This is a genomic window from Magnetococcales bacterium, assembly GCA_015232395.1.
Taxonomy (GTDB): Bacteria; Pseudomonadota; Magnetococcia; order Magnetococcales; family JADFZT01; genus JADFZT01.
On the sequence record JADFZT010000034.1, the window covers coordinates 1 to 47,915 of the forward strand.

The window sequence follows — 47,915 nt, forward strand, 5'->3', positions numbered from 1 at the left end:
GACAGATATACATGCAGGCCGTTTTATCCTGACCTTTGCATCCGTCACACTTGTCGCTGATTACAAAACTCGGCATTGATGTTTCTCCTTTTTTCCAAAAAAACCGGACGAATTCGATTAGACGATCAGGGACACGATCAGGAGTGCCACGATATTGGTGATCTTGATCATCGGGTTGACGGCGGGGCCAGCGGTGTCTTTGTAGGGGTCGCCTACGGTGTCGCCGGTGACGGCAGCTTTATGGGCTTCGGAGCCCTTACCGCCATGGTTGCCATCTTCGATGTATTTCTTGGCGTTATCCCAAGCGCCACCACCGGTGGTCATGGAGATAGCGACAAAGATACCGGTGATGATGGTACCCATCAGAACGCCACCGAGAGCTTGAGGACCAAGCAGTACACCAACGATGATGGGGGCCAAAACCGGCAGCAGCGAGGGAATGATCATCTCGTTGATAGCGGCCAGGGTCAGCATGTCCACGGCTTTGGAATAGTCCGGCTTGGCGGTACCTTCCATGATGCCGGGAATCTCTTTGAACTGCCGGCGGACTTCAACCACCACGGCGCCAGCGGCACGACCGACGGCTTCCATACCCATGGCAGCGAAGACATAGGGCAGCAGACCACCGATGAAGAGACCGATGATGACCATATGGTTGGAAAGATCAAAGGTCACACCTTCGACAAAGTTGCTCAATTCGTGGGTGTAGTCGGCAAAGAGCACCAGAGCAGCCAGACCAGCGGAACCGATGGCATAGCCTTTGGTCACGGCTTTGGTGGTGTTGCCCACCGCATCCAGAGGATCGGTGATGTCGCGGATTTCAGAAGGCAGCTCGGCCATCTCGGCGATACCACCGGCGTTGTCGGTGATGGGGCCATAGGCGTCCAAGGCGACGATGATGCCGGTCATGGAGAGCATGGCGGTAGCGGCAATGGCAATGCCGTAGAGGCCGGCCAGGCCATGGGCGGCAAAGATGGAGAGACAGACCGCAATCACGGGGGCTGCGGTAGACTTCATGGAGACGCCGAGACCGGCGATGACGTTGGTGCCGTGGCCGGTTTCAGAGGCTTTGGCAATGTCACGTACCGGGGCATACTCGGTGGCGGTGTAATATTCGGTGATGACCACCATGGCAGCGGTGAGCAACAGGCCGATGAAGGCAGCGCCGTAGAGGGCTCCCACGGAGTGATGGCCGTTGTCGGTCATCAACCAGGTGGTGACAGGCCAGAAGAGTACGGCAGAGGCGACGGCGTTGACAGCCAAGCCCTTGTAAAGGGCAGTCATGATTTTTTGACCAGGCTGGGCTTTAACCGCAAAGACGCCGGCGATGGAACCCAAAATGGAGACACCACCCAGGGCCAGCGGATAGACCAGGGAGTTGCCAAAATCAGGCATGAGCAGTGCGCCCAGCAGCATGGAGGCGATCACGGTCACGGCATAGGTTTCGAACAGGTCAGCCGCCATACCGGCGCAGTCACCGACGTTGTCGCCCACGTTGTCGGCGATCACGGCGGGGTTGCGTGGGTCATCCTCGGGGATGCCTGCTTCCACTTTACCCACCAGGTCAGCACCCACATCCGCGCCCTTGGTGAAGATACCGCCACCAAGACGGGCAAAGATGGAGATCAGCGAGCCACCAAAGGCGACACCAACCAGAGGCTTCAGGAGATGGGGTAGATCAGAGGTGTCGCCCACCTTGATCAGAATGGCAAACATCACCGAAACGGCGAGAATGCCCAGACCCACCACCAGCAAGCCGGTGATGGCGCCACCCCGGAAGGCCACCTGAAGGGCTTCGTTAATTCCCCCCTTGGCGGCTTCGGCGGTGCGGACATTGGCTTTCACCGAAATGCCCATGCCGATGAAGCCGGTGGCCGCTGACATCACCGCACCCACCGCAAAACCGATGGCCGTGGCAAAGTCGAGGAAGATAATCAACATGACAAAGAGCACACCACCCACATAACCGATGGTGGTGTATTGCCGCTTCATGTAGGCCATGGCGCCTTCTTCAATAGCGCCAGCAATTTCCTGCATTCGTTCATTCCCGGCCGACAGACCCAGGATCCAGTTCCTGGACATGACCCCAAATACCACTGCTCCCAGACCACACATAATGGCCAGGGTGATCCCCGCACCCGACAGTTCAAGCATGACCTAAACCCCTTCCTCAAAAAAAAAGCCTACGATTACAGAAAAGTTTCTCATCAGAAGGTGCATCAATCCAGAATGTCGCAGAGAGCCTGGAATACGTCATCCATGGCTCCCATGCCGTCCACTGATTTGAAGGCACCTTTGTCTTTGTAAAAGCCGATCACCGGAGCGGTCTGGGCATCGTAGACCGAGAGACGATTGCGTACGGTCTCTTCGTTGTCATCGGCGCGGGTGGTAAGTGTCCCGCCGCACTTGTCGCAAACCCCATCCTTGGCGGGTTTTTTGTTGGTCTTGTGATAGCCTTCACCACAGCCGGAGCAGGTGGAGCGTCCGGTAATCCGGGCCACCAGCGCTTCGGAGTCGGCAGCAATGTCGATTACATGGTCGATCTTGAGGGAGCGGCTTGAAAGCATGCCTTCCAGGGCATCGGCCTGGGAGACGGTGCGGGGAAATCCATCGAGGATGAATCCCTTCTTACAATCAGCCTCATCAATGCGGTCACCGATGATACCCACCACGATATCATCCGTCACCAAGGCTCCTGCCTCCATGGCCTCCTTGGCTTTCAGGCCCACAGGTGTTCCCGCCTTGACGGCAGCCCGGAGCATATCTCCGGTGGAAAGTTGTGGAATGCTGTATTTTTCCGCAATTCTGCGTGCTTGTGTTCCTTTGCCGGCACCCGGCGGCCCCATGAAAATCAGATTCATCAACGGACTCCCTTTTCCACGATCCCAGACCAAAACTTCACAGTACGATTAAGAAAGACAGAATATTCGGATTTACTTGAAAACTCAAACCCCCGCAACAGAAAAATGACGGCTTTTTGCAACCTGGGCGATCAGCTCCCGATCCACATCAGCAGGAAGGGGTTTGATCTCCATGATCCAGTCGAGAAGGTCGGCGTCAGGAAGGTCCAGCAAGCGCAAAAAACGCAGGCATTGATCCCCATCCATCGTTTCCAGATGTTGGGTCAAATAGCGGTCAAAAATTTGTTCCATTTCCGGCATCGCCCGACGACGGGCCATAAAGGAAAGGCGGCGGCGCATGGCAGAGATTTCCAGATCATCACCGGGCATGGTCACTCACCGTCGTAGGTCACCAGTTTTTCGGAAAGATTGTCTTGGGCTGTGAGGTGGCCATCCCAGGGAGAGCGCCCATAGTAGAGGGTGTTCGTTGTTTGAACATCCTGAAAAACGGCGTCAGGGAGATTGGTTTTTCTGAAGTCAGCGCCTCGCAGATCACAACCGATAAATTTGGCGTCTTTCAGTTCACATTCCCGAAAATTGACTCTTTGCAGGGGAGTGCCGGAAAAATCAGCCAGGGTCAGGTCGGAGCCTTGCAGATCGCCTCGGTTGAGATTGGCGTTGCGAAAGGAAGCCCGTTCCAGTTGTGAGAGAAAAAATTTGGCGTTTTCCAGGCGTGCACCATCAAACACGCAGTCATCCATTCGGACCCGCTGGAAGAAGGCGTGTTGCAGGTTGGCCCCCTTGAAGCTGGCCTCCTGGAAAAAACTGTCCTGGGTATAGCTGTTTTCCAGGTTGGCCTCATCAAAGATGGCCTGCCGCAGGATGCTGCCGGAAAAATTGGTTCCTGATAGATCCAATCCGGAAAAATCCATGCCGGAAAGATCCAAAAAACCCAAATCCGCATCCATCAGAGAACCCTTCTTGCCGAACCGCTCAATCAGGGCTGCCTTGCTTTCGATACGCTCCAATGTTCCGCCGAGCCTCCTACTATACTGCAACAGCTGAATGACAGAAAAAAATATAAAATAGCCTTATATGCAGAATCTTGCAACAGCTGGATTCACAAAGAATCAGCCCCGCATTTTCCAGAGATCTTTATCTGGAAAATGCGGGGCTGAAGGAAGCGTCTCTCAGGCCTGTTGCCAGGCTTGAGAGTGAGTCAGCAGATCAACGACCAGCTTAGGGGCGAGACATCTGGATGATCTTGTTGACGTCGTAGTCGGCATGTCCCCCAACCTTTTCGACGATTTCCTGCATCCGTTCGTCCAGGGTGGGCTTGTCCTTTTTATAGAGAAGGCCCATGGGGGCTTTGCCACCATTGCTCTCCGGGCGGGAAAGCTCAATGGCACGTCCCAGATCGCTTGTGTCGTGATCCTCAGGAATCTCCTGCACCAGATTGCGATAAAACTGGATGGTGTCGATTTTGTTGAAGGAGGGGCACTGGGAGAAGATGTTTACGTAGGAAAATCCTCTGTGCTCCAAGGCGCCCTTGATCAGCTCGGCGCAGAGTTTGGGCTTCCCGGCAAAGGCCTGAGCCACATAGGTGGCACCATAAGTGAGCATGTAGAGCAACGGATTCATGGGATCTTCAGGACCACCGTAGGGGGTGGTATAGGCTTTCATCTCCGGACGGGAGGTGGGGGAATATTGCCCCTTGGTGAGCCCATAGATGCCGTTATCGTAAAGCACATAGGTCATGTTGACGTTTTTGCGCGCCATGTGGGGCATGTGACCGCCACCAATGGAAAAGCCGTCACCATCACCACCAGTCACCATCACGGCCAGATCAGGACGAGCAAGCTGTGCGCCAGTGGCTACCGCACCTGCCCGACCATGCAGGGTATGCATCTTGTAGGACTGGATAAAATAGGGGGTACGGGAGGAGCAGCCGATACCCGAAATGGACATGAGCTTGGTCGGATCGACACCGGCATCAGCCAGTGCCCGGTAGACACCGTTCAGAATGCCGTGGTGACCACATCCAGGGCACCAGACCACAGGCACCTCGGATTTATATTCCTTAAACTTCATCTGCACCTTGTTGAGAGCGGCAACTGACATCAGATCACCTCCTTGACTTTATCAACAACCATGGCGGGGGTGAAAGGCAGTCCACCGCAGATGGTGTAGGGTATAGGTTGGATCGAAGTTTCAGACCGAATGAAGTGGGAAAGCTGTCCCTGGAAGTTGACCTCAGGCACCAGAATTTTCTTACAGGTCTTGGCAAACTCTTCATATTGATCCACAGGCATGGGCCACATCAGCTTGGGATAGAAGCCCTTTACCTTGTGCCCGTCGGCCCGCAGGCGAGCAACTGCTTCACGCACCACACCGATGGTCGAACCCCAGGTGATGACACCGACATCCGCATCCCCATCGCCATCCACTTCCACCGGAGTGTATTCCTCTACCACGGGTTTGATTTTGTTGAAGCGCTTCCGGTGCATGAGTTCATGGTTGTCCGGGGTCCATTTGGGCGCGCCATTTTCACCATGCTCAAGACCAGTGGCAATATGCATGGCGTTTTCAGTACCAGGATCGGCCATGGGTGAAATATTGTCATCAGTCAGTTTGTAGCGCAGATATTCTCCTTCACCGTCCCAGCGTTTACGGTTGATGATTTCATAGCTGCTGGGATCCGGAGTGGGAATGGTCTGGGTGGAAAAGGCCAGGGAGCCGTCGGAGAGCAGGATGACAGGGTTCTGGTATTTTTCCGCCAGGTTCAGAGCCTCCACAGTCATATCGACGCAATCCTTCACATCTTCAACGCTGAGTACGATGCGAGGGGCGTCGCCGTGGGTGCCATGGATGGCCAGGAAAAGATCGGACTGCTCATGTTTGGTGGGTAGGCCGGTGGAAGGGCCGCCACGCTGTACATCAACAATAACGACCGGGATTTCCGCCATGGAGGCCATGCCCAGCATTTCGGCCATGAGGGAGAGTCCCGGGCCGGAGGTGGAAGTCATGACTTTTGCACCGGCATAGGAGGCGCCCATTAGTTGGGAGACCGCTGCAATTTCATCTTCCGCCTGAACCAGGGTTCCACCTAGTTTCGGAAGATGAATGGAGACATATTTGGCCACCTCGGTAGAGGGGGTGAGAGGGTAGGCGGAAAAAAAACTGATCCCACCGATAATTCCACCGAGCCCGGCAGCGTCGTTGCCGGAAATGATGATTACATCCTTGGGATCTTTGGGGTCAGCCAACTTGAAGGAGTCGGTCTTCTCCATAGCCTGGGCCAACTCTTTACCCTTGCTAAAGGCTTGGAGGTTCAGGTCAAGAATTTCCTTTCCCTTCTTGCCGAATTTATCGCTCAAAACCTGCTTGAGGGTCTCCTCAGGGATATTGAACAGCACTGACAGCGCCCCCAGGGCGACCATGTTTTTCGACCGGTAGGATTTCAAATCTTTCGCGGTCTGGGACATGGGAATGGGATAACCATGAACCCCTTCAGGCAGCGCATCGGGCTCGAAGTCTCCTCCGGGATAGTCGTAGACCACCGCTGTGCCAGGAGTGAAGAGATGTTTGTTGACTTCAAAGGCCTCGCCGTTGAAAGCGCAGAAAACGTCAAAGGTGTCGCCTTGGTTGACCACTTTGTCAGGGCTGGTACGCACCTGATACATGGCATAGCCACCTTTGATTTCGGCCGGAAAGGTTTTGAAGGTGTAAACTTCCTGGCCAGCACGCGCACAGGCGGCGGCGATGAAGTCACCTGAGGAGATGATACCTTCTCCTCCCTCCCCGGCGACCCGGATAATCAGGTCATTTTTCGCCATTTGGATTCCCCTTGTTCTTTGTGAAAGTCACAGATTGGAGCAGATTTCCTTGGCCTGATCGAGCAGATGTGGCTCAGGCGGACATGGCCTGCTTGATCACCACCCCCATTTCGGCAGGAGAGCGGGCGATATGTACACCCGCTTCCTCCAGGGCGGCAAATTTTTCGGCAGCGGTTCCCTTGCCGCCGGAAATGATGGCGCCAGCGTGGCCCATCCGTTTTCCTTTGGGTGCGGTGGCGCCAGCGATAAAGGCGGTCACCGGTTTGGACATATTTTGTTTGATCCAGGCAGCAGCTTCTTCTTCAGCGGTACCACCGATCTCACCAATCATGATTACACCCTCGGTATCCGGATCCTTTTCGAACCGCTCCAGGCAGTCGATAAAGTTGGTACCGTTGATGGGATCCCCACCCAGCCCGACGCAGGTGGTCTGGCCGAGTCCTACGGCGGTGGTCTGGGCGACCGCTTCGTAGGTCAATGTGCCGGAGCGGGAGACAACGCCGATATTACCAGCCTTGTGGATATGGCCGGGCATGATGCCGATCTTACACTCTTCCGGGGTGATGATGCCGGGACAGTTGGGGCCGATGAGGCGGGTGTTTTTGCCTTCCAGAAACCGCTTCACCTTGACCATGTCCATCACCGGAATACCTTCGGTGATGCAGACCACCAGATCAATGTCTGTAGAGGCCGCTTCCATGATGGCGTCAGCTGCAAAGACCGCTGGAACGTAGATCACCGAGGCGTTGGCACCGGTATCCTTGACCGCATCAGCCACGGTGTTGAAAACCGGCAGCCCCAGATGCATTCCCCCACCCTTGCCAGGGGTTACACCACCTACGAGCTTGGTGCCATAGGCCAGAGCCTGTTCCGAGTGGAAGGTGCCGTTGGCACCGGTAAAACCCTGGCAGATGACACGGGTATCCTTGTTGACCAGAATGCTCATGACTCAACCTCCCTGAATCGAAGCAACAGCCTTTTCGGCGGCTTCGTTCAAATCGTTCGCAGTGATGATGGTCAGACCCGATTCGGCCAGGATCTTGTTGCCCAACTCCACGTTGGTCCCTTCCAAACGCACGATCAGTGGTACTTTGATATCCACCTCCCGAGCCGCCTGCACCACCCCTTCGGCAATGACATCACAACGCATGATGCCGCCAAAAATGTTGACCAGAACAGCTTTGACGTTGGGGTCGGATAGGATCAACTTAAAAGCCGCCGTCACCCGCTCGGTGGTGGCTCCGCCCCCCACATCCAAAAAGTTGGCCGGGCTTGAGCCTTTGAGTTTAATGATATCCATGGTGGACATGGCCAGTCCCGCACCATTGACCATACAGCCGATGTCACCATCCAGGGTGATATAGTTCAAGTCATGCTTGGAAGCCTCGATCTCCTTGGCATCCTCTTCGTTAAAGTCACGAAGTTCTTCAATATCCTTGTGACGGAAAAGAGCATTGGAGTCAAAGTTCATCTTGGCGTCGAGGGCGATGATGTCCCCGGAACCGGTGACCACCAGAGGATTGATCTCCGCCAGAGAGGCGTCAGAATTGATGAAGGCAGTGTAGAGGGCCATCATGAATTTGGCCGCCTTGCCGACCTGCTTGCCTTCCAGTCCCAGCCCAAAGGCCAGATTGCGGGCCTGATAGCCGGTGAAACCCACCGCAGGATCGATCGCTTCCTTGAGGATTTTTTCCGGCTGTTTGGCGGCCACTTCCTCAATCTCCATGCCCCCCTCGGTGGAAGCCATGAGGGTGACTCGGCTCGAACCACGATCAATCACCATGCCCAGATAAAGCTCCCGGGCGATGTCGCATCCCTCTTCCACATAGACCCGTTTGACCTCTTTACCCTGGGGGCCGGTCTGCGGGGTGATCAGAGTCATGCCCAGCATCCGTTTGGCTTCTTCACGGACTTCCTGGATGGATTTGACCACTTTCACGCCACCACCCTTGCCTCGGCCACCCGCATGAATCTGCGCCTTGACCACGAAGACATCGGAGCCTAGCTCCCTGGCGACATTTTCCGCTTCCGCCGGTGTAAAGGCCACACTCCCTCGGGGGACGTTGACGCCATAACCGGCAATGATCTTCTTTGCTTGATACTCATGAATATTCATAGGGCTTCCCGTTCCTTCAGATGGTTTTCCCAGATAATCAAAGGATGGCTCCGTCAACCTGCCCGGAATCCCATCCCCCTCCCCTATACCGGACGGACCTTCCCATAGACTGGCAGTAAACGGGGAGCGGTCCGTTGACGGTCGATTTTGGCGACCGTCAGTTCTTCCAGAAAGGCGTCCAGATGTGAAAGACCAGGCTTTCCTCCAGCGCCGAATTCCGCTGCAAAACGGGCCGCACCCTCTCCTGCTCGGCGGCCAAAAACCAAAATTTCCAACAAGGCATTCCCCATCAGTCGATTTTTTCCATGCACCCCACCGGTCACCTCCCCGGCAGCAAACAGGCCCGGCATGTCGGTGGCAGCATCCGTACCGGTCACCACACCGCCATTTTGGTAGTGCAGGGTGGGATAGGCCAGCACTGGCCACTTGCGGATGTCAAATCCTTTGCCAATAAACTCTTTGAACCGGCCCGGAAATTCCCGCTCAATGGTGCCTCGACCATGAAGTAGCTCAATCAAGGGAATGTCCAGCCAAACGCCATTGACACCCCCGGGAGTCTCTACACCGTTATCGTATTCACTGCACTCCCGAATGATCGTGGCGGTGGTCACATCCCGGGGTTCCAGATTGTGGACAAATTCGTCCCCATGGCGGTTTAAAATCTGTGCCCCCAGCCCGCGAAATTTTTCGGTAAGCAGAAGTCCCAGTTTTTGTTCAGGGTAGGCCACACCCGTGGGATGGTATTGGCAGGATTGGATGTCCCGCAATGGTAGTCCCGCACGATAGGCGATGGCCAAACCGTCAGCAGTCGCTCCGTAGTGGTTTGAAGTGGGGAAATCCCTGAAGTGAAGCCGACCAAACCCACCTGTTGCCAGGATGACAGCCTTGGCTCGGACCACCAGGGTCTCTCCCTGGGGAATCCGCTCCAAAACCACCCCGACTGCCCGTCCATTTTCATCGGTCAGAAGCTCCACCGCCGGGTGAAACTGGATGGTTTCAACACCAAGATATTCCGCACGGTCCTGCAAAACCCGCATGATTTCAAGGCCGGTGACATCCCCACAGGAGTGGAGCCGCTTGCGGGAAGTACCTCCACCATGACGGGTTTTCATCCGCCCCGTGGCATATTTATCAAAAAGCAGTCCCAGCTCTTCCAACCAGCGCAATGTTTCCGGGCCGTCAGTGACCAGAGCCTCCACCATATCGGGGTCGTTGGTAAAGTGTCCCCCACCCAACACATCCAAAAAGTGCTGAACCGGAGAGTCGCACTCCTGGTCTGCAGCCTGGATGCCCCCTTCGGCCATGATGGTGTTGGAATCACCAGGGCGCAGCTTGGTGGCGATAGTGACCTTGGCCCCGGCTTCGGCAGCGGTGATGGCTGCTGCCATACCTGCGCCGCCACCGCCAATGATCAGCACATCGGTAACGTGATCAGGCTCCTGGGCCAAGCGCTTATCGCTATCTTCGTAGAGCGAAAGCACATTGGCACGGGGCCAGGCTTCCAGAAGATCGGCCAACTCCACAGGGGTTTCCATACCCTTGGAAGGTCCCACTCCCAAAGTACGGCGTCCTTCCAGTTGGTAATCGGGATGATACTCTTCCAGCCAAGCCCGACGGTCGGAAAGGGAAAGCAGGGGAAAGGTTTCACCCCGGAGCAGGCGGGCCAGCCGCTCTTCCCGGGTTTTTTCTACCAGCCGCGCTGATTCCCTTAAGGATTCAGGTAGCGTATGTGATTGATTGACTGCCATCCTCAACCCATCATGATCAGAGTGCGATCTTCGGGAAGCCAAGTCCCGGGGGGCGCATTCTGGGGTTCGATTTCACGTCTCTGGTAGAGTGCCTGAATCTCCACAGGCTTCATTCGTCTGAGACGTCCGATGACCGCATGGATATCTTCCTTACGGTTTTTTTCCAAGGCGCGGGTGAGATGTTCCGCTTGGGGTACCTGATGCCGGCCATGGAAAAGGCGGGCTGTCAAGGCGGCGTTGGGCTGGGGAATCTGCCCGGGACATCTCAAGGCGCAGGCCTGACACTGAACACAGGTAAAGGATTCCCAGGCCGCCTCCCGGAGTTCCCCCCGTTTGATCATGCCCACATACCCCATGACATCAATTCCCACCGGGCAGAGGCGGCTGCACTCGCCGCACATGATGCAGCGGTTGATTTCCGGATAGTAATTCACCACCCGATAGTGGGGGGTCTCCCCTTCCGGCAGATCCAGGCTGTGACGTACTTTTTTTTGCGGAAAATAGGGCAGAGGCAAAATTTCCATTTCCGCCTGAACCGGTTCCTGACACATCAAGGCGGCATGAAACTCGGTCTCGTCAGATATCCGATAAAGCACGGTACAGGCTCCGCAGACGCCGCCACGGCAGCCAACGCCACGCACAAAGCCGATGCCGATCTCTTCCAGGGCTGAAAGAATGGTGCGCCCGGAGGGAACTTCATGCTTTTCTCCATCGTAGAGGATGGAAACGTGATCTGCTCTGTCCATTCAATCCCATTCCAAATGATATCGAAGCCTTGAGGCTTCCAGCCAATAGGATATCGCCAGCTCGACCCAGCCATGCAGTCATGCAATCGGGCGTGCCGGGGCTATGAAAGGGTATTTAGGGCTGGTTTCAACCGTATTGAGGGATCAGCGTCCGCTCGATGTCCCAGCCCTCTTTATGCCTGGACCGAGGCTGATTCTCTACCATTCAAACATGGCCGGTTGAGGGAATGAGTTCCTTCCCTGGGAGGTATACCAGGATAGATCAGGAGCCCACCCAACCTTTGCGGCCACATGACCCCACCGGAGTCGGGTCAGAACAGATATTGGTTGCCCGGGTCAATGGAATGTAGCGGAATGGAAAAACGTTCTTTGGAGCCTTTTCCCATTCCGGGAGGTGGTGCCCGATAACGACTCCAGACACCCTCGTGACATTCCTTGCCCCCTTCAAAGCATCGGGAGCATGCCACGAACCCCCCCCGGAATCAAGGAAGGGGCGTTTATTTGCGTAGATCGGCGAGAAAGGAATGGGCCATGGCGAGGCGAAAAGCCTTGATTTGGTTGCCGGTATGGCGTGAGGCGATGGCCTTGGACTGGTAATGGGCCAGCTGTTCGTCAAATACCGGATGTTCTTCATCTTTTTGGTAGGAGTCCACCAGATTTTCGAGCTGTTCCACCAGGCTTGAAAGGGTCGTAGGACGGTAACCCCGGACAAAGTCTGAGAGAAAGATGAGTTTATCGGTTTGGTAGGCGTTGTTCTCTTCCATGGCTGTGAGTGCCTCGGTGAGAAGAGCTATATTGCGTTTATTTTGCCAAACCCGCCGCCGAGCCTGAGCGAACGCCCGGTGACGCTCTTCTGATTTTACCAGACGGTTGAGCCTTTCAGCCACTCCCGGGTCTATCTGGCATTCCAGGTTGAGCAGACGCACAAACCGCTCCAAAACCACCTCGGGCAGCGCCAGTATTCCCTCCTCCTGGCCAAAAGAGAGAGGGCAGGAGAGCTGCTCCTTGGCCAGAGTGGTCACCAGATCGTTGGTTTCATCAAGAGAGAGGCCACTGCCGGGAAGATGGGGTTCCAGTTCTACCCGTTCCTCCATACCCGGGGTGAAAAGAGGTGCCAGGAGCAGTTCCTGTTCATACTCCTCCATGGTGGCCAGGCGGTCTTCCGACAAACCTGCGATGGGATCTGTCACACTCAGAGTGGTGGAAATGGTGCTGGCCACTTTGGCCCGCATGCTGCGGGGGGTGGTGAGCTGGGCTCTCACGGCGTTCAAAAGGTCCATGTTCATCTTGATTTATCCCTGCAAGGCTGGAATGACGGCTAAAAATCGCTTCGGAAAGACCTGACACTTACCAAGCCCCTCCCCTCTGTTGGAATCGATCCTGGGGCTGAGGTTCCATCAGAAACAGCCTGGGCGAAAATATTTTCAACGGTTTACCAGAGCCTTCAAAGAGCAAACGAAACGCTCCAAACCCCCTGGGAAGCCAGCTCCAGAGGGTGGCCTCCTGCTGCCGACGCATGGCAATCACCTCCCCCATATAGCGTTTGACCGGTGGTTTTTTATCTTGGTCTAGCCCCTCCTCCATCGGCCAACCCAGGAGATAAACCTTTACCCCAGCACGCATTTCAGTCATTTGCACGCCAAACCGGACCTGAATCAGACGCTCTTGCGGCAAGGGGTTGGCGTTGGGCCGTTCAAGCAGAGGTGTGGTGCCGGAGTAGAGTTGTTTTCCCCGACTGACCAGCCAGCCCCCCCGTTCGGATAGAACAGCTGCCTGGGAGTCGTCGGAGCCACCAAAGGACCATCCCGGGGGGAGATCAGCGGTGATTTCAGTGGCTGGACGTGGGGTGACTGAAGGGCCGACCCGATAGGCTTCGGTGAGAAAAAAGTGCCTGCGGTGGCGGAAAATCGGGCTTTGGTGCTCAACCAGATGGTCGTAGGGGCGGATCAGCGTATCTGTCCGTTCGCCATACTCCAGATCGTCATAGTTATAGCGTCGCCAATCCATCACCAGATAGCCCGGCTGAGGAAAAGTGGGGTCCATCTTGGCGTGGTGCCACCCTTTTGTTTCCGGCAACAGCAATTTCATCACCCGGGCAGCTCCCCCCCCCAGATAAAGCGTCCCGGCGGTCTCTCCACGGTGGGCCATATCCTGCCGGATCGCATCAGCAGTGGCAATATAAGCATCATTCCCATTTTTGGCCAAATATTTAAACTGGTTGACTACCATGAGGTTAAAAAGAACCAGTACCAGGGGGGCAGCCAGGATTAAAAAAGGGGCGGGCCGCACCAGCCATGAAAGTCGCAAGTTGGCAGCCAGGTTGCGAAAGTTGGAAGTAGCGGACCAGTTCAGCAAAAAGAGAAAAAATTCCACCGCCGCCAGATAAAAGAGCGGGGCTACGGTCAGATATTGGCGGACACTTTCCCGCATGGCCGGGACTGGCGGGTGCCAGCTTTTCATGGTGAAGGCGATAAAACCGAAAGCCAACATAAACACAATGATTTTAGGGGGGTTGACTCGCTTGCGCAGGTTGCCAAGCCACACCATCGCTCCGAGGAAACCAAACAAATGGAAAAATATTTCACCGCTGCCGGTGTTGTAGAGCATCTTCGGATAGCGCAAAACAACCAGCCCCAAGGTGGAGAGCCACTGGGAGAGTGAAATCGTGGGTTGCGCAGCCACACTTTTGACTTTGGCCAGAGTGGGCGCTGTGGGCGTAAAGATGGTCCCCACCACCCGCCCGGTTTTTTGGCTGTAGCCCAAGAGCGCTTTGATGCGGATGAAGGGATCGTCAAAAACGATGGCCAGGTGGATCAGTTCCAAAAGCCCGCCAAGCCCCATGCCCAAAATAAGAAAGAGCGTCACCTGTTTGCGGTGTGGACTCCAAAGGGCGGTCACCACCCCGGCCACCACATAGACGGCAAAGGTGACCCGCACCGATACCGCTGCCCACAGCAACAGCCCTCCCAGGAAGGCGACAATCAGGGCTTTGGGATCAAATGGGGGGCTCCCTTCCCTGAGACGCCCCGCCCAGGCCACCGCACCCAGCCCCAAAAGCGCCAGGGAAATCCCCAGATTATCCGGTAGCAATCGGGTGCCTGACAAAATGTAGGGGTAGCTCGTCACCCATAGCACTACCATCAGGAGTGCTACTCGGTCGTTGCTGAAGGCTTTGGTGAAAAACCAGATAGCCAGGAGAGAGAGCAGGGCGTGGAGATGAATGGTGCCGTAAAAGGCCTCCACCGTGGGGCCCAGTAGCAAGACCATGAGCTGGATGGACCAGATCAATACCGAGCGCAAAGCCCCGGGACCGATCTGGTCAGCACTGGGGAGCAGCTCTCGGGTGGCATAGGTGAAATAGGTCAGATCGTCGGTATTGGCCGGTTGTTGATAAAACCAGACCCGTAACCCCATCCCCACCATCCCCAACAGCAGCATGAGCCAAACTGCCCAGCGGTCAAAGGGATGGTTGGGAGCGTGGAAAAAGCCAGCCAGTTTTTGATTCATGAAAAGCCGTCTCGAAACCGGGGGTTGGGGTGATTCTGACGTGGTGAACAACCATGGCCCGGCACCAGGGTGAAAATCATGGAGTCAAAGAGTGATGGGCACCCCTGCATTATGTCGAATCGAAGAGAGTTTGCCAGAAATAAAACGCCGCCAACCCTTCTAGGGTGGCGGCGTTTGGATTCAGCAGTCATCGTGGATCAAGAGCAGAGGGTTATTTTTTTTCAGCCTCTTCCCGATCCTTGTTTTTCACTCCGGCCAGTTCTTGCAGCAGGTGCCAGTTTTCCAGACGTTCCTGTTGAGAACGGAGCAGGGTGTCACTGGGATTGCCATCCTTGTCGAAATGTTTCTGGAAGCGACCCTCGGTTCTGGCAAAGGAGATGAAATCAACTTTCTCCAGACCTTCCTTGGTTTTCCGGTGGTGCCAGTCACGGTTGACCGAAGGGTTGCCCTGCAGAGAGATACGGGAGGCCAAGGTGGGGCCACCGTCGGGATTGTAGGTAAAGACGGGAAATGCTCTGGATTCCACCGCCAAGCTCCCCTGCTCACAGGAGACATCGTCCGCCACCTGATGTTCCGGCTGACAGGTGGTGTAGACGTTGATCACCGCCGGGCCGTTGTAGTCCAGGGCCTGCTCTACCGATTTGTAGAAGTGGTTGATCATGGGGCCGGTGGTCTGCACCACAAAGGTGTTGGGGTGCATCATGGCGATATTGGCAATTTCCTTGCGGCGCTCCATCTTGCCGGGGACCGCCTTGCCATGAACCGACAGCTTGGCATTTTGACCGATATAGGTCGCGGTAGAGGCCTGACCACCGGTATTGGAGTAGACCTGGGTATCGAGCACCAGGGCTTTGATGTTCATGCCGGAAGCCAGCATCCGGGAGAGCGCCTGGAAGCCGATATCGAGCATGGCACCATCCCCACCAAACACCAGGATGTGATGTCCCTCACGACCGGTTTGATCCCAATGGGCGCGGATGCCCATGGCCACAGCCGGGGCATTTTCAAACAGGGAGTTGGTCCAGGGTACCCGGAAGGGGTTGTAGGGATAGGTGGAGCCGTAGACCGTGTTGCAGCCGGTAGCCGCCACGATGCCGTAGTTTTGGCCCACTTTTTCGGCGGTGATTGCCAGCAACTGGCGGATTGCCGATGTTTCGCCACAGCCCATGCAGGAACCACCACCACCAACAAACTGGTTGGCGGACTCCTTGAGCATCAGGTCCACCTTGAGGCGGGGATTGACATATTCCGCAGGGGTATCGCCAATGCGTTTATAGGCTTCCCAGATGGTGAAATAGTTGGGCAGGTTGTCCCGGGTCTTTTTAATCATCTTGAGGGCGTCGTGCTCACCACAAGCCACCACGCACTCGCCGCACCCCTTACACTTGGTGGGGTCGGTAAAGATGCCAAACCACGCGCCACCAGGGGCGTTGGGATCCTTGGCCTTTTTCTTTTCGTAGGTTTTCCAGAATTTGGTGGTCTTGACCAGCTGGCTCTCAATGAGGCTTCTGTCTTCGGGATCTGAAAGCCCGGACATGTCCTCTTCCAGGGTCTCCGGTGTGATCACCCGCCCCCAGATGGCTGAGTCGGGGCAGTTTTGTACGCACTCCATACAAGCGACGCAGTTTTCCGCATAATATTCCGGCAGATCCGGGGCGATGTAGGAAAAATCCCGGTAGGAGCCGGTAGCGGCTGGAACCAGAGAGGCTCCCACAAAGCTATCAGCAGGCTGACCAGAGCCTGCACCGGTGTTATAGGCCTCAATGATGTCCCGCGCCCGCTTGGCGTCATACCACTGGGGGGTCGCCTGGGTATAGATCTTGGCGTTTTGTTCCTGACTCATGGGTTGCCTCCGAAACGGGTACCGGGCATTTGGTATGCCCGGTTCCGATTGTGTGCTTTAGATGACCCGACTGTTGCTTTAGATGATAAAGGCCGAAACGTCCTTACCCTTGGCCTCCCACTCCACCCGGCCCTGTTCATAGACCTCGGCAGGTGTTTGGTCCATAATCTCGCGGCTGACTTCCATCACGCGGCTATACCCCCGTTTCACCGCATCCAGATTGTCATCCACAACCTTCTGGCCGCGTTTTCCGAAATATTTGTCCAGAGGTTGACGCACCTTGGAGAAGAGTTCCTCCTCGCTCATTTTGGCGTCTGACTGGAAGGGGGTGACCCGCAGGAACACCCCGAGCAGAACCACCCCCTGGAAACGTTGAATCAGGGAGGAGTCGGACTTACAGCATTCCCGGGCAATTTCGATGGTGTCCACGCCGTGAAAGCGAATGCCATTTTCCTTGATGAAATATTTGGCGTAAGGGGGCAGAGAATCCCATAGTCCCTCCGCAGTGGTTTCATCGGTGTGCTGAAAAACAATGCCGGATTCGCCCATGCCCACCAGGGGATTGCCCATGTGCCAGGTGGTGGGATCCATCAGGGGTACAAAGTCCACCTGCTGAAGGTCGCAGTGGGCGAGAATTTTATCGCCGGGAGAGACCGCCAGGAAGGAGTTGGTGGGAAGTCCCTTCTTTTCCGAACCATATTTGGGCGCGGCTTGTACCTTGAAGCCAAAGATATCCCCCAGCATGGTGGCGATAACTTTGTTGGTGGTGACCGAACCATAACCACCCACAGAGTGGACCCGCACCGAAAAAGCGCCCTGAGGCCTGACATCGGGCTCTTCTTTTTCCAGGGGTAGGCTCGTGGGATGATCCAGACCCAGTGTGAAGAAGCGTCGATTTTCTCCCCCCGGGGCCATGTTACGGGCTATGGAGATGATGTGGCCGGGGGTGACGTTACGGGAACCAAGACCACCGACACCGGAGTAGATTTCAGGGATCGAATCAACTTTGGGAATCCCTTCCCGCCCCATGATAGCCTGGGCCAGAATCGCTTCGATTTCGGTGGTGAGGGGGTTGCCCGCCATGGTGGGGACATCGCACCGCTCCAGCACCGTGACCACTTTGCAGCCAGCAAGCGCCTCGACGAGTTGGGCAGCCGGAAAGGGTCGGAAGCAGGTAATATCGACGATACCCAGCTTGATGCCCAGCTTTTCCCGAATGATATTGACCGCAGACATGGCGGTTTCCGAGGTCGTCCCCATCGCAACCAGGGCATACTCGGCATCCTCCATCTGATAGGTGTCTATCATGTTATAGCGGCGGCCCGTCAGACGGTAAAACTCGTCCATGGCGTTTTGGATCACACCAGGGAGTTTGTCATAGACCCAACGCTGGGCGATCTTCCCGGACATATAGCTGTCTTGGTTTTGCACGGTACCCGATTGCAGGGGAGCATCGGTATCAAACAGGTTACGGATCCGATCCCGGGGATTGCCCAGATATTCCCGGATCAGATCATCTTCGGGATAGTTCAGGTTTTCGATGGTGTGAGAGAGCAAAAAGCCATCTTGAACGTTCATGAACGGCGTCAGGCCATCTTCGGCGGCCCTTCGGCTGATCAGCGAGAGGTCGGAAACCCCCTGCACGTTTTTGGAAAACAGAATCCCCCAGCCGACATCCGCAACCCCCATCACATCATCGTGCCCGGCATGGATGCAGAGCCCCTGTGAAGTGAGGGTTCGGGCGGCGACATGCAACACGGTGGGAAGTCGCTTACCGGAAATGGTGTAGAGCACCTCCTTCATGAGGATCAGCCCTTGCCCGGAGGTAAAGTTGGTGATGCGCCCCCCGGCCAGAGTAAATCCTTCACAGGACGAGGCGGAGCTATGTTCCGACTCCAGCTCCATCCAGGCCAGCTCTTTATCCCATAAATTTTTAAAACCGTTGGCTACAGCAATTTGGAAAAATTGCCCCATGTTGGTGGATGGCGTGATGGGATAGGCAGCAGCGCCGTCCGTGGCACGGGTTTCAACGTATGAGACCGCCTCGGACCCGTCACCGGTCCCAGCAATGCCAGGATAGGGAAAGTCCTCTGCTTGTTTGGTCGATTGTTTGGCCATCCGGAATCATCTCCAATGGATCAGGTGTGTGGATATCCCCGCTTAACGCAGGCATCTAAACCCTCATGCCCGTGTTGCGGGGTACGCCTTATACCAATTTATCGGAGCATTTGGCAGGGTAAAACTGCAGATCAATAGTCCCGTCTGCCTGCCAATGCTTGGTAAAGTGTTGATTCGTCAAGATATTCTAGTTCTCCGCCCATCGGTAATCCATAGGCGAGTCGGGTGATGCGTTCGACACTTGGTTTGGCCAGTTGCGCCACATAGTGGGCGGTGGCCTCACCAGCGACGGTTGGATTGGTGGCGATGATCAGTTCTGTGATCCCACCCCGAACCAGCCGCTTTTCCAACTCCTCCATGTGGAGTTCGTCCGGCCCAATACCATCCAGAGGGCTTAACTGCCCTCCCAGGACATGATAATGCCCTTTAAAAAGTCCTGCATTTTCAATGGCTATCAGGTCAGCAGGCTCTTCCACGATACAGAGATGAGCCGACAGGCGTCCTGGATCCCGACAGATTCGGCAAAGGTCTTCTTCGGCCAGATTAAAACAGATTCCACAGGGGCGCACCCGGTCTCGTAATCTTTCTAAAGAATCAATCAGCTGTCCGGTCTCTTCCCGCCCTTGACGCAGCAGGTGATAGACCATTCTTTGGGCACTTTTTTTTCCAACTCCCGGAAATCGGGCAAGCTGGATAATCGTCCGCTCAACAGTAGGAAGCCCAATCATGGGGTGCCCGAAATGCGTTGTTTTTGTCAGTGATTATGGACTAGAACGGCATCATGCCCGGGGGGAGGTTGAGCCCGCCGGTGATTTGGGAAAGCTGTTGCTTTTGGAGATCCTGAAGCTTGGCATGTGCGTCGTTGAAGGCAGCTGCAATCAGATCTTCAAGCATTTCCACATCACCTGGATCCACCACTGTTTTATCGATCCGAATACTGACCATCTCCTGTTTACCGTTCAGGGTGACCTCCACCATGCCGCCTCCGGACTGGCCAACCACGGTTTGAGCAGCCAACTCTTCCTGCATTTTGGCCATCTTGCCCTGCATCTGCTGGGCCTGTTTCAGGAGATTTCCCAAATTTTTCATGTATTCATCCCTGTTTCATCCACCTCAAATGTGTGAGGCTTTATCCGTTCAGGAGATTGAGACAATCCCGTCAGAGTAACCCAGATCGCCTTCCGGGCCAACCCATCAGATTTGTTGGAGTCCCAAATCGTCCAAAGGTTCCACTCCAGACAGTCGTGCCTGAAAATGACTGGTCAGCAGGCGGGCCGCCGGATGCGCCAACACTTCCTGTTCCAGTTGGGAGGTGTATTCGCGTTTTTGTCGGTCCACCCCTTCCTGGACTGTTTCGGGCCGGGGTTGATTGGAGGCAGGTCGGACCGATATCTGAAAGACCTCACACTCATGTTCCGTTAAAAATTCCCCCAGGGTTTTTTCCAAACGGGCCGGAGGTCCAAAACACTCCTGGGTCAGTTGCAGCTCCAGATAACCTTTGGAGTCCTGATCTCCCGTTTTAAATCCCAAACAGGCGACCTGCTGCTTTAATTTGAGGGCCAGGAGTGGGGCTTTTTGTCCGGCAAAAGATAGCAACTGCTCCCACGAAGTCAAATCCCGGACATTTTTTTTTTGCAATGCCCCGGCCGCATCTCCCTGCAATGCGCCTTGATCTGGGGGTGGTCTGGGTGGAGAAAATGGATGCGTGGCCGGGGATCTGGCTGGGTTTAAATCAGCCTGATCTCCTGAAATATCAGCTGGTTTCTTCCGGTCAGAAGCTTCATTCGAAGGGTGTGGGGGTGTGGGATGAAGCACATTCTGGGAACGCTCCTTCCGGGGGGACGTCGAAGCCGGGAGGGGAGGAGATTTTGTTGCCGTCCTACCCGAATTGGCATGGGGGGTGGGACTCTTTTTTTTTTCTTCGGCCTGGCTGGGAGGACGATTGGTGGCGTTTTCCCCGGCCTCATTTCCGGTTTGCAGTGCACCTTGGATGGAGGTGTTGCCCGATGACCCGGCGGAAGGAGTCGATGAGGAGGAGCCTCCGGGAGCCCCCCCTGACGAGCTATCGGAAGAGGTCGGATGACTGCCCCCCTGCCCCCCTGCCCGGCCCCCACCTGGCGACGGCCCCAGAGAACGGATCAAACGATCCAGATCCGGCACCGGCTTGAGATAGGCGACCCGGATCAGGAGCATCTCCAGGGCCTGCTGGGGATCGTTGGCCATGCGCAGATCATCCTGCCCCCGTAACAGCACCTGATAGATCATCTGTAGCCGCTCCTGACTGGCGCTGCCGGTGATCTGGGCGATGCGGTTGAGTTGGGGATCCTGCTCCAGTAGCTCGGGGCTGGAGGGTCGAACCTTTTCTCTTACCCCCTGGTGGATACCATCCAGCAGTTCGTTGACCAGGGTTTTGGGCTCCACTCCCCCTTCATGAAACTGTCGGGCTGCGGCCAAAATTTCCGGCCCTTTGGCGTTTAGCAGGTCAGCCAAAAGGGTGAGCACCCCCTCCCGGTCGGTAAGGCCCAGGAGATGTTTGACGGTTTCATAGTGAACCGATCCCTCACCGTGGGCAATCACTTGGTCGAGCACCGAAAGCCCATCCCGCACCGAGCCGTCCGCAGCCCGAACCACGGCAGCCAATCCCGGTGGGTCAAAGGCCACCTTTTCAGCTTCCAGAATTCGGGTCATGTGTCCGGTTAAAACCTCCCGGGGAACACGCTTGAGGTCGTAACGTTGACAGCGGCTGAGAATGGTGGCGGGAATTTTGCGGGATTCGGTGGTGGCAAAGATAAATTTGACGTGGTGTGGGGGCTCTTCCAGCGTTTTCAACAGGGCGTTGAAGGACTGGGTGGAGAGCATGTGCACCTCATCCAGGATATAGACCTTGAAGCGGGAGGCGGACGGGGCGTAGCAGACGGTATCCAGCACCTCCCGCATCTGGTCCACCTTGGTGCGTGAGGCTGCATCGATCTCTTGAACGTCCGGGCTTCGACCACTGATGATTTCCTGGCAGGAGGAGCACTCACCACAGGGGTCTGGGGTGGTTTTTTCCTCGCAATTGAGGCACATGGCCAAGAGGCGGGCCAGGGTGGTCTTGCCGACACCGCGAATACCGGTGAAAAGAAATGCGTGGGGGATCCGGCCACTTTCCAGGGCATTTTTCAGGGAGCGGGTAACGTGATCCTGCCCCACCAAAGCCTGGAAGCTTCGAGGCCGCCACTTGCGCGCCAGGACCACATAAGAGGGCATGAGCGGGTAACGGTCCGAAAGAGGGTTGGAAAACCGGTGCGAAAAGAGTAGAGGGCGGCTCAGGCCAGGCGTACCACGGCACACAGATGATCCCGTTACCGCTGCTACCTTCCGGTCCTGACGGAGTTGGCGGGTATCTGTTGCGTGGGACCTGGCCGTCAACGCCGCCCACAATCAGCAATAAATCTATATCAAAAACAGATCCGACAAACGCCGATTCCAGATTTTGGAAAGGGTGTTGATCGGGAAAGTTCTGGCGGAGAGAGAGGGATTCGAACCCTCGGTACCTGTTACAGTACACACGCTTTCCAGGCGTGCACCTTCAACCACTCGGTCATCTCTCCTAAGAGACTTGTAAGCTCGGGTTCAGGATCGACCCGATGACGCGATCAAGATATCGTCAGGGGCCGAATTAGATCAGGTTTTACGCCGTTGCTCAAAGAAAAAATTTAACATTCCCCCACAAGCTTCAGCCAAAGGGTCTGAACTATCCAATCCAACAGGCTTTTTTGCTTGAGCCGTCTGGTTTGAAATAGGCGCTTGGTGCATCACTTTTGTCGGATCTCGAAACGTGGCAAATTGGACCGACCCCAATCGGGCTTCCACTCCAGCAGCCTGGCAGATGGCGCAGGGCTCAAGGCTGATGGCCAGCGTGGCATTGGTTAAACGGTAGTTGTCTGTCCGGGTGGCAGCCTGGCGCAGGGCGCGGATTTCTGCGTGTCCCAAGGGGTCTGATCCTTCCAGGGTGCGGTTGGCTCCCTGGGCCAGGATAAATCCCGTATTCCCCCCTACCACAGCCCCCACCGGCACCTCCCCCCGAGCCCCACCTTGGGAGGCCTCTACCAGCGCCAGTAGCAGTTGGCCACGGGACTCTTCCAGAAAATCAGAGGTGTTCATGAGCTGTTTTTTTTGAGTTTTGTTGGGGCGACTGAAAAAAACAACCGGACTATTGTGACCCCTGGGAATAGATATCCCCTTCTTTGGCCAACTGTGCCACAGGCCCCAGAAAGGTAAGGTCGTAACGGTGGTGATCCCAGGCGTTCAGGGACATGTCCCGGGAAAAGGCCCACCCTTCGTGAAAGAGTGTCCCTTCCTGGCTGCTGAGCACCACCCAGGCGGCTGGATTGACGTGTCCTTCCGGCCCATGGAGTGATTTTTGCCGATGGATCAGGAGGTCCGGCACATAAGCGGTGGGGTTGAGTTCTCCCCCCCAAGGGCCTTCCAGGGAGGCCCCTACCGGGACATCCAGACGATAAACCTGAAGAGTGCGTTTATCCAAAATCCGGAAGCGCAGAGGAATGCCGACACTCTCCTGAACCATCTCTTCAGTGGGCAGGGCTCTCACCTGATCCACGTGGGGGGCCAGGGGCAATCGGCTCATCACCTGGGATTCCACAGGCAGATAAACCTCTTTGGGTGGAGGGGGGTCCAAGTTGAGATTGCACCCGGTCAAAAGGAGCGCAGAGAGCGTGAGAGTCAGGGAAAGCAGGCGCATGGGAGCCGGGAGAGGAAAAGCGAAAAATGGCGGAGAGGGAGGGATTCGAACCCTCGATACCCTATCGGATATAACACCTTAGCAGGGTGCCGCCTTCAGCCACTCGGCCACCTCTCCGTTGATTGCCATAGGATCGGAGCAAATCCGGTCCTTGTCAATCCCCCCATCGCCCCAAAAAGGAAAGATCTTTATCAAGGCGAACAGGAAACTGGCTCATTCTACAGAAAAACGGAAACCTTACAAGAAAAACCAGTCATCATTCCGAAAAAAGAGCCTGCCATCCCACCAGGGAAACCGTAAAGGTTTTTCGTGCCATCCCCATTCCTCCAGGCCAAAAACCAACACCAGACCTTATTCCAGATGGCTGCCAGCCGTCATCCCATCCACTCCAGGGGCCGCTCTTCCATCATGGATGCCTGCTCCCTGAGAGATAAAATATGCTCATCCCAATAACGGCCATTGTTAAACCAGGGGAAGGCTCGGGGAAAGGCCGGGTCTTCCCAGCGTCGGGCGATCCAGGCGGCATAGTGCATCATGCGTAGGGTGCGCAACGCTTCGATCAGCAAAAGTTCCCGGGGATCGAAGTCATAAAACTGGCCATACCCCTCCAATAGATCTCCCAGTTGTGCGGTTCTGTCAGCCCGCTCACCGGAAAGACACATCCAGAGATCCTGTATGGCCGGTCCCCTGCGGGCGTCGTCAAAATCGACAAAATGGGGGCCAGCATCGGTCCAAAGAATGTTGCCCGGGTGGCAATCGCCGTGAAGACGAATCAGGTTGACGCTCCCGGCCGCATCAAAGCTGGCCCGAATGCGGGAGAGAAGGTCTTCAGCCAAGGTGCGGTAAGGGGTTTCCAACTCCAGGGGAATAAAACCGGATTCCAGCAAAAACACCATGGAAGCCTCACCAAAAGAGGCGATATCAAGGGTGGGACGTTCGGCAAACTCGGTCACGGCACCAGCCGCATGAATGCGCCCGAGAAAACGCCCCAACTGTTTGAGGTGGTCGGAATTTTCCAGGTCTGGGGCGCGTCCTCCCCGACGGGGATAGAGAGCAAAACGAAAGGTGGCGTGGGCGTGAAGGGTGGCGCCATCATCCAGAGCCAGAGGGGGAATGACCGGAATTTCCAGGTCGGCCAGCTCCTGGGAAAAGTGGTGTTCCTCCAGGATCGCTTCATTGCTCCAGCGGTTGGCTCGATAAAACTTGGCTACCAAGCCGTCTCCCTCCTCAATGCCCACCTGATAGACTCGATTTTCAAAGCTGTTGAGAGCCAGCAAGCTGCCGTCACAACGGTAGCCGATACTCTCCACCGCATCGAGAATGGCTTCCGGCCCCAGATTTCGATAGGGGGTTTTGTCCTCTGCCATCATGGTTGGCTCCGATCCCTGAATGAGTTGATATCAGAGACCTGGAATCCCTGAATGAGTTGATTTGGACCCTTAGCGTACCTGGCTGAGCTTGTCCAACAGCCTGAAGAGGTCCTGGAAGTGGCTGACAAAATTTTTATTTTCTTCTTCAATCTGTTGGTTGACCTCTTCCAGAGTGATTTTTGGGGTCGCCTCGTCATCTGAATCATCATCAAAAAGATCGAACACATCGTCCTCCGCTTCTTCCGCTTCCTGAGCCAGTTGATCCCGTTCACTGATCAAGCGGGCGATGGTTGTGGCGGATTGGTGCATCTCTTCCTGAACAGTGACCAACTCCTTAAAATCAGTCCGTTTACCGTAGAGCATCTCCCCGGTTCGACTACGCCATTTACCCAGGGAAGTCTCTTCTACAGAGAGCACCTGATCGGACTGAATCGTGGAGCGTCCACATTTCCAGTTTTCGATCTGCTCCATCAGGGAGAGATATTCTGATTTGAAGGTTTGGATGTCGAAGGCGGGGCAGGAGATGGTAAACCCGGAGGCGTTGATGATGAGATCGTCGGTGGACATCCGGGCCAGCTGGATCAGTTTGCCGGTATTTTGAGCCGAGCCACTGGAGTGCTTGGAAATTTGAATCAACTGTAAGGTTTTTTTCTGGACGTTGATGGCGCTTTCCAGCACTTCGTGGGCAGAATTTTGCACTTGTTTGGTTTTGAACGCAGCACCAGAGCTGCCCTCCATCACCTGAATGGCGCTGGAGGAGGCTTCGTTGGCTTCTCCAGCAATTTTTTGGGTGTTGTCGGAAGCTTGGTTTGCGGCTTCGGCCACTTCAATGGCCGCATTGCCCAGATTGGCGGCGTTGCTGGTCACCTCTTCAGAGGCCTTGGCTACCCCATCCATGGAGTTGGCGATATCCTGAATCAGGTCTGACTGATCAGCTACCGATTGGGTGATCTCTTCGTTGGCTTTGCGGACCAGATTCATTCCTGTGGCCATGGAGCGGGTGGATTCCGCTACCCGGCCTGCCTGGGATTGAATCTCCTCGATCTTTTCGGCAATCATGCGGGTGGCATTCTCAGTAGCCCGGGCAAGATCCTTGACCTCGTTGGCCACCACCGCAAACCCTTTGCCAAACTCACCGGCTCCGGCAGCTTCGATGGCGGCGTTCAAAGCCAGCATTTGCGTCTGCTCGGCGATGCTGTTGATCACCTCCACCACATTTTCAATCTCCCGAGCCGAGCCGTAGAGGGATTCCATCGCCTCCAGGGTCTGGTAGCTGCTTTGGCTCGCCTGATCAGACTCCGATTGGGCTGTTTCGCACTGCTTGCGCACACCCACCAGAGCGAGGCGAATTTTGGAGACTGAGTCGGTAACGGATTGCACCGAGGCGTTCACCTGTACCAGATTGTCGTTCACCCCGTGGAGGTCGTTACTCATCTGCTGGGCAGAAGTGGCGACCATGCTGACGCTTTGGCTGGCCTCCTGGGAGGCTGAGGCGATGGTGCGGATATTATTGGAAAATCGGTCGATGGCCTGGGAAGCCTTTTGGACGTCGTCGGTGGATTCCTCTGCCTTGGATTTGAGAATATTGGTTTCGTCGTGGAGATAGCTGTTGAGGGCCAGCACCTCTTCGGAGAGCTGCTTGGAATCAAGCGTATCCTTCTCCAGAGTGTTTTTGATTTCGGAAAGCTGTTCGGTGAGGATGTCGACAGTTTCTGACTGAAGAAAGACCGCCTGGACCGTGCGCACCAGGTTTTCGGTCATCAAGGCAAAAGCCTTATAGATCCGGCCCAGTTCATCCATCTCGCCGATGCCGGAGGTGTCGGTCTGAAAGGTCAGATCACCACCGGATATTTTTTCGGTCATGTCGATGATCTGTTTGGCCTGACAGCGAAAACGCCGTAACAGGATCGTCAGCCCCGCTCCCAATACCATCAGGGTCAGAAAGATCAAAAAGGTGAAAAACAGCAATCTTTCCCGGAATGAATCATCACCTGCCTGAACCTGTTGCAGCTTTGCTTCCATGCGCTGATCGATGGATTTTTTGATCGTTTCGATCAACACCCCCATGGCTTTGGTGGGCCCCCGATCCATGCCTCGCACCAGATGATCCACCTGTCGGTGACCGAGGGGATCCTGACCGTCAAATCGAAGCAAAGCATCCTCATACGCTTTACCCAGACGTTCGTGTTGTTGGATCAGTGCGGTGACCAAGGGGCCGATTTCATTGTCGAACCCCAGTGTTTTCGTCTCTTGACCAACCTTCCCGAGAAGCTCTCGAACGTTGTTTTCCTCATTGCGAAATTGGCGTTGATATTTTTCAAAGTCTTTGGGGTTCCAGCCTCGCAGGAGAATGTTTTTCCACTCCTGGACCTGTTTTTTAAAATGGAATTGGCTCTGGTGGGCATGGTCCAGAAGATTGGACATGGCGGTGGTTTCCGAGGAGTCGAGCATGCGGCCTCGGATCAGGGCAGTGCCTTCGATACCGTAGGAGATGACCGTTGAGAGGATCAGAAAAATCAGGAAGCCGGTGAGGATAATGATCCGGGTGGAAAAATTGACGGGTATGAGCTGCATCAGATGTTTCATCAGGGGTGCTCCCCAGGAATTGCGAATAAGAGCCATTATGGTTGTTTATTGCTATTGAAATCAATGGATAGGCGGAAGTTTTTAACCAGTAAGGAAGAGCGATAGTCAAAGGGGGGTGTCTGATTCAGCCAGGGAGGGTAGATCGTCATTAGGAGAAGGAGGGAGGATTGGATGAGGAGGGCTTAAGGGGGGGACGGTTCTCCCTCTCCTGTATGGAGAGGAAGAGGTTTCAATCATGATGGCAGCTGATTACCGATGGACCGGCATCAAGGTATGATGGGCTATCGTGGCTCGGGTTGGTTGTTGAATTCAGGGGCCAGGAGTCCATAAAAAAGGGAATCGGTCCACCCTCCTTCCGTCCAGTGGGTTTGTCGGTGGGTTCCCTCCAGGGTGAAGCCAAGATGGTCGAAAAAACATTTTTTATCGTTGTCGATGCTATAAATTTCCGCCCAAATCCGGTGGAGTGATAACTCCTCAAAACCATATTTCAGCAATACCCGGGCGGCATCCAGGGCGTAGTGATCGTCGATGTAGAGGTCGTCGTGGCCGATATAGATGGACAAATCGGCGTTGCGGTTGATTCCGTCGATATAGCAGAGCCCGGCAGCCCCCAAGAGTTGATTATCGGCCAGGGAGACGATGGCAAACATGCGGGTGTTGGGATCCCCCAGCACCACTTTTTCGAACCAACGCTCCTGCTGGGCCATGGAAAGCTCCCGATATTCCCGAAAATAGCGGCGGAATTTCGGTTTGTTGCGCCAATTGAGGAGGGGTTTGAGATCATCGCGTTCGATGGCGCGAAGGCCGGTATGTTTTCCAGTCAGCATGGTCTTTTACTCTTTTCCCGCAAGATCGCTTATCCAGAGGGTTTCCCCAGCCACTTTATCTACCCGTAGTCGCCTGCCAAGAACCTCTGCCAGTCGATAGGGGGGCAGGCTGTCGGCGGGGGCTGGGCGCAGGCTTTCCAGGTGTGTGGCGTCGAGTAGCGTTCCTGCTGGCAGATTCCGACACAATCGCAGGCAGCGGCGCTGGACGATGACAGTGTCAGTTTCATTGGCTTCAATGCGTTTGATACCGTCTCCCAGGGCCATCTCCAGCTCCCGGCTGCGATCCACCATCTCCCGCCAGGTTTGGGGATTCATGGAAAAGCCGTGGTCCGGGCCGTTGCGGTGGTTGTCGTCGGTAAAATGTTTTTCGATCACCCGGGCGCCCAGAGCGATAGCTCCCAGTACCGCACTGTGTCCCGGGGTGTGGTCCGAAAGCCCCAGCACCATGCCGGGATAGTGAATCCGGAAGCTTTCCAGCACCCGGAGGTTGACGCTACGGAAATTATCCAGGCTTCCGGTATAGTTGGTGTTGCACTGCATGAGGCCGAGCTGGGGGTTGACTTTGAGCACGGCCGCCACTGCCCGCTCCACATCTGCCAGGGTAGCCGCACCTGTGGCCAGAAAGAGCGGCTTTCCCCTTTGGGATACCTGCTGGATAAAGTCGGGCCAGGTGATGTCCCCGGAGCCGATTTTATAAGCCCGCACCAGGGCGTCGACCTCTTCCACGGCAGCGAGATCATAAGGAGTGGTCATAAACTCCACATCAGCCCCCCTGGCGGTTTCAGCCAGAGCTTCATTCCAGCTGCGGTTGAATTCATACTGTTCATAAATCTGATAGACCGGCTTGTCCCACTTTTCCTGGTGGGACATCTGCCCCCCCAAATTTCGGAAGCCGTGGTCGCTGACGATATCCTTGGCCAAAAAATGTTGAAACTTGACCGCATCCGCCCCCGCCTCCCGGGCCAGATGAATGAGATCCTGAGCCCGGGCCAGATCGCCGTCGTGGTTGGAGGCGATATCCGCGATAAAATAGGCTGGAGCGCCAAGGGAAATTTCCCGCTCGCCAATGTGCAGTGTCGAATGATAATTCATGGTGTGGATTTGCGTTCCAGATAAAGGTTGACCAGTGAGCGAATCACCTGCTCCAGATCCGGCAGGAGATAGCCAAGCCTCTCTTGTGCCCGGCTGACATCCAGCCCCAGGCTCTCCCCCCGTGGGGTTGGCAGTGAGGTGACCCGACCGATTTTAACGTGGTTCAAGGGGCGTTCCAAGGCTCGGGCCAGGGATTCGACAAACACCTGTTTGCTCACCGCCTCCCGACAGCTGACATTGAGAAGACCAAGAACCTCTTGATCCAGGAGATCAAAAAGAATCCGGGCGAAGGCGGGGGTATCCAGGGTGGAGGTGATGAAATCTTCAAACAGGGTCACGGGCAGGTCGTTGTGTATGGCCGCCATGGCCCATTCGATAAAGGTGGGACGCCCCGGCCAGCCACGAAAGCCGGTGATGTTGGTGCGCACCACCAGGGAACCCTCATAGCTTAAGGCAAACCCCTCCCCGGCCTGTTTGGAGCGGGCATAGTCGTTCAGGAGTTGAATGGGATCGGTTTCCCGGTGAAGTTGATGGCCATCGCCACGATACCAGTGATCGGTGGAGATCTGGATCAACCGGCGTCCCCGCTCCCGACACCACTGGGTGAGGATGGCGACCGCCCGGGCATTGATCCGGTAGCTCAATCCTGGATCAGCCGCGCACTGATCCAGGGAGACGAGCCCAGCGGCATTGATCACCACTTGGGGGTCCGCTTCGGTGAGGGTGGCCAGGATCGAAGCCTCTTTTTCCAGATCGAGGGTGAGATCGCAATGGTGGCGGGCGGCACCAATGATCCCCTGCCCCTGCTCATCCCCCCTCCTCCGCCTTTTGGCCTCTGCCATGAGAGCCTGGCCCAACATGCCGCTGGCCCCTGTGATGAGGATGGTCATGCCCTGCCCCTGCCCGGTGAGAGAAAAGTGTGGATATCAGTCATGGCAGCACAATGGCTGGGCATCCGGGTGGGGTCAAGGAAAGCCCATCCGGGTGACGTTGGGGAGATCGTCAAAAGCCCCTTCACGAATCCTGGTCTTTTCCTGTTTCAATACGCCCCTTGCGCCCGGAGTGCGTCACCACCGATGATGGTGGGTGGTGACGGAATCGACCGGTGGCTGGGCTCTCCATTTCAGGAGCGGGTGGGTGAAAAAAACGAATTCGGTTTTGGCCATTTTGCAAGCCCGCACCTCCTCCAGCAGACTGCCGGGTAAAGTGCTGCGTCCCCTGCTCGGGCAACCGATGCTTCAGCGGCAGATTGAGCGAATCCAACGGGCAAGCCTTTTGGATGGGCTGCTGGTGGCGACGAGCCTGAAACCGGAAGATGATGGGGTGGCCAAGCTTTGTCAGGAAACTGGTCTTCCCTGCTTTCGCGGTAGCCTGGAGGATGTCCTCGACCGCTATTATCAGGCCGCCTGCCGCCATGAACCAACACACGTGGTGCGCTTGACCGGGGATTGTCCTCTGGCCGACCCTGAGGTGATCGACCAGGTGATCCGCTGTCACCTGAAGGGAGGGTATGACTACACCTCCAACACCTTTCCCGCCACTTGGCCCGATGGCTTGGATGTGGAGGTGATTCGATTTTCAGCCCTGGAGAGTGCCTGGCAGGAAGCGCGTCTGCCTTCGGAGCGGGAACATGTCACCCCCTTTGTCAGACACGCTCCCGACCGCTTTGCCATCGGCCATGTGCGACATACCGAAGATCTCTCTCACTGGCGTTGGAGTGTCGATTATGGGGAAGATTTCGAATTGATCAGCCGGATTTATGAGGCTCTCCATCCCCAGCAGCCCGATTTTGGTACTGGAAAGATTTTGGAACTCCTGGCGAAAGATCCCCAGCTGGCTAAAATCAATCATCACTACACCGCCAACGATGGCTGGTTTAAATCCTTGAACGAAGATGAAGCGTTTCTAGCCGCCAAGAAGCCTCACCAGGTATCATGAAAGCCAAAAATCATCCCGACTGGAAGGTGCGGGATTCCCAACCATGGAATGGACAAAGAGCGTAAAACATGAAATCAAATCCCCGCTACAAGAGATCCCAGGAACTGCTGAAACGGGCCACCCGCACCATCCCCCTGGGTTCCCAGACCTTCAGTAAATCCCATCAACAGTTTCCCTCGGGAGCCGCACCCCTGTTTCTCAGCCATGGCCAGGGGGGGCGGGTGTGGGATGTGGATGACAACAACTATGTGGACCTCATCTGTGGATTGCTGCCGGTGGTGTTGGGCTATCGGGATCCGGATGTGGATGCCGCCATCCGTAAGCAGCTGGACCGGGGGATCTGCTTCAGTCTGGCGACGGAGCTGGAGATGGAGCTGGCGGAACGATTGGTGGAGATCATTCCCTGTGCCGAGGGGGTGCGGTTTGGCAAAAACGGTAGTGACGCCACCTCCGGGGCGATTCGCCTGGCACGGGGGGTGACCGGTCGGGATCGGGTGGCGGTGTGTGGCTATCACGGTTGGCAGGATTGGTATATCGGCTCCACCAGCCGGGACAAGGGGGTACCCCGGGCGGTATCGGAGTTGACCCACCGTTTTGTCTACAACGACCTGGACGATTTGAACACCTTGCTGAAATCTCATCCGGGGGAGTTTGCTGCGGTGATCATGGAGGGGATCAACAGCGAGGAGCCCGATCCGGGATATCTGGCGTCGGTCAAGGAGCTGACCCATCAACACGGGGCGCTCTTTATTCTGGATGAGGTTATCACCGGTTTTCGCTTTGCCCTGGGGGGAGCCCAGGAAATGTTTGAAGTGACCCCGGATCTGGCCTGCTTTGGCAAATCCATGGCCAACGGCATGCCTCTTTCAGCTGTGGTGGGGCGGGCTGACCTGATGGCCCAGATGGAGGAGATCTTTTTTTCCTCCACCTTTGGCGGCGAAACCCTCTCCCTGGCAGCCGCTATCGCCGTGGTGGATAAAATGAAACAGGGGGAGGTGATCAAGGGGTTGTGGGCCAAGGGGAAGCGTCTGGCTTTCGGAGTGCAAATGCTGTTGGACAGCTCCGGTTTGGGAGAGTTGATCACCCTCCACGGCATGTCCCCCTGGAAGCTGATCGCCTTTCACGATCATCCCCAGGCTCGGGCCCAGGCCATCCGGACCCTCTTTATCCGGGAGATGCTGGAAAACGGCATCCTGATCGGCAGCAGCCACAACCTCTGCCACGCCCACGATGATGACGATCTCGAACGGGTGTTGAAGGCTTGGCGAAATAGTCTCGCTGTGATGTTCGTGGAGCTGGATACGGGGAAGCTGGAAGAGCGCCTCGAAGGCCCGGTGATTGAGCCGGTCTTTACGGTTCGCGGTGGGGGGGGAAATCCCACGGCGGGCCGGTGATGTGTGTGTCGGTTTGGTGATATGTGAGTCGGATCGCTGATGTCTGGGGCGGGTCTGGGGATTCGTTACCTGGATGGTGTGTTGGGATGGGGGAGGTGTGGGGTGAAAGGCAAAAGGGTTTTGATCTTTCAACAGCGGGCCTGGGGCGTTGGGGCGGGGCACTATTTTGCCAAGAGGCTCCAGGAAGAGGGGGCCGAGTTGGCCGCCCTCACCCTTAAACAATCCACCCACGCCTTCACCCTCTCCCAAAAGGAGGTTCACTATCAGCTGGTGGTCAACAACGACCAGCTGATGATGGATCCCAAGGCCTATCTGGGGGAGGATGACTATTCCCTGGAGGAGATCTGCCAGGAGCTGGGGGAGGATTCCATCTGGCCCATGGTTCAATCCCTGCGCAACCACGTCAAATCCTATCAGGACAAGTTTTACTATAGCTTTCGGCAAAACCTTCCGGATGAGGAGATCATCGACTATGTGAAGGCGGTCTATAAATGTGCCCGCCATATCTTTGATGAGTTCAACCCCCAGGTGATTTTGGGGCTTAATTTTGTCGCCCTGCCACAAATTTTTTTCAGCCTGTATGCCCGAACCCGGGGATGCCGGTTTGTGGCGATACACGACTCCAAGGTGCAGGGGATCTCCATCTTTTCGACGGATCATCGCTATACCGAAGGGAGCTTTCACCGCAGGCTGGAGGCGTTGAATCAGGGTCAGGTGGAGAGTGACAACCGGCAGCGGGCCAAGGGGTATATCGCGGGGTTTCGCGACTCTTTCAAAATTCCCCTCACCGAAACCCCTCCCCCCCCCATGAGTGCCTACGAAAAATTCAAGGATCTCCTACGCCCCTACATCGATACCGTCTATTGGCTGCGCAGCAAGCCGGTCAACCGCATGGCCAATTTTGGTCCCACCATCGACCACCCCACCCCCCGGATTATCGTTCGGGATCACTATAGCCGAAAACGCTATCGCCGGAGCGCTGAAAACCGCCGCTATTTTCCGGTGGAGGGGTTGAGCAAATATGTCTATTTCCCCCTTCAGGTGCAGCCGGAGCACTCCATCGATGTCGCGGCCCCCTATTTCAGCAATCAGATCGAAACCGCCCGGCTGTTGGCGATGTCCCTCCCGGGAGATTATGTCCTCGCGGTGAAGGATCATCCGGCCATGGCCGAGCTGCGTCCCCCTTCCTACCTGGAAAAGGTGGCCCGCACCCCCAACGTCAAGCTGCTGGATTTTCGCATTCCTTCGGAGCGCTTGTTAAAGGGGGCGGCTCTGGTGATCAGCCCCAACTCCACCACGCTTTCTGAAGCCACCTTTTTTCACATTCCAGCGATCCAGCTGGGAGATCTGGGCACCACCCTCAAGCTTCCCAACGTCTTTTTTCACAGCGATATTCGCTCCATAGCGACCAAAATCAAAACGCTTCTCGCCACCGATTTTCACACTGAGGCCTATGAGCGACAGCTGGAAAATTTTGTCGCTGCCGCCTTCGATACCGGTCTCACCTGCGACTATTATGGCAAGGGTTCTGATGGCCAACCCGCCATGGAAGAGCTGTATCAGGGCTATAGGCGGGAGGTGGTGCAGATTTTTGCCCAGGAAAAAGGATCAGACCCATCATGAAACATATAGTCGTGATATCCCGTCAGATATCCCCACCATCCTGAGCCTGCCCCCGTGATATTCAGAGACAAAACCCATCCACCCACCCAAAAAAGACCGCCCCTGGTGGTGGGATGGTTGGGTCATGGCAATTTTGGCGATGAGGCGATGGCCCTGGCTCTGCGGCTCTATCTGAAACGCAGGCTCAACCACACCCGCTTAAGCTATTATGATGTGGGGGAGATTCCACTCTTTCAGCAGCCCGACGACCTTGCCTTTGACGCCCTGCACCGGGTGGCCACCCCCCGGAAAATCAAGCAGCTGCTGGATCGTTTATATCTGGACCGTTTCGGCACGATCCTTTTGGGTGGCGGTGGCATCCTGCACTCTGAAAATTCCATCTCCTGGAAGCTGAAAATCATCGACAGGCTGAAACGGCGCCACCCCACCCGACCCACTGGGGCTGTCAGCATGACCCTGGGGCCGTTCAAAACCGACGGGGCCAGAAAGCTCTGCCAGAAACTTTTGCAGCGACTGGATTTTTTTCACTGCCGGGATCAACCATCAGCCGCCTTGGCCCAATCCCTGAACCCACAGCTGGAAATATTCAGCTCATTCGATATTTCCCTCACCCTGCCAACCCTCTGCCCGGAAAAGTGGCCGGCTTCCCATACCAAGAGTGAGGCAGGTCCGGTGGGGCTTTTTTTATTTAAACATGCCGCCCGGGAAGGGATCTCTTCACAAAACCCTCTGGAAAAAAAACAGTTGCGCCTGGTGAATGAAATATTGGCTCGGGGGCGCAAGGTGCAGCTTTTTACCATCTATCTGGGACAGGGGTGTCTGGATGCTTCCCTGAATCACTTTCTTAAAGCGCAATCAGCCGATCCCGAAGGGGTATCGATCCACACTTTTGATGGGGATATCTTCCGTACCATCCAGGCGATGCAGCGTTGTGAGGCGGTGGTCTCCATGCGCTACCATGGGGCTGTGTTTGCCCATTTGTTGGGGATTCCCTATTTATCTTTGGCCTATACCCCGAAAAACAGCTGGTTTATCCGTACCATGGGCTACCCTGAAGAGATGGATTTGGCCTTCCACAACCCGGATGCCCCCTTTGAACCGGTTTTGGCGGGGATCGAGGGGCTGTTTCAACAGGGGAAACAGCTGTATGATCACACCGTGCCTTTGGAGAGAGCCATGGCCGCTACCAGAGAGGATATGGAGCGGGTGATGGAACGATTGGCCTGAAGGGGATCGGGTGGGGTCGGGTGATCCCGCTGCCAAGGCCACTACTCCCTTCCTATTATGAGCGGCTCATCCATAATGATGAGCGGCAATCCGTTATTTGTCCCCTTGAGGAATTCAGTATGGAAATTATTCCCAGCAGCAGCCCCCTCTTTGCCAAACATTTTGCCAGGCTGTGGCGTCTGACGGCTTGGCGACATCCCCTCTATCAACCCCGCTCCATCCGCTATGCCCAGGCCTATACTCAAATTGAAAAGGCCCGCAATCTCTCTTTTGTGGTGTGTGAGGGGGGAGTGCCCCTGGCCGGGGTTCTCTGGTTTGCCCTCACCCGCGAAGGCGAGCGGGAGCTGTCGGTTTTTGGGTGGCCGGTGCTCTATCTGGAAAACCAGCAGCTGGATCCCACCTTGAAGCGCTCTTTGGGGATTCAGGTGAAGGAGCAGGTGCAACAAACCCTGGGGATGGAATCCCCGGCCCTGGCACCGGCCAAGCTGCTCTATATGGATCCACTGCTCCAGGGGCGGCTCTCCTTTTTTGGGGAGATGCTGCTATCCATTGGGGCCAGAGCCCAACCCCGGGTCATCACGGTGGTGGATCTTTTCCAGTCCGAAGAAGCCCTGTGGCAGGGGGTGCGCAAAAGTTATAAAAGCCTCATCAACTGGGGAGAAAAACATCTAGAGCCCCAGATTGTTTCAGGCCGGGAGATGACTGGAGAGAAAATGGAGGCCTTTCGCCAAAATCATATTCAACAGGCTGGTCGGGAAACCCGTTCTCCACAAACCTGGGCGCTACAGCGGCAGATGGTGGAGGCGGGTGAAGGTTTTTGTGTGTATGGCCATTGGCAGGGGGAGTTGGTCAGTTCATCGCTTTTTCTTCACTCCGATCACTATACCCTCTATGGGGTGAGCGCTTCGGAAAGAAAGCTGTTCGACAAACCCTTGGCCCACAGCCTTATCTGGAAAGCCATGGTGCATGCCAAATCCCTGGGGCATCGCTATTTTGAAATGGGGGATCGGTTATACCCGGAGCTGGGTGCCACCGGCCCTGTGCCTTCGGAAAACCGATCCGAGCCCACCCCCAAGGAGATGGGTATCAGTCGTTTTAAAGGGGGGTTTGGCGGGGAAGAGTGGGTTCATCTGGAGCTTTACCTCTAGGAGCCTCCCTGGGGATCAGGCTGTTTCCCAGAGGGCGGGGTTGAGAAACCGCTCCCCCTTTAAGGCAAAGGGCTCCCAATCAGGAAAAGTATCGTGCACGGTGGCCGCCTCCTCTACGATATCGGCGAGTTCATCCGAGGTCGCAACCCCTACCAAAATGTGATCGAGTTCTTCCAGGCTCATCACGAAAGCCAGTGCCCCCCGCAGCCGGGACCAGCCGATCTCCTGAAGATATTTTTGATAGCGTAAGAGATCCCCCCGAACCGGCTCGAAATAGTCGGGAACCGCCTCAGCGGCCATCAACAGCACTCCCTGTAGAAAAATGGAGCGGGCGTGGATCTCCACCCCCCGATCCTTGAGGCGGCGTAGATGGCCGGAAGCGATCAGACGTTGATCGAAAAGATTGATCGGCAGCTGGATCAGGGTGGGTGAAAACCGCTCCAGGATGGCATCGATCTCCTCCCCGCTATAGACCGAAACCCCGATTTTTTCCACCAGGCCAGCCTCAACAAGCCCCTGCATCTCCAGCCAAAGCCTCTCCCCCCCCGGCATCAGAAGATCCGCTGCACGGTGGATGAGCAGGCCATATATGCGAGGTATGCGTAGCCGTTTCAAGGAGCGCTGGAAACTGGCTACAAGCTCCAAAACGGATTGATCGCTGATGTGGGATGATTGAATAAAAGAGGGGGTTTTGGTGACGATTTTAAAGGGGTGGGTCGGGTGCAGAAAGTTGCCCAATACCTGTTCCGATTGGCCATAGGCGGGGGCGGTATCCAGGAGGGAAAGCCCCTCCTCCCTGGCCAGATTCAGAATGGCTTGGGCTTCTTTGAGTCCGGGCTGGCCATGGTGGTTGGAGAGACCATAAGCCATCCCCAGCTGCACGGTGCCAAGGCCGAATCGGGCCAAGCCGGAAGCTTTCGTGGTGGGTGTCGGATTCACACGCCTCTTCCCATCGTCGAAGTCCCTTCCAAACAGCACCCCGCTCCTCTTGGGGATCAGAACGATGCCGGGCTGAAGTTCAGGACTCCCGATTCAATTCCGTCAGCTCTGCCACCGTGAGAAAGTGGGGATTGTCCCCGGAGTTGTATTCAAAGCCGTCCGCTACCGGCACACCCTTTTCACCCAGGCCGTTTTCGGCATAATTGCGGGATTGAAAAAAGGTGATGGAGGGTTGGATGACAAAATGATCATCGAAGGAGAGGGTCAGGTGGGAGTCATCCTTGGGGCACATGATCTCATGGAGTTTTTCCCCGGGCCGAATGCCGATCTCCCGGGTGGGAAATCCAGGCGCAAAGGATTCGGCCAGATCGAGAATCCGCATGGAGGGAATTTTGGGAATAAACACCTCCCCTCCCTTCATGCGCTGAAAGGATTGCAGCACAAAATCGATTCCCTGATCCAGGGTGATCCAAAAACGGGTCATGCGCCGATCCGTTATGGGGAGTTCCTTGACCCCTTCCTGGAGCAGCTTGTGGAAGAGCGGCACCACCGACCCCCGGGAGCCGACCACGTTGCCGTATCGCACCACTGAAAAACGGGTGGGATGCCCCCCGGCAATGTTGTTTCCGGCGACGAAAAGTTTGTCGGAGACGAGCTTGGTCGCTCCATATAGATTGACCGGATTGGCGGCTTTGTCGGTGGAGAGGGCGATGACCTTTTGCACCCCACATCTGAGTGCGGCATCAATGACATTTTGTGCCCCGTGGATGTTGGTTTTGACGCACTCCATGGGGTTATATTCCGCCACCGGCACCTGCTTGAGGGCGGCGGCGTGGATCACCAGATCGACGTTGCCCCGCATGGCCATCTCCAGGCGCTCCCGGTCCCGGACATCGCCGATAAAAAAGCGCAGGGCGTCGTGATGGAACTCCCGTTCCATTTCCGACTGCTTCAGCTCATCCCGGGAATAGATGATCACCTTTTTTGGGATGAATCGATCCAGGATTCTTTGCACGCATTTACGCCCGAAAGAGCCGGTTCCGCCAGTTATCAATATGGTTTTGTCATCGAACATGTCGGATTGAATCCATCACGCTGCTGGGAGGGCCAAGGGGGAGGTGAAGTGTCCACAATGCTGGCGCATCAGGGGTGCCGAAAAGGCTCGGGTGCATTTGGCACACTGAAGCTGCCAGGAGCGGTCATTCCCCAACCTTGGAAAAGCGATCCACCCACATGGCGGTGGCTCCAGCTACAGCGGCCGGCATGGCGAGAAAATTGACCCCCGGAATCAGGGTGGCCAACATCACCGCAAAGCCAAAGCCCAGAGACATCATGCGGCTGGTACCCAGTCGGCGGCGTACCTGCTTGCCGCTCAGGTTGTGATTGCCCAGGGGATAGTCGGCATACTCCACCGTAAACATCCAGGCGGTGAAGAGCATCCAAAAAATGGGTGCCGCGACGTTGACGACGGGAATGAGGGTGATGATCAGAAGCAAAATGGCCCAGCGCAAAAAATAGAGCCATTTGGAGAGTTCGTTCCAGATTGCGGGCACCAGGCGCTTCAGCACCCCGCCTCCCGGTCCACCCTCAAGGCCACGACCCATCAGATGCCCCTCCACCCGCTCAGCCAAAAGGCCGTTGAAGGGGGCTGCGATCAGGTTGGCTACCAGGGCGAAGAGGAAAAAGACAATCACCGCCGCACCGATAAAAAAGAGCGGCAGCAGCAACCATTCCAGCCATCTCAGCCAGCTGGGCAGCCACTCGGTAAATTGACCGATGTAAAGCTCATACCAGCCAAAGCCGTACCAGGTGCCAAAACCGAACAGCAGGGAGTTTAACAGGAGAGGCAGAAAGACAAAACGGCGCAGACCGGGCTTGAAAATCAGCCCAAGGCCTCGGAAAAGATAGAAAAAGCCCTTGATGGGGTCGGTCATTTGGGTTGCCAGTCATCGCTTTTGGCTTGGGCTTCGGCGATCTGCTCCGGGGTCATGTCTTGAGCCGCGATGGCGCGATTGTCAAGCCCGTCGGTGAGGCCGTTCATGGCGGCCAGGGTAAACCACATGTAGGCGGCCACCAGGTCGGGGTCGACCCCTTGTCCCGTGGCATGGAGAATGCCCAGATTGTTCATGGCGTTGGGGTCTCCCTGTTGCGCGGCCAGTTGAAACCACTTGCCCGCTTCCACAGGGTTTTCCGGCACTCCCAGGCCTTCCATGTGCATGGTGCCCAGATCGTGCTGGGCGGCAGCCATGCCCTGCTCTGCTGCCAGGCTGTGCCATTTGAAGGCTTCGGCATAGTCCTGGATGACCTCCCGGCCTTCCAGAAAGAGGGCGCCGAGATTGTGCTGGGCCTTGGGATCACCCCACTCGGCCATGGTAACCAGAGCGGTGAGATAGTCGTCCTGTCCTCCCAGGGCGTGTAGACCCTTGGGCATGTCCGATGGGGGAAACGCCATGGGGTTCGCATCCTCAATACTGATCATTTCCGGTAGCGCCATTTTACCAGCCTATCCTTGTTTTCCCAACCGGGTATGAAACGATTTCGAAATCAATCGAGCCGTGTTCACGAAAAATCCGGTGGATGGTGATCCCTTTAGGATTGACCCGCCTCTTTGGCCAAACCCTGGGCCAGGTGGGAGGTTGGGGGGGAAAGACGGTTGATCTTGACCCGGATGTCCCGAACCGGCAGCACATAAGGACCGGCCTGCCGTAGCTTGGGGCTCAACTGGGCGATGGAAGCTTTGGCTGCCTTGTAGGAGGAAAAATCTCCCAGGAAAATCAGGTAGCGGTCATCCTCCAAGGGAAAAAGGTGGAGATCATCCCCATCGAAGGCGTTTTGGTCACTGATGGAAGAGGTGTCGAGTTTTTCCGCAGCCTGTTTGCGCACAATCATCAGCTGAATGGAATAGTGACTGCCATTGGAGTTTTCCAACCATGCTCTGGAGGCGGACTCCCGTTTGGCCAGGATCGATCCATTCAGTGGGCCGGATTGGCCGGGTTTGACGGAGGCATGAGAAGCCTTCCGGACCCGGACAGGTTCGTGGCCGATGGCGGTTTGAATCGCCTTTTGGGTGGCGGTATGGAGTGCCAGTTTGGTGGTTTTTTGACTCGCCTTTTGACTCGCCTTTTGACTTGAAGTGGATTTCACTGCCTCCCCCATGGGAGCCGTTTCAGTGATCCGCTTCAGGGGATGGGGTTCCGGCAAGGCCTGGATACTCGCTACCAGTGTGGTGCGGGGATCGCTGTTTTTGCCATCCCAGGAGCCGTGGTCGCCAAAGCTGCCACTTGAAGCCATCGTGACCACAGGGGTGTTATGGCTGTCAGTGGAAAGCGTCTTTTTGGTGGCAGTCTCAGCTTTGGTTTCGGCTGATCCAGCCAGGATTCCAGCCAAAACCGGCCTGGGGGAGACATCCATCACCTCGATCTCCTGGCCACTGTGATAGCCGCTGGTGGCGGGATCGGAGCCTTTGCTTTTCATGGCGCGCTGGAAGGCCACCCGGGTTTGGTTTAAATGTTCGAATTCGGGCTTGGCCGGGCTTGCTATGGCCGGTTTGGGCTCCGGCGTGGATTCGACGATTTTTTCCCAACCTGGGGAGAGCAGACCGCTGCCGATGAGAAGGGCCAACCCCGAGGTGGCTGCCAGGGCAACGGCAGGGCGCCACATCTCTGACGGATCAATCCGCCGCCCCCGGGAGAGCACTCTCAGGCTTCGTTTGCGTGGATGTGGGTGTTGGGGGAGTTCCTCTTTGGAGTCACCCCGGGAATCGGATGTTTCCCCAAGTTGATCAGAGGTTGCTTTGGGAGCCACCACAGCCAGGGCTTCCTCCCCCTCTCGGATCGCTCCCAGCACATGCCACCCTTCGATTTCCGTTACCCGCTCCCGATAGCCTTTCAAAAGGGCCATGTGGGCCAGACGATTGAGTTCCCGCAGGCGTCCGGCGCTGGCGGCATGCATCTCGTGAATGGCCCCTGGGGTAAAGGGGCCGGGCTCTTTGCGTCCGGTTTTGGTCAGGCGGTGGTGGATGTAGCGTTCGGTCTCTTCCTTGGCCAGAGGGGAGAGGTGAAAAAAGCCGGAAAGCTTGTCCACAAAGTGACCGGTGCGGGAAGAGCCCAGCAGTTCATCCAGTGGAGAGCGGCCCAGAAGCACCACGCGCAGGCCGTTTTTGTTTTCCCACCCCTTGTCCCCCAGCAGGGCGATTTCTTCCAGAGAGGTCAGGGGCATGTCGTGGGCGTTGTCGATGAGAATCACCACCGGCTTGAGAGGAGACGCATCCAAAGCCTCTTGGGTATCGACCCACTCCTCGCCAGCGCTCTCTTCTTCAGCCCAGATGCCTCCCAGACGCTCTTTGAGGCGGCGGGTGGCTTTGCCGGGGTTGGGTAGCTCTTCCAGCCCCAAACCCCGATCCAGCAGAGCATGGACCTCTTCAGGTAAAATGTTTGGATGAGGCAGACGAATGGGGATCATCTCTTCGGTGAGACGCTCGGCAAGCATGCCACAAAGCAGGCTCTTGCCGCTGCCTCCGGGGCCGATCACCTTCCAGATTCCCGGACCACTCAGAATGGCATCCACCATGGCGTCCAAGGCAAATCCCCGACCACCGCCATCAAAAAAGAGGCTGGTGTCGGTATCGTTGCTGAAGGGAAACCGGTCCAAACTGTACTGTTCCAGATACATCTCGTTTTCCTCGATTGAGTCTGGGGGGTGGCGTTGGGGTGTCAGTCCCGTCTTTTCACTTGAAAAGAGAGTGCCTGCCAAATTTTTTGGCTAAATCGTGACAGGGAGTATGCGATATTCATGCCATATCCAAGGGCACTGATTTCGAATCATTTCATTCCACCACACCCTTTCCAGTGCAGCCCAGGGTGGGAAGGGGTTCGTCAATTCAGTGACGGAATCCAAAAAAGGGGGCGTGCAAGGGAAGACGAGAGGGGTGCAAAGCGGCAGAAGAGGGCAGATTTTGCCTGAAGAGGGAAAGTTTGTTTGGGGAAAGATCTTTGCTTTGCATAGGGGGGCTTCAGGGAGATGGGGGGAAGGATCAGGGATGAGATCAGGCCTGCCCCATACCCCCGGCCTGATCTCATCCCTTGTCAGACTTTTTTTCTGGAGCAGCCTGGCCAGAATCAGCAGCCAACCCCATCGAAGGAATCAGCCAGCCACCACCCCAACCACCGCACCGGTGAGACAGGTGGCCAGGGTACCCGCCACAATGGACTTGAAACCAAGCTCGATGATCTCCCCCCGTCGCTCCTTGGCCATCTCCCCCATCCCCCCAATCATGATGCCGAGACTTCCCAAATTGGCAAAACCACAAAGAGCATAGGTCATGATGAGGCGACTGCGGGGAGAAAGGGCTTCGTCGGAAAGCTTGGCCAGATCCAGATAAGCGATAAATTCGTTGAGTACCGTTTTGGTACCCATGAGCGCCCCGGCCTGAAAACTCTCCCCCCAGGGGATTCCCATGAGCCAGGTGACCGGCGCCATGATAAAGCCCAAAAGTCGCTGGAGGGTGATGGCGGATTCTCCCAAATGGGGCAAGAGCCCCAGGAGTTGATTGGCCAGATTCACCAGGGCTACCAGCACCACCAGCAGGGCCAAAATTTGGATGAGGAGCGAAACTCCCTGGGTGGTGCCCCGGGTGATGGCATCCATGGCGGAGCTGGTCGATTCCGGCATGACCAGGTGACCGCTGGTGGGAGGGCCGTCATCGGGTACCATTAAAAAAGCCACGGTGATCGCGGCTGGAGCGCTGATGATGGAGGCGGTCAGAATATGTCCCAATGCTCCGGGAATGACCGGTTCCAAAATGGCTGCATAGAGCACCATCATGGTGCCGGCAATGGTGGACATCCCGCAGGCCATCAAGGCAAACAGTTCACCCCTGGTCATCTTGGCGAGATAGGGGCGGATCAGGAGGGGAGCCTCCACCATACCGACGAATACATTCATCGCAGCCCCCAACCCCAGAGCACCGCCGATGTTGAGTCCTTTTTCCAGCAGCTTCGAAAACCCGCGCACCACCCAAGGCAATATCCGCCAGTGAAAGAGCAGCGCCGACAGGGCGCTCATCACCAATACCAACGGCAGCCCCCGGAAGGCCAGAATGTAAGCCGCTCCCGGAAAGGGTTCGGCAAAAGGCAAACTCCCCCCGCCCAGATAGCCGAAAACAAACCCGGTTCCCGCTTTGGTGGCCCCTTCCAGCGCCAATACCAAGCTGTTGAGGGTGATGAAAAAATCTTTGAAGAGGGAAAATTTTAAAAAGAGTAGTGCCAGTAACCACTGAAACAGGATGCCTGCGATGACGGTTTTCCAGCGGATTTTGCCGCGATTTTCACTCACCCCCCAAGCGAGCCCCAAAAAAACCAGAAAACCGAACAATCCCTGTATCATCATGGTGGCCCCCTCCCCTCCTCAATCCCATCAATGGCAACGGCTTTGAACATCCATCACTTTTGGCCGTAATAGTCGAGATACCAGGTAACGAAACGATCGATGCCCTCGGTGACGGTGGTTGCGGGCTTGAATTGGACATCCCGGGTGAGATCGGTGACATCGGCGTAGGTGTCGGGCACATCCCCCGGTTGCAGGGGCAGCATGTTCATCGTGGCCTTTTTGCCCAGCCTCTTCTCCAGGGTCTCGATATAGTCCATGAGATCCACGGGGTTGTTGTTGCCGATGTTATAGACCCGATAGGGAGCCAGGCTTGTGGCCGGGTCTGGGGCATCGCCGGACCACTGGGGGTTACCCTGGGGAACTCGATCCAGCACCCGAATCACCCCTTCGACGATGTCGTCGATATAGGTAAAATCCCGGCGATGTTTGCCGTGGTTGAAGACATCGATGGGCTCACCGGCCAAAATTTTACGGGTAAAGAGAAAGAGTGCCATATCCGGACGACCCCAGGGGCCGTAGACCGTAAAAAAGCGCAAGCCGGTGGTGGGGAGCTGATAAAGATGGCTGTAGGTGTGGGCCATCAACTCGTTGGCTTTTTTGGTGGCGGCATACATGGAGAGGGGGTGGTCGACGTTGTGATGCACCGAAAAAGGCATGTCGGTGTTGGCGCCGTAGACCGAGCTGGAAGAGGCGTAGACCAAGTGCTCCACCCCGTGGTAGCGGCACCCCTCCAGGAGATTCATAAACCCTACCATGTTGCTCTCGACATAGGCGTGGGGATTTTCCCGGGAGTAGCGCACTCCGGCTTGGGCGGCCAGGTTGACCATGCGCTGGATCCCCTCTTTGGCAAAGAGATCCTCAATCCCGGCCCGATCCGCCAGATCCAGTTTTCGGAAGGTGAATCGTTCCTGATCCTCCAGGCGCTTCAGGCGGGCTTTCTTGAGATTGACATCATAATAGTCGTTGAGATTATCAATCCCGATCACCTCGTCCCCCCGCGCAGTCAGGCGCAGACTCAGTTGAGAACCGATGAATCCTGCTGCTCCGGTAACGAGGATTTTCATGTTTTCGCCTATATGGGGTCGATGTCCAAAGGAGGAAAAATTTAAAAAAAATCCCGAAACCATGATGTTGGCCCCGGGGTGGTTCAGGCTTGGAGTGGACTCCTCCCCCCCGCTCTCTTGACGGAACGAGGGGAAGGAATCCGGTTCAGGTGTATTTCAACAGGTATGGATCAACCTGGTGAAAGATATCCGACTCAGGCTTGCTGCTGGGCGAAATAGGAGAGTGCACCACCCGAGCGAATCATGGGCAGATCTTCCTTGCCTTGGGCCAGATCCAGGGGAATCTCCTTGGAGCCGTTGACCTTCAGCGTCAACTTTCCGCTCTCCAGGTTGGAGGTGTCCAGGGCGAGCTTGTCCCCTTGTTCGATCTGGTCATAATCGGCTGGATTTTCAAAGGTGAGGCCCAGAATGCCGAAGTTGGCCAGGTTGGCCAGATGAATCCGCTCGAATCCTTTGGCGATCACCGCTTGAATCCCCAAAATCCGGGGGCACAATCCGGCATGCTCCCGGGAGCTACCCATTCCGTAGCCGTCACCGGCAACGATAAAGCCGTGACCACCGGCATCACGCAGGGTGATGGCACGGCTGCTGAAGGTGGGGTCGGCCTGGATAAAGGTGGCCTGCTTGGCATACTCGTCGGCGTTGGAGCGCAGGGCGAGATATTTACCAGCGGGTTGAATCAGGTCGGTGGTGACCTCGGGTCCCAGTTTCAGCAGTACTTCGCCTTCGAGGGCGGCAGGCAGCGGCGCCAGGTCGGGCAGGGATTTGATGTTGGGGCCAAAGCGCAGCTCCACCTTATCGGCTTCTTCTTGGGGAAGAGGTGCGATGTAGGCGCCCATATCCACCACCATGGGGGTTTCGTTGATGGTGATGGCACCATTCGTGACTTCCCGCACATCCACCAGCTTGCCAGCGACGGCACTGGCGGCAGCGGTGGCCGGGCTCACCAGATGCACATCAGCATCTTGGGTTCCGGAGCGACCGGCAAAGTTGCGGTTGGCGGTGGAGAGCATGACGCCGTTGGTGGGGGGGCTGAAGCCCTGACCGATACAGGCGCTACAGGCATTTTCCATGATACGCACGCCTGCGGCAAAAAAGACCTCCATGTAGCCCGCTGCGGCCAACATCCGGGCCACAGCCTGGGAGCCCGGGGCGATGGCGGTATCCACCTGGACCCGTTTGCCCCGGAGGATTTCGCCCACTTTGGCCAGGTTGGCATAGTTGGCGTTGGTACAGCTGCCGATAAAGACCGCGTCAATCGCCATGCCCGCATGGTTGGGGACCGGCTCCATGGATTTTAGGCGGGGATAGAGGGCGATGGTGGGGGCCAGTTCCGACAGGTTGATTTCCACTGTGCGGGAATAGGTCGCCCCTTCGTCTGCCATCAGGGGTTGATAGTCATCCTTGCGCTGACGCTGGGTGAGATAGTCCTGGGTGACTTCGTCGCTGGGGAAGATGGAGAAGGCCACGCCCCCTTCCGTTCCCATATTGGTGATGGTGGCCCGGTCCGTGACATTCAGGCTTTTGAGGCCCTCTCCGGTATATTCGAGGCAGATCCCTTTGTTGCCCTTGATGCCGATTTGGGCCAGGACATTGAGGATGACATCTTTGGCGAGGATACCCCCGGGCAGAGAGCCGGTGAGCCGGACTTCGACTACTTCGGGCATCGTGATCTTGTAGGGTTTGCCCGCCATGGCAAAGCTGACATCGGTTCCACCGGCACCCATGGCCAGCATACCCATGCCACCGGCGTTGGTGGTGTGGGAGTCGGCTCCGAGGACCGATTTTCCGGGCTGGGCGAAATCTTCCAGAAAGACGCTGTGGCAGATGCCGTTACCGGAGCGGGAAAACCAGCAGCCATATTTTTTGGAAAAGGTTTCCAGATAGCGGTGGTCGTCGCCATCAATGAAGCCTACCTGCAGGGTTTTGTGATCCACCACGATGACGGCGGTGGTTTTGACCCTGGGAACACCCATTTTTTCGAAGGCCAGAGCTGCGGCGGTGCCGGTGGCATCCTGGTAGAGGGTGTGGCTGAATTGGATCTGCAGAGGTTGTCCCGGAGCGGGCAGTTCAGAGATGCCCCCAGCGGCGTTGGCCAGCAAGATTTTCTGCGCTACATTCAGTGCTTTCATCGGATTTATGGACCCCTTTTATGTGCTAGAACGTATCTATATAACGAGAGCGCCCAGCAGAATATCCCGGTCGATCCGAAAAAACAAGTCAGCCTGCCAGCATGTTGTTCCGATAGCTGTAATTTAAGAATAAATCTTTCTTGTAAAATGGCTGGATCAGGTGGGGAACATCTCTGTTCAGTGGGAATTCATGCCCTGGAGGCGCGAGGGAATGGACATGGAAAGCCCATCCCGATCGTGATCATCGGCGTGGGTTGAAAGGTGCGTGGTTTGGCCATGATTGTTGAAAGGTGCGTGGTTTGGCCATGATTGGGGATGGGGGTTATACCAAAGCTGAAAAAGGGTGTGGCGGCAGGAAAGAAGGGCCTTGAAAAAAAAGAGGTGGAACTCCAACGGGGTGGGGCTATGATGACAAGTTTGTGGGATGGAAGGTAGAGTCAGGGAGGACGATCTTTTCTGGCATCAGGTTTTCTTGACCCAAGAATTATTTTTTTGTTTTAAAACATATAATTACAACATTCAAGTGGCGCTGATGGAAGGTTGGGGATGAACTGAATGATCAAGGTGTGGCTGGGGGGATGGGACCAACAGAAGTTAGGTTAGCTTGTCTAAGGGTAACTATTCAGCTTCGTTAGACTGCATGAAGGAGGGCCGCTGACCTTCAAACAGCAATTGCAGGGCTTCGGAAGC

At 56.1% G+C, this 47,915-nt stretch carries 37 protein-coding genes, 2 tRNA genes and 1 other RNA gene; 5 read left to right on the top strand and 35 right to left on the bottom strand.

The window, feature by feature from the left end; translation table 11 throughout:
• Positions 1-117 precede the first annotated feature (117 nt).
• The 27 genes from HQL52_10795 to HQL52_10925 all read right to left on the bottom strand — a co-directional run bounded on the left by HQL52_10795 (position 118) and on the right by HQL52_10925 (position 30,263).
• Positions 118-2,154: a sodium-translocating pyrophosphatase gene (locus tag HQL52_10795; protein ID MBF0369933.1), complete on the bottom strand. Its 2,037-nt coding sequence runs from the start codon at positions 2,152-2,154 to the stop codon at positions 118-120.
• A gap of 65 nt (positions 2,155-2,219) precedes the next feature.
• Positions 2,220-2,861, bottom strand: a complete 642-nt coding sequence (locus tag HQL52_10800) for an adenylate kinase (protein ID MBF0369934.1) — start codon at positions 2,859-2,861, stop codon at positions 2,220-2,222.
• 84 nt (positions 2,862-2,945) lie between these two features.
• Complete coding sequence (locus HQL52_10805) at positions 2,946-3,230, bottom strand: succinate dehydrogenase assembly factor 2 (protein MBF0369935.1); 285 nt, start codon at positions 3,228-3,230, stop codon at positions 2,946-2,948.
• Between the two features lie 2 nt (positions 3,231-3,232).
• Positions 3,233-3,868: a pentapeptide repeat-containing protein gene (locus HQL52_10810; protein ID MBF0369936.1), complete on the bottom strand. Its 636-nt coding sequence runs from the start codon at positions 3,866-3,868 to the stop codon at positions 3,233-3,235.
• 211 nt (positions 3,869-4,079) lie between these two features.
• Positions 4,080-4,961: a 2-oxoacid:ferredoxin oxidoreductase subunit beta gene (locus tag HQL52_10815; protein ID MBF0369937.1), complete on the bottom strand. Its 882-nt coding sequence runs from the start codon at positions 4,959-4,961 to the stop codon at positions 4,080-4,082.
• Positions 4,961-6,676, bottom strand: coding sequence for a 2-oxoacid:acceptor oxidoreductase subunit alpha (locus tag HQL52_10820; protein ID MBF0369938.1), 1,716 nt, complete (start codon positions 6,674-6,676; stop codon positions 4,961-4,963). Before HQL52_10820 ends, HQL52_10815 begins: the two co-directional genes overlap by 1 nt.
• A 73-nt stretch (positions 6,677-6,749) precedes the next feature.
• The gene (gene sucD / locus HQL52_10825; protein ID MBF0369939.1) at positions 6,750-7,622 is read right to left on the bottom strand and encodes a succinate--CoA ligase subunit alpha; all 873 of its coding nucleotides are present in this window, start codon (positions 7,620-7,622) and stop codon (positions 6,750-6,752) included.
• 3 nt (positions 7,623-7,625) lie between these two features.
• The gene (gene sucC / locus HQL52_10830; GenBank protein MBF0369940.1) at positions 7,626-8,792 is read right to left on the bottom strand and encodes an ADP-forming succinate--CoA ligase subunit beta; all 1,167 of its coding nucleotides are present in this window, start codon (positions 8,790-8,792) and stop codon (positions 7,626-7,628) included.
• Positions 8,793-8,875: 83 nt separating this feature from the next.
• Positions 8,876-10,540 carry an FAD-binding protein gene (locus tag HQL52_10835; protein MBF0369941.1) on the bottom strand — a complete coding sequence of 555 codons (1,665 nt, stop codon included), beginning with the start codon at positions 10,538-10,540 and terminating at the stop codon, positions 8,876-8,878.
• A 2-nt stretch (positions 10,541-10,542) separates the two neighbouring features.
• Entirely contained in the window at positions 10,543-11,286 is a 744-nt protein-coding gene (locus HQL52_10840; GenBank protein ID MBF0369942.1) for a 2Fe-2S iron-sulfur cluster binding domain-containing protein, read from the bottom strand.
• A gap of 497 nt (positions 11,287-11,783) precedes the next feature.
• Entirely contained in the window at positions 11,784-12,572 is a 789-nt protein-coding gene (locus tag HQL52_10845; protein ID MBF0369943.1) for a hypothetical protein, read from the bottom strand.
• 61 nt (positions 12,573-12,633) lie between these two features.
• The gene (locus tag HQL52_10850) at positions 12,634-14,793 is read right to left on the bottom strand and encodes a hypothetical protein (GenBank protein MBF0369944.1); all 2,160 of its coding nucleotides are present in this window, start codon (positions 14,791-14,793) and stop codon (positions 12,634-12,636) included.
• A gap of 211 nt (positions 14,794-15,004) precedes the next feature.
• Positions 15,005-16,636, bottom strand: a complete 1,632-nt coding sequence (locus tag HQL52_10855) for a thiamine pyrophosphate-binding protein (protein ID MBF0369945.1) — start codon at positions 16,634-16,636, stop codon at positions 15,005-15,007.
• Positions 16,637-16,714: 78 nt separating this feature from the next.
• On the bottom strand, positions 16,715-18,754 hold the full coding sequence (locus HQL52_10860) for a 2-oxoacid:acceptor oxidoreductase family protein (protein ID MBF0369946.1): 2,040 nt from the start codon (positions 18,752-18,754) through the stop codon (positions 16,715-16,717).
• Positions 18,755-18,885: 131 nt separating this feature from the next.
• Positions 18,886-19,482 (bottom strand): recombination protein RecR, encoded by a 597-nt coding sequence (recR, locus tag HQL52_10865; GenBank protein ID MBF0369947.1) that lies wholly within the window; start codon positions 19,480-19,482, stop codon positions 18,886-18,888.
• A gap of 40 nt (positions 19,483-19,522) precedes the next feature.
• Positions 19,523-19,843 (bottom strand): YbaB/EbfC family nucleoid-associated protein, encoded by a 321-nt coding sequence (locus HQL52_10870; GenBank protein ID MBF0369948.1) that lies wholly within the window; start codon positions 19,841-19,843, stop codon positions 19,523-19,525.
• Positions 19,844-19,948: 105 nt separating this feature from the next.
• Complete coding sequence (gene dnaX, locus HQL52_10875) at positions 19,949-22,003, bottom strand: DNA polymerase III subunit gamma/tau (GenBank protein MBF0369949.1); 2,055 nt, start codon at positions 22,001-22,003, stop codon at positions 19,949-19,951.
• Positions 22,004-22,062: 59 nt separating this feature from the next.
• Positions 22,063-22,160, bottom strand: an RNA gene (gene ffs / locus HQL52_10880) — signal recognition particle sRNA small type.
• Positions 22,161-22,257: 97 nt separating this feature from the next.
• Positions 22,258-22,347, bottom strand: a tRNA-Ser gene (locus HQL52_10885).
• A 73-nt stretch (positions 22,348-22,420) separates the two neighbouring features.
• The gene (locus tag HQL52_10890; GenBank protein ID MBF0369950.1) at positions 22,421-22,900 is read right to left on the bottom strand and encodes a nucleoside deaminase; all 480 of its coding nucleotides are present in this window, start codon (positions 22,898-22,900) and stop codon (positions 22,421-22,423) included.
• 49 nt (positions 22,901-22,949) lie between these two features.
• A complete protein-coding gene (locus HQL52_10895) occupies positions 22,950-23,384 on the bottom strand; it encodes a hypothetical protein (GenBank protein ID MBF0369951.1) in 435 nt (144 codons plus the stop codon).
• A gap of 141 nt (positions 23,385-23,525) precedes the next feature.
• Positions 23,526-23,615 (bottom strand) — tRNA-Ser (locus HQL52_10900).
• Between the two features lie 257 nt (positions 23,616-23,872).
• On the bottom strand, positions 23,873-24,865 hold the full coding sequence (locus HQL52_10905) for a serine/threonine protein kinase (GenBank protein ID MBF0369952.1): 993 nt from the start codon (positions 24,863-24,865) through the stop codon (positions 23,873-23,875).
• Between the two features lie 72 nt (positions 24,866-24,937).
• A complete protein-coding gene (locus HQL52_10910) occupies positions 24,938-27,454 on the bottom strand; it encodes a methyl-accepting chemotaxis protein (protein MBF0369953.1) in 2,517 nt (838 codons plus the stop codon).
• A 281-nt stretch (positions 27,455-27,735) separates the two neighbouring features.
• The gene (locus HQL52_10915; protein ID MBF0369954.1) at positions 27,736-28,281 is read right to left on the bottom strand and encodes a GNAT family N-acetyltransferase; all 546 of its coding nucleotides are present in this window, start codon (positions 28,279-28,281) and stop codon (positions 27,736-27,738) included.
• Between the two features lie 6 nt (positions 28,282-28,287).
• Positions 28,288-29,373 (bottom strand): N-acetylneuraminate synthase family protein, encoded by a 1,086-nt coding sequence (locus tag HQL52_10920; protein ID MBF0369955.1) that lies wholly within the window; start codon positions 29,371-29,373, stop codon positions 28,288-28,290.
• Entirely contained in the window at positions 29,370-30,263 is an 894-nt protein-coding gene (locus HQL52_10925; protein ID MBF0369956.1) for a sugar nucleotide-binding protein, read from the bottom strand. Before HQL52_10925 ends, HQL52_10920 begins: the two co-directional genes overlap by 4 nt.
• Before the next feature lie 247 nt (positions 30,264-30,510).
• Here HQL52_10925 and HQL52_10930 point away from each other — a divergent pair, with 247 nt between their 5' ends.
• The 5 genes from HQL52_10930 to HQL52_10950 all read left to right on the top strand — a co-directional run bounded on the left by HQL52_10930 (position 30,511) and on the right by HQL52_10950 (position 36,703).
• Positions 30,511-31,311 carry a glycosyltransferase family protein gene (locus HQL52_10930; GenBank protein ID MBF0369957.1) on the top strand — a complete coding sequence of 267 codons (801 nt, stop codon included), beginning with the start codon at positions 30,511-30,513 and terminating at the stop codon, positions 31,309-31,311.
• A gap of 68 nt (positions 31,312-31,379) precedes the next feature.
• Complete coding sequence (locus HQL52_10935) at positions 31,380-32,705, top strand: aminotransferase class III-fold pyridoxal phosphate-dependent enzyme (GenBank protein MBF0369958.1); 1,326 nt, start codon at positions 31,380-31,382, stop codon at positions 32,703-32,705.
• 102 nt (positions 32,706-32,807) lie between these two features.
• A complete protein-coding gene (locus tag HQL52_10940; protein MBF0369959.1) occupies positions 32,808-34,328 on the top strand; it encodes a hypothetical protein in 1,521 nt (506 codons plus the stop codon).
• A 117-nt stretch (positions 34,329-34,445) separates the two neighbouring features.
• Positions 34,446-35,555: a polysaccharide pyruvyl transferase family protein gene (locus HQL52_10945; protein ID MBF0369960.1), complete on the top strand. Its 1,110-nt coding sequence runs from the start codon at positions 34,446-34,448 to the stop codon at positions 35,553-35,555.
• A gap of 119 nt (positions 35,556-35,674) precedes the next feature.
• Positions 35,675-36,703 (top strand): hypothetical protein, encoded by a 1,029-nt coding sequence (locus HQL52_10950; GenBank protein MBF0369961.1) that lies wholly within the window; start codon positions 35,675-35,677, stop codon positions 36,701-36,703.
• Between the two features lie 15 nt (positions 36,704-36,718).
• Here the strand turns inward: HQL52_10950 and HQL52_10955 are convergent, their stop codons facing one another.
• From HQL52_10955 to HQL52_10990, 8 genes are all read right to left on the bottom strand, one after another.
• Positions 36,719-37,642 (bottom strand): aldo/keto reductase, encoded by a 924-nt coding sequence (locus HQL52_10955; GenBank protein ID MBF0369962.1) that lies wholly within the window; start codon positions 37,640-37,642, stop codon positions 36,719-36,721.
• A 79-nt stretch (positions 37,643-37,721) separates the two neighbouring features.
• Positions 37,722-38,717: a UDP-N-acetylglucosamine 4,6-dehydratase (inverting) gene (gene pseB, locus HQL52_10960; GenBank protein ID MBF0369963.1), complete on the bottom strand. Its 996-nt coding sequence runs from the start codon at positions 38,715-38,717 to the stop codon at positions 37,722-37,724.
• A gap of 124 nt (positions 38,718-38,841) precedes the next feature.
• Entirely contained in the window at positions 38,842-39,576 is a 735-nt protein-coding gene (cysZ, locus tag HQL52_10965; protein ID MBF0369964.1) for a sulfate transporter CysZ, read from the bottom strand.
• The gene (locus tag HQL52_10970; GenBank protein MBF0369965.1) at positions 39,573-40,136 is read right to left on the bottom strand and encodes a sel1 repeat family protein; all 564 of its coding nucleotides are present in this window, start codon (positions 40,134-40,136) and stop codon (positions 39,573-39,575) included. The genes cysZ and HQL52_10970 overlap by 4 nt, the downstream gene beginning before the upstream one ends.
• Before the next feature lie 95 nt (positions 40,137-40,231).
• Positions 40,232-42,313 (bottom strand): AAA family ATPase, encoded by a 2,082-nt coding sequence (locus HQL52_10975; GenBank protein MBF0369966.1) that lies wholly within the window; start codon positions 42,311-42,313, stop codon positions 40,232-40,234.
• A 471-nt stretch (positions 42,314-42,784) separates the two neighbouring features.
• Positions 42,785-44,026 carry a nucleoside:proton symporter gene (locus tag HQL52_10980; GenBank protein ID MBF0369967.1) on the bottom strand — a complete coding sequence of 414 codons (1,242 nt, stop codon included), beginning with the start codon at positions 44,024-44,026 and terminating at the stop codon, positions 42,785-42,787.
• A 56-nt stretch (positions 44,027-44,082) separates the two neighbouring features.
• On the bottom strand, positions 44,083-45,093 hold the full coding sequence (locus HQL52_10985; protein MBF0369968.1) for an NAD-dependent epimerase: 1,011 nt from the start codon (positions 45,091-45,093) through the stop codon (positions 44,083-44,085).
• A gap of 194 nt (positions 45,094-45,287) precedes the next feature.
• A complete protein-coding gene (locus HQL52_10990) occupies positions 45,288-47,225 on the bottom strand; it encodes an aconitate hydratase (GenBank protein MBF0369969.1) in 1,938 nt (645 codons plus the stop codon).
• Positions 47,226-47,915: the final 690 nt, after the last annotated feature.

Bases quoted from the DNA above. Each gene is read 5' to 3' on its own strand.
- HQL52_10795 (MBF0369933.1), bottom strand. From the start codon at position 2,154: ATGCTTGAACTGTCGGGTGCGGGGATCACCCTGGCCATTATGTGTGGT.
- HQL52_10800 (MBF0369934.1), bottom strand. From the start codon at position 2,861: ATGAATCTGATTTTCATGGGGCCGCCGGGTGCCGGCAAAGGAACACAA.
- HQL52_10805 (MBF0369935.1), bottom strand. From the start codon at position 3,230: ATGCCCGGTGATGATCTGGAAATCTCTGCCATGCGCCGCCGCCTTTCC.
- HQL52_10815 (MBF0369937.1), bottom strand. From the start codon at position 4,961: ATGTCAGTTGCCGCTCTCAACAAGGTGCAGATGAAGTTTAAGGAATAT.
- HQL52_10820 (MBF0369938.1), bottom strand. From the start codon at position 6,676: ATGGCGAAAAATGACCTGATTATCCGGGTCGCCGGGGAGGGAGGAGAA.
- sucD (MBF0369939.1), bottom strand. From the start codon at position 7,622: ATGAGCATTCTGGTCAACAAGGATACCCGTGTCATCTGCCAGGGTTTT.
- sucC (MBF0369940.1), bottom strand. From the start codon at position 8,792: ATGAATATTCATGAGTATCAAGCAAAGAAGATCATTGCCGGTTATGGC.
- HQL52_10835 (MBF0369941.1), bottom strand. From the start codon at position 10,540: ATGGCAGTCAATCAATCACATACGCTACCTGAATCCTTAAGGGAATCA.
- HQL52_10840 (MBF0369942.1), bottom strand. From the start codon at position 11,286: ATGGACAGAGCAGATCACGTTTCCATCCTCTACGATGGAGAAAAGCAT.
- HQL52_10845 (MBF0369943.1), bottom strand. From the start codon at position 12,572: ATGAACATGGACCTTTTGAACGCCGTGAGAGCCCAGCTCACCACCCCC.
- HQL52_10850 (MBF0369944.1), bottom strand. From the start codon at position 14,793: ATGAATCAAAAACTGGCTGGCTTTTTCCACGCTCCCAACCATCCCTTT.
- HQL52_10855 (MBF0369945.1), bottom strand. From the start codon at position 16,636: ATGAGTCAGGAACAAAACGCCAAGATCTATACCCAGGCGACCCCCCAG.
- HQL52_10860 (MBF0369946.1), bottom strand. From the start codon at position 18,754: ATGGCCAAACAATCGACCAAACAAGCAGAGGACTTTCCCTATCCTGGC.
- recR (MBF0369947.1), bottom strand. From the start codon at position 19,482: ATGATTGGGCTTCCTACTGTTGAGCGGACGATTATCCAGCTTGCCCGA.
- HQL52_10870 (MBF0369948.1), bottom strand. From the start codon at position 19,843: ATGAAAAATTTGGGAAATCTCCTGAAACAGGCCCAGCAGATGCAGGGC.
- dnaX (MBF0369949.1), bottom strand. From the start codon at position 22,003: ATGCCCTCTTATGTGGTCCTGGCGCGCAAGTGGCGGCCTCGAAGCTTC.
- HQL52_10890 (MBF0369950.1), bottom strand. From the start codon at position 22,900: ATGAACACCTCTGATTTTCTGGAAGAGTCCCGTGGCCAACTGCTACTG.
- HQL52_10895 (MBF0369951.1), bottom strand. From the start codon at position 23,384: ATGAGCCGATTGCCCCTGGCCCCCCACGTGGATCAGGTGAGAGCCCTG.
- HQL52_10905 (MBF0369952.1), bottom strand. From the start codon at position 24,865: ATGGCAGAGGACAAAACCCCCTATCGAAATCTGGGGCCGGAAGCCATT.
- HQL52_10910 (MBF0369953.1), bottom strand. From the start codon at position 27,454: ATGAAACATCTGATGCAGCTCATACCCGTCAATTTTTCCACCCGGATC.
- HQL52_10915 (MBF0369954.1), bottom strand. From the start codon at position 28,281: ATGCTGACTGGAAAACATACCGGCCTTCGCGCCATCGAACGCGATGAT.
- HQL52_10920 (MBF0369955.1), bottom strand. From the start codon at position 29,373: ATGAATTATCATTCGACACTGCACATTGGCGAGCGGGAAATTTCCCTT.
- HQL52_10925 (MBF0369956.1), bottom strand. From the start codon at position 30,263: ATGACCATCCTCATCACAGGGGCCAGCGGCATGTTGGGCCAGGCTCTC.
- HQL52_10935 (MBF0369958.1), top strand. From the start codon at position 31,380: ATGAAATCAAATCCCCGCTACAAGAGATCCCAGGAACTGCTGAAACGG.
- HQL52_10950 (MBF0369961.1), top strand. From the start codon at position 35,675: ATGGAAATTATTCCCAGCAGCAGCCCCCTCTTTGCCAAACATTTTGCC.
- pseB (MBF0369963.1), bottom strand. From the start codon at position 38,717: ATGTTCGATGACAAAACCATATTGATAACTGGCGGAACCGGCTCTTTC.
- cysZ (MBF0369964.1), bottom strand. From the start codon at position 39,576: ATGACCGACCCCATCAAGGGCTTTTTCTATCTTTTCCGAGGCCTTGGG.
- HQL52_10970 (MBF0369965.1), bottom strand. From the start codon at position 40,136: ATGGCGCTACCGGAAATGATCAGTATTGAGGATGCGAACCCCATGGCG.
- HQL52_10975 (MBF0369966.1), bottom strand. From the start codon at position 42,313: ATGTATCTGGAACAGTACAGTTTGGACCGGTTTCCCTTCAGCAACGAT.
- HQL52_10980 (MBF0369967.1), bottom strand. From the start codon at position 44,026: ATGATACAGGGATTGTTCGGTTTTCTGGTTTTTTTGGGGCTCGCTTGG.
- HQL52_10985 (MBF0369968.1), bottom strand. From the start codon at position 45,093: ATGAAAATCCTCGTTACCGGAGCAGCAGGATTCATCGGTTCTCAACTG.
- HQL52_10990 (MBF0369969.1), bottom strand. From the start codon at position 47,225: ATGAAAGCACTGAATGTAGCGCAGAAAATCTTGCTGGCCAACGCCGCT.